The following is a 43123-nucleotide window of genomic DNA, read 5'->3' as shown; positions in this document are numbered from 1 at the left end:
GTTGACCACGCCGCTGATCAACACAATGCCCCAAATCGCGGAAGTCAGAGGGAAGGGTCTCAAAGCTGAATCCTTTAAGGAATGGTTGTCACGTAAGTCTCCGGAGGCTGGCGACCCAGCTCCCTATATTGCTCCCCGACCGGCAACCGACTGCATCCGCTCGCTGGTTCAGGATCAGTGCTCCCGCCGAATATGTTTGGTCCCGGCGTTTAATGGAGCGCGTCAACAACACCGTCCGGCTGAAGGTTTGGAAGGGATTCATCGTGGTCGGCCGCAAGGGCCCGAACAGGCTTCCGCCTCCACACCTTCAGGCGCGTTCATATTCGTCATCGGACAATTGCAGAAATCGATTGCTTGGATAGGCACACATTTACGAAATGGATTCACTCTCGTTCGCTTCGCCCTTCTGCTGAGCAGTTGCGGGGTCGCAGGCGGCGGGGGATCGCCATCCATGCCTCCTCTCATAGTCGAGGGGGGGGCAGTTTCTCAATTTGGGGACAACTGAGACGTCCGGTGCTCTTAGGCAGAGGAATCATACGAGATCCCTCCTGCAACATCATTTCCCGCATCCACAGGCTTGCCGGATCACTATTGTGGAGCGCAGGCCATTGAACGGCCTCCGTGAATGCGGGAGGAAGTGGCGGCGGAAGTTTGACAATTCGCAGGGGTGTTGTTTTTGCGAAATGCTGCGCCAGCCGTAAGGGCATGGTCCCGATCCGGCTGGTGCCTGATACAACGGGCGGGATCAGGCTAAAGCCGTGTACGACAACTTCGATGCGTCTCTCGAAACCGTGCTCGAGCAAATACCATTCCTCCATGGAGAGCTGCCGGGTGTCCCCGAATTTGAACACAACCTGCCCCATCGATAAGTATCGCTCCAATGTAAGTGGCTCTGATAGCTGCTTGTTCGTGCCGCAGCCTACGCACACGAGCATATCTTCGAACAGGGCTGCGCGAGGATGTTTCGACATGAATACTTCCGGCATGATCAGAAAATCAACGTCGCCGCGCCGGAGAAGCTCCTCGGGATCGTCGGAAATAGGGAGACATTCAAAGCGGACGGCGGGAGCTTCCCGCGCAGCACGTTCTACGATCTTCTTAAAAAATACGAGCGTGATGTAATCGGAAAGGATAATCCGGAAGCGACGATCCGATTGGGCTGGGTTGAAGGCGTCCCAGGAAATAATCGATAGCTGGATGTGCAGCAATGCCTCCCTGACTGCTGGGGCGAGCCCCTCAGCGCGAGGTGTCAAAATGAGCTCGCGGCCGCTCATCGTAAATAGCTCATCGCTGAAATAGGCGCGTAACCGAGCAACGGCGGCGCTCATTGCCGGCTGGCTCAGGTTAATACTGCGGGCCGCCGCGGTGACTTTACGTTCCCTGACCAGAGCGTCCAACACAACGAGGAGATTCAGATCGAGTCCCTTAAAACGCATGTCTTGATCTAGGCGGCGTGTGAATGGGTTGCGACCAAACATTCAATTCGAATGGTGAGTAGCGTCAACGCATCAGCCTTCGACGAAAAAGAGCAATCGAAAAGAAGAAGGGCAAAACTGTGTATATGCAAAGCGCGCCGATATGCAGGCCCATTTTGTCAATCGGACGGCCAAGCATCGCTGGACGAATGAGGTCGATTGCATGTGCGAGCGGTAATAAGGAGGCAGCATACTGAAAAGCGCCGGGCAATTGGTTGATCGGAAACATCGCGCCGCAAAGGAACAGCATGGGTGTAATAACAAGCGTATTATAAAATATGAAATATTCATAACTGGGCGCAAGCGCCGTGACGACCATCGCTAGACTCGCGAAGGCGAGGCCATTGAGAGCGATGACTGGCAGCAAGCAGAGGATGGATGGCCACGATGCGTAGCCGAGCGTGGTGGCAACAATAGTGATTGCTGTGCCCGCCATGAGGGCCTTCGTGGCTGCCCACGCCAATTCGCCGAGTAAGATATCGCCGAGCGTCAGCTGAGTGCATAGCATTCCTTCCCAGGTGCGCTGGTCGCCCATGCGGCCGAAACTCCCGTAGACCGTTTCAGCGGTCGCCGATGCCATCACGCTTGTGGCAACCATGCCAGCCGCGAGAAACGCAATGTACGAAGTGCCCTCAACAGGACCTATCATTGTTCCGATGCCAAAGCCGAGACCGAACAGATAGATCATCGGATCGGCGAGGTTGCCGAGAACCGATGCAAGCCCGATTTTCTTCCATCCAAGATAGTTGCGGCGCCAAACCGCGACCCAATTCCACGCATTGGCGGGCATGCCCGCCGCATAACGTTCGCCCATTGTTCAGTCCTCCATCTCGCGCCCGGTTAACCGCAAAAACACATCCTCGAGATTGGGGGGACGCTGCAGAAGGCGTAGACCCGTGCGCCCGCGTAGCTGCGCCAGCACCTGCTCCGGATCGGGTGCATAGCAAAAAAGCGTCTCACCGCTCACCTCGATGCGCTGTGCGTACGGCCGGATCAGCGCACCCAGTTCATGCGGATTGCCGCCGTAGACCTCGACCACGTCACAGCCGATCTGCTCGTCAATGAGTTCGGACGGGCGACCTTCGGCGATCTTGCGCCCCTCCTCCATAACGCACAGCCGATCGCACAGCCGCTCGGCCTCTTCCATGAAATGGGTAGTCAAAAGAATAGTCTTGCCCCGCGCCAGCAGCGATCGCAGCCGATCCCAGATCAGGTGGCGGGCCTGCGGATCGAGGCCGGTGGTCGGCTCGTCCATCACCAGCAAGTGCGGGTCATTGATGAGCGCACGCGCGAGCGTCAGGCGCCGCTTCATGCCGCCGGACAGTTCGGCGACGCGCGCATCCGCTTTGTTCTCGAGGCGGGCGAACTCAAGCAGCGATGGTATGACCGCATCGATCTGGCGTCTGCTCATCCGGAAGTAGCGCCCGAACACCAACAGGTTCTCGCGTACAGTGAACGCGGCATCAAGATTGTCGAACTGCGGGACCACGCCGATGCGCATACGTGCCAAACGCGCGCGCGCCGGCACTGGAGCGCCGAGCACAGTAATCTTCCCCGCATCAGGCGATGTCATGCCGAGGACCATACGCGCAATCGTGCTTTTGCCCGCGCCGTTCGGTCCCAAGAGCCCGAAGCATTCCCCCGCCGCAACGCGGAACGACAGCCTGTCGACAACGAGCTTGTCATAAGTTTTGCTTACGTCAGTAAGGTCGATCGCTATCATGGACATGGGTTCATTTTACCGAGAGGGACGACAAAACTGGCGGTTGCTTGGTTCCCTGCCGATCTGAAACTGTAACTCGTCTTCGCCATCCCCGCCGTCGATAACGAACTGATCGACATCACAAGGATCTAGCCGCTGCTCCGCTAAAGCGGCGACAATTGCGTCGAGATTATCGATGGATTGGTAACGCGGATCGTTGTGCCGCTTTTCCTGGTCATCGCAGAAGACGAGCCGTCCATCCTCGACCAGGGCGATCGCCCCATCATGGGTCAGCTTGGTACCACAGATGCGCATAGTGTCTCCACGTTAACGGCGATAGATTCGAGATTCATCAGGAAGCGGAAATCGGGTTCCGGAAACGGACGAGCAAGCAGTCTTCGTTGACCGACTCGCCCCGACACTCAAGCCGCTCTACCTCGATCAACGTTTCGTTCAGCATGGCGATGACCGGCTCAGCACCAGCGGCGTGACCCCAGCGACGGCAATTAGCATCCCTTGCCGATCCGAAGATCAGATGCCCGCCTGGCGCAAGCACCCGCACCAGGTTTTTGATGGCCGCGCGCATCTCGGCTATGTCTCCGAGGTAGTAGAGGACCTCCGCCACAACGATCACGTCAAACAACTCGTCGGTCGAAAACTGTTGAACATCGCAGACTATCCAGTTGATGCGCGACGGCTCCTTTATCCGTTGACGTGCTCGAGCAATCGCTTGCGCCACGACATCGATGACGGTGAGCCCTTGGCAGTAGGGGACTAGTTTTTCCGTGAATGCGCCGGCAGCGCACCCGACTTCGAGGGCATTTGTAATGGAGCCTTGGGCAAGCGCCAGCTGGAGCATTTGCGTGTGGCGCTTCCGCTCGAATGGATTGCCGTCGAGGCGCCACGGATCGTCAGCGGCCAATTCCCGATCAAGCAACTGATGATTCACGTTCTGGGTCAAACTCGTGCACCTCTCGTCCATTAGGTATTTGCGGTCAGTCGTCGCCGCAAATGTTGTCCGACAGGACTAATTCCGAAGAATCCCGCGCAAGATTGAGCCTGCGAAGCGGAGCCGAATGGGGCGAGAGTTCTGCCCTGCTGGAACCAGTGATCGGAGCTTGGGTGGGGGCCTGTTTTCCCCCAGTGTTCGATGTAGCGACAGCAGAGCTTCGCGACAGCCAATCGCTATTGCTCAAGGTACACAGCGCGTAGGCCTTCAACGGAAGCAAGAGAAAGACGTTGATGAACGTGTGCAGCGAAAAGCCAAGAAATCGAAATTGTCGAGCACGAAATGCTACCACGCTGCATCGGAGCATGGTCATGGACACAATCATCAGTCCTGTCCACCAAGGCACAGTGCCTGTCAGTGCGAAATGTGCGAGGCCCGTTAATACCGATAGGGCGAGGAGTAGCGCGCCGAGATTCTGTCCGACCACGTCCAACGTGAGATAGCTATTTAGGCTAGGCAGCAAGCGCAGCCCAAGCAGCGTGTCCCGGAATGTGCTTCGTGCCCAACGGAGTTGTTGGCGCAGATACGGTCCGAGTCTGTTCGGAACGACTGTGGCCGCGATGGCGCTCGGAACGTATTCGGTTCGAAAGCCTGCTTTCAGCATCAGGATAGTGAGATGGCGATCCTCACCGAAGTCGCTTGGCTTGCCCCGAAAAAATTGCGACTCGTACTGGTCCAGTAACAAAAGGAGCGCAGACCGGCGGTACATGGCACATGGGCCGCAACAGCACATAACGGCACCGAAGCGAGCCTGTGCCGCGCGCTCCTCGTTGCAAGCCAGCCAGTACTCCATGTCTATCAGCCTGGTCAGCCAGCTCTCGGTTCGGTTACTGGCCGTCAATTGACCCATGACTGCGCCGACCGCTGAATCTCGCATCTTCGGTACAAGCTTGGAAATGACGTCGGGCGCGAGTACCGTGTCTGAATCAACGTTAAGCACCAGATCCCCTGATGAGCGTCGTATCGCGGCGATCTGCGCCTTGCGCTTTCCAACATTCTCGGGAAGCAAAATGATGTCGAACCTGGGGTCGCGCGCGTAGTCTTCGTGGACAGTTCCTAAGGCTTCGCGATTTCCAGAACCGTCATCAACCAAATAGACCCGAAGTCTTCCGGCGTATTCTTGGTCTGCAATGGAAGCCAGGCACTCTGAAAGCGTGCGCGGATCCTCGTTGAAGCAGGGGACGATGACATCCACGCTGGGCAGTTTGTCGGAGCCGACGAGAACCTCCAACCCCGACGAATCCTTTGTCGGCATAGCATAAAGCCCTTGCATGCTCTTATAGGCAGTCGAGAGCAGTGCATAAAGCGAAATGGCCACAGTGCTGGTTGTACCAAGAAGAGTCATGGGATCTCGTTGTTCAGTGATGTTGAGGAAGTGAGCGGATTACAAATCCGCGCTCACGCAGTGCTGGAATCAGCCGGGACAGCGCCGTGACCGTCTGGTCGCGCATGCCGGCGTGAGCGCCCTGGCTCAACTCGCCGGGAGGGCATCCGTCGTGCAAGAGTACAATTGCGCCCGGCCGGACGGAGGCGAGCACTTTATCGATAATCGCCTCGACTCCAGGGCGAGACCAATCTCGAGGGTCGACGGACCAATGAAGGGCCGCCAGCCCGGCGATCTGTGATGCTGTGCAGACTTCTTCGCTCCAGGCGCCGTAGGGCGCGCGAACAAAGCGGACCGAGGCCTGCGGGCACGCTCTCATGATGGCGTCGTTCGCTTCAAAGACCTCACGTTGCACTTCGCCGAAACCGCATTGGTACAGATCCGGATGAGACATCGTGTGGTTGCCTACCTCGTGCCCTTCTGCGATCATCCGTTGGATTAGATATGGGTGCTCTAAGGCGTAGGCGCCGATGACGAAGAAAGTCGCCGGCACTCGCTGCTCTGCCAGCACGTCGAGAATCTCCGGTGTGAAAAGTGGATTGGGACCGTCGTCAAACGTCAGATAAACGCTTCGACGGCCGGTGCCGTCAGAGCACTCACGGCGCACTTCGTACAAGCAATCGGACCGGCTCATAGCTCTGGTCCGTTCCGATCTATCATCGTGCCCGTGGGCCATTCGCTGATCGGCCGTCCAACTGGCAGAACAATTGTGAGTGCGTCATCGATGCGTGTGGGCGGCAGGTCGAGGCGGGCCTCTGGTCGGGTGGAGCGCACGCGAATTCCCGACAAAACGGCCATAGGGCTGTATCGCCGTCCGAACCTCTCAACATGATTCCGCAGCGCGTCCCTGACCGTTCCGAAAGCGAATGGAACGCCAAGCTCCTGCAGTATTGGAAGCATGACATGGATTGAATGGGCGATTCCCAGACCCTCAAGGTCCGGACGTACCCCGTACAGGCCCAGTTCAGCCACCAACAGGTCGACCGCGTCGACCTTGATGAAACGGCGCAGTATGCCCATGTGAGCCGCTACACCGCTTGAATCATAGGCGATTACGCGGAGTTCAGGCCTGGCTCCGGCCCAGCTTCGACTACCTTCGAACGGTTCTGCGTTGGACGCCCCAGTCGGCCCGTACGTATCACGAAAGAACTCGGCGAGCTTAACGTGATCGGAGAGCTGCAACTCGTTTTCCCAGCACAACTTCCACTGCACCTGATGGCGCATTCAGGACCTCTCTTCATATTGGTTTTTGCGGCCGCATTACTCGACCAAAGCGGCGTTGTTGGCTGCACTCAGCCGTTGTCGTTGGCGAAGGTGAGCCAGACACTCTCTCGAAGTTCCGGCCCGTGTCGTCGATTTGAGCTTGACGTCGCTCATTTACGTTCCTCTAATGCATGGCTCGTAAATTCGTAAAATTGATTGTTTGAATGATACGCATCCACACGTTGGATAGAACATGACATGCGTTTTAAAGGGCTGGATCTAAATCTCCTCGTTGTGCTGGACGCTCTGATGAGGGAGCGTAAAGTCACTGCCGCGGCTCGCAGTATCAACCTGAGCCAGCCGGCCATGAGCGCCGCCGTTGCTCGGTTACGCGCCTATTTCAACGATGAGCTATTTACGATGAACGGCCGCGAGCTCATTTTGACACCGCGCGCCGACGGGCTCGCTCCAGCAGTCCGGGATGCATTGCTGCACATCCAGCTATCGATTATTTCCCCCGACGCCTTCAACCCGGCCCAATCGGATCGCCTCTTCCGAATCATGCTTTCCGATTACATCACGCTCGTATTTTTTAGGACGATAGTAGAGCGCGCTGCGCGGGAAGCTCCCGCCGTTCGCTTTGAATGTCTGCCTATTTGCGACGACCCCGAGGAGCTTCTCCGGCGCGGCGACGTTGATTTTCTAATCATGCCGGAAGTGTTCATGTCGAAACATCCTCGCGCAGCCCTGTTCGAAGATAAGCTCGTAGGCGTAGGCTGCGGCACGAACAAGCAGCTGTCGGAGCCACTTACATTCGAGCGATACTTGTGCATGGGACATGTTGTGCTCAAATTCAGGCACACCCGGCAGCCCACCATGGAGGAATGGTATTTGCTCGAGCACGGTTTCGAGAGACGTATCGAAGTTGTCGTACAGGGCTTTAGCCTGATCCCGCCCGTCCTGTCAGGCACCAACCGCATCGGGACCATGCCCTTACGGCTGGCGCAGCATTTCGCAAAAACAACACCCCTGCGGATTGTCCAACTTCCGCCGCCACTTCCTCCTCCTGCATTCACGGAAGCCGTCCAATGGCCTGAGCTTCACAATAGTGATCCGGCAAGCATGTGGATGCGGGAAATGATGTTGCAGGAGGCATCTCGCCTGGCGCCTTTGCCTGAAATCATTGAGCGTCTCGGGCACGCCGATCCGACCTTTCGTTTCTTGGTACCGACTGCCACCTCGAAATCGCGTGCGAAGTCCCGGAAGATGTTGAGCCCCACCTAATCACCGCCTGTAAGACAGGCTGATCAGCATGTTCGACAAGCGCCGGCGCGGCGCGTGTTACCTACGTTCTGGGGCTGATCTCAGGCGAGTTGCTCGTCGAGGATGTGTGGCAGAGTGATGCCAGCTGCCTTGATTGCCCGCTTTGGCCGTAGGTGGTGACGACGCGAGCATTCTTTTCGATGGCGGCTTCTGGAGGCGGACGCGATCGCGTAGGAGCGGTTGCCCTTCGGGCGTCGGGCCTTTGGCCCGGCAGAGCGGCGCAGTTCCTTGCTAAGTGCGAGGGGCCGGAACGAGCAGAACACAAGCCCGGGCTGCTACTGAATTGACTGCCGCCTCGATTTGCGTGCGAAGTCCCAGAAGATGGTTAGCCCGGTTAAATTCCTACCTTGCCGGCTGTGCCGCGGCTTTTCACGTGCAGCCAGGCGAGGAGATGGCGGTCGACGAGGTCGACCCCAAATGGACTGTGCTGGCCTCGCTCGGCTCTTGCCGTGCGGGATCATTGACCACACCCCCTGCACGAGAACGTGGGGCATGTTGGCAAGTGAAGCCGGTGGAGGTTGACGCTGCGGATCTAGGCAATCTACCTCGCGCTTCCGCCTTCATATATTTTCCGGCAGATGGATGTCGAACGGCAGAAATGTCTGTCCGGGTGTTTCAGCGGTGCCGGTCTCGATAGCCCGTGTCATCAGCGTTATCAGCTCCTGGCAAAGCCGGCGCATTGGCGTGGCGACCGCCATCGTGACGATGTTATCTGCAAGCGCTGCCCGAGACTCAGGTGTGATTTCATTCACGATCGCGACGAGATCCCGACTTTTGCCCTCTTCTCGGAGCGCGGAGATGGCGCCCTCCATGCCGCCGCCGGCGACATAGAAGCCGACGAGCTCGGGCTCCCGCTGCATGAGATCAAGCGTTGCCTCGTAGGTGATCTGCCGTTTCTCGAGGTTCATGACCGGATCCAGCACCTCGAACGTGGGCGCGTTCTCACGGCAATAGGAGCGAAAGCCGACGTCACGGAGCTCGTGCCCCTGGAAACGATGGCTGCCGACAAACACCGCCACTTTGCCGGGCCGTTTTGCGACCTTGGACACCATCCAAGCGGCCGTGCGCCCCACCTTGCGGTTGTTGAGGCCGATATACCCCTGTCGCACGCCGGCGGCGAAGTCGGAAAGCAGCGAGAAAACCGGAATGCCCTTGGCCTTGAGGTCCTCAACCGCTGCTGTGATTTTCGGGTGGTCCGGTGCCACCATCGCGATTGCATGGCAGCGTGCGCCCAACTCCTTGAGCGGCGCGATCAGGTCGCTCGGCATATGTGACGGGGCGAATTCGACGAGCGGAATGCCGTGGAAGGACTGGGCCAAATTGACCGATGCTTCGACCTCGCGCGCAAAATCTTGGTAGAAATGCTGGGCCGGTTTTCTCAAGATGAAGCCCAGACGGTAGTGCGGTAGGTCTCGCCGCAACCGCTGCTTGATTAGCCCGGCAGCATGATAGCCGATCGCCTGGGCGGCGTCGTGGACCCGCCGCGCGGTCTCCTCGCGCACCGGATGGCGGGCGTTCAGAACCCGATCGATCGTTGCTACGCTGACTCGGGCTTCGCGGGCGAGATCGGCAATTGTGGGGCGCTTGGTCATAGGTCCTATTCTGATTGGTTTTTGACGCGGGCCGGCTCTCTGTCCGCCTAACGCGTTTCGGTTTCGGGTGGCAAAGTGAGGACGTCCCCATACGAATGGGCACAACTTGTTGGACGAACATCATTGCAGACGTAAACCGGCCGGGTATACTGAAAGGCTCATTCGCTTAAAGGGCGGTGACGATTTGCACTCACACATTTAGCGCTTCTGATACATGGTCCGTGAGGAGCCGTTTAGAGGCTGCGGGTCGGTCGTTCAGTTATGTGACCAGCTGAGCGACTTGACAGGTCGTGGGCCGCCCACCTTACTTGCAGGAGGGTAGCCGGTTTGATGCCTCGGTAAGCTGATGACCGCTGAAGGCAGCTTTCATCTGTGCTCGGTCCAACTCTCCTTCCCAGCGTGCGACGACGAGGGATGCCACTGCGTTGCCGACGCAATTCGTCAGCGCCCGGCATTCGGACATGAATCGGTCGATGCCGAGTATCAGTGCCATCCCAGCAACGGGAACACTCGGAACTACCGCGAGCGTAGCCGCCAGGGTGATGAAGCCCGCACCTGTCACACCTGCAGCGCCCTTGGAGGAAAGCATTGCTACGAGCAGCAGCAGCACCTGATCGCCGATGGACAGATCCGTGTTCGTCGCCTGTGCGATGAAGAGAGCCGCTAGCGTCATGTAGATATTCGTGCCGTCCAGATTGAACGAATATCCGGCCGGGATGACGAGACCCACAACCGAACGCCTGGCGCCCGCCTTCTCCATTTTCTCCATCAGGGACGGGAGCGCCGCCTCCGAGGAGGACGTTGCGAGGACAAGCAGCAGCTCTTCCTTGATGTAACGAATGAGAGAGCAAATCGAAAAGCCGTTGTACCGGCAGACTGCGCCGAGAACCCCGAACACGAAGAGGAAGGCGGTGAAATAGAACGTCGCGACCAGCATCGCGAGGTTGACTACCGAACCGATGCCATATCTGCCGATGGTGAAGGCCATCGCGCCAAAAGCGCCGATCGGCGCGGCCTTCATCAGAATTCCGACGAGCTTGAAGACAGGCACAATGAGCGCCTGGAGGAAGGAAACGACAGGCTTGCCCGTCTCTCCGGCCATCGCAAGCGCCATGCCGAACAGAACCGAGAAGAACAGCACCTGCAGGATGTCGCCTTCCGCGAAGGCACCGACGATCGTTGGCGGGATGATGTTCATCAGGAAGCCGGTGACCGACTGCGCTTTGGCTTTTGCGGCATAGGTATTCACGGCCTGGACATCGAGCGAGGCCGGATCGATGTTCAGGCCGTCGCCAGGCTGGACGACATTGGCGACGATGAGGCCGACGATCAGCGCGAGCGTTGAGAAGGTGAGGAAATAAACCATTGCCTTGCCGGCGACCCGGCCGACCTTATGAAGATCGTTCATGCCGGCAATGCCGGTCGCAATTGTCAGGAAGATGACAGGCGCGATGATCATCTTGACCAGCTTGATGAAGGCATCACCCAGCGGCTTCAGGCTCTCGCCGGTCTCCGGATAAAAATAGCCAATTGCGACGCCGAGCGCGATGGCGGCAAGCACCTGGGCGTAGAGCTTGGTGTAGAAGGGTTTGCGGGGCGCGGGACTCGCGCCGCGGACTTGTGCAGCTGACACTGTTTCTCTCTCCCTGACCGGATCGAGGTGGCGTGACTTCTCCCGGGCTTCTCCCTATCGCGGCGCTCCGGTCGAACGCTGCACCAACGCCGCCGCAATACCCATGCCAGATGAATCCGCATCACCTGAACTGATGTGGGCTCGCCAATGATGGAGGAGCGGTGTCAGACCAGCGGGCAAGGCCGCGGTCCGAACGCCCTTGATGGTCTCTGGCAGAGTGCTGCCGGTCGATCCCTCTGGCTAGCGGTTTTGCTGCACAGAGCGTGGTGGGTTCCTCGTTAGCCGGCTTTGGACCGGGCCCCATCGTTGGCGCCAGCGCGTACCAATAGGTCGCCTGTTCAAGGCCGTCCAGATGACAGGCTAACTTACCCCTGTTCGGAAGCGCTCGTTTCTAGACAGCCTACGACCATGCAGCCACTGCAATCACAGAATAAATTCGGACGGCCTTTTGGACGACCCATTTTGCAAATCAACGCCCGCAGCAGGGGCAGCCGTTTCCAAGCGGTCGCATCGTAATCTGTTCAGACTTTTCGATACGCTCATTGAATGTGCCGATTTCGGCCCCCAGTGATGGTGCTGACCACGACGATGCGATTCATAAAGTTGCGAGCACCGCCTACGAAGTCGTACTCGACGCCAGCTTCGCGCCTTCACACGCGACATCGCCGCCGCCTGATCAACTCGAGAAAGATGGCGCTTGCGGCAACGGACCAGTGCCGTTGGCTGTTATTATCGCTCCCGCCCCTCCTTCGCGGGCGCTGGTGAATGGCACGGCCCCGCATTTACACTCCGCGCGGTCAGCCGCTCGGGCAAGGCATGGCCGGCCCAGGTATTTCTGCTTCAACGCAAAGATAGAACTGATGAATCCTATCATAGGCCGCGAGGTTTCCTTTCACAGATGAAAGAAAGCTCGATTGACTATGCCGCCTCGCTCCAGTCTTTTGAAAACAACGTGTGTTTGCCCGGGGCAAGCCAATAACATGGCCAAGCCTCGTGAGGGAGTAGCCAAGCGATGCGTCAGGGCTAGACCCGCTTTGCACTCGACCACACGGCGGCGGCACGAGTTCACGTCGGAGCATTTTCGCGCGTGCCCGCGACGTCGCGGGCGCACATGCCGCCAGCCTAGATTTGATGGCGCGAGATCGAGGATCACATGCACCACAACATTAGCAAGTCAGAACAGAATGCCCGCGACTGCGGCATATCGCTGCCGAATGCGATAAAGGGTTGTCCAAAGCCCGACACGAATCCTGCGAATGTGGCATTGCACGAGCGCGCGCTAACCGGCATCTTCGAAATATCGAAAGTACTCGCCGATGCCGCCCGGCTCGAACTCAAGTTGGCCAAGGTAGTCGATCTCCTGCACTCGTTTGTGCAGATGCGGCACGGCATCATCGCTCTCTGCGATGCCGAGGGCGGACTGGACATCACAGTGGCCAGCGGCTGCGGCACGAACGGCAATGAGCCCTCCCGGTCGCGCCTGCCGCGCAACGCCATCGATCAGATTGTCACGACCGACACGCCGCTCGTCGCCGACGACATAGCGATGCATCCGACCTTCACTGCCACTGATATCGAAGTGCTTGGGGCCTCCGACGCCGTGTCGTTCATCGGCGTTCCCATTCGTGTTGATGGGAACGCTATAGGCGCGCTGACTTTGGACCGGGTTTTGGAAAGCAGGTCAAGCTATCGGCTCGACGATGATGTCCGGCTGCTCACCATGATTGCCAACATGGTGGGACAGACAGTCAAGTTGCATCGCTTCTCCGCGGCCGACAGCGAGCGAGCGCCGGAGCTGGAACATCGGCTGCAAACGAAATTTTCTGATGTTAAGCACCCTGCACCCCGGCGCAAAAAGGTCCACGTCGAGGGGATGATTGGTGACAGTCCGGCGATAAGCGCCCTGCTGGAGAAGATCGCGGTCGTAGCGAAGGCAAAAACCACAGTTCTGTTGCGAGGTGAGTCCGGTACCGGGAAGGAGCTGGCTGCCAAGGCAATTCACGAGTTGTCGCCGCGCGCCAAGCGGCCCTTCGTTAAACTCAATTGTGCAGCGCTCCCAGAGACGGTCCTGGAATCCGAATTGTTCGGTCATGAGAAGGGTGCCTTCACAAGCGCATTCAATTCCCGCAAGGGGCGTTTTGAGCTCGCTGACAAGGGGACGTTGTTTCTGGATGAGATCGGCGAGATCTCGGCCTCGTTCCAGGCAAAGCTACTGCGCGTGCTGCAGGAGCAGGAGTTTGAGCGCGTCGGCAGCAATCAGACCATCAAGGTCGATGTTCGCGTGATTGCCGCCACGAACAGGAACCTGGAAGAGGCGGTTGCAAGGAATGAGTTCCGCGCCGACCTATACTACCGCATCAACGTGGTTCCCTTGCTGGTACCAGCATTGCGCCAAAGGCGCAGCGATATTCCGCTCCTCGCAGCTGAGTTTCTCAAGAAGTTCAACGACGAGAACGGCTGTACGCTCACCTTCGATCCGCGTGCGATTGAAGTGCTGATGAAATGTGAGTTTCCCGGCAACATTCGCGAGCTTGAAAATTGCGTGCACCGGACAGCGATCCTGGCCGAGGGACTGTCAATCGGGAGAAACGACTTTGCCTGCTCCCAAGGCCAATGCTTTGCCGAGGCGCTGTGGAAGTGCAGATCGGGCAAGGCCGCGCTGCAACCACCGCCGATCCTGCCGGAGTCAGCGAATTTGGCCACGCCCCCGGACGAGGCCGCCAGTTCGGCCGCGACTAACCCACTTGCCGGCGCAACCCACCCAATTGGCGCGAGGACGCCCGATATAGAGCGCGTCATTGCTGCCATGGAAAGATGTGGCTGGGTGCAGGCAAAGGCAGCGCGCTTGCTTGGGCTGACCCCGCGCCAGATTGGCTACGTGCTGAGGAAATACGGCGTCGAGATCAAGCGTCTTTGAAAGCATGACCCTGGGCATGAGCTGAGCAGCTTAGCGCCTTGGCGCCGCGCAGCGATGCAGATCCGCGTGCGCGTCAACTCGATTCGACCGAGGACAGGTGGCTGAATTCCCATGTCAGCCGGCGCTGCGACCATTGTGTGGAAGGCAACCCTGCCATCGTCCAATCCCGTCCGCCATGTTGCTCTCGTTGCGAGCTCATGCGGATGCCCCTGTGTGACTGAAACGGAGTTAAATATGTCCGACGTAAAACTGCAAACTGTGCTTTCGGCTCTTTCGCAAGTGACACGACAGTTGGATGCTCTGCCGTCCAACGGACCAGCGCCGGACGCAAATTTTATCAAGCTGAATACGAATGAGAACCCGTTTCCGTTGCCGCCAATCATAATGCAAAGTGCAGTGGCGGCCCTCAAGCGCCAGTATCTATATCCGGATGACGATAACTTCAGACTGAGGGAAGCAGCGTCCAGCGCCTATGGCGTTTCCAGGGATCAGGTCATCGCTGGCAACGGGTCGTCTGAACTGCTCGGACTGATCTACAGAGCTTTCCTCGCACCCGGCGACAAGGTTGCGATGATGTCGCCAGGGTTTTCGTTCAACCGCAAACTTGCCATGCTCCAGGGCGCTGAGTTCCTCGAAATCGGATGTCAAGCTCATTCCCTGCCAATGGAGCAATTGCTTTCTGGTCCGGCAAAAGACGCCAAGTTTATTATGTTGGCCAATCCAAACAATCCGACCGGAACATTCCTCCCGATAAGCGATATCGAACGCCTCGTAGCACAATCGGACCGCTTGATTGTCCTCGATGAGGCCTACGTCGACTTTGCACCCGATCACGGACTGCGCCTCATCAACCGGTATTCGAACCTTCTGGTCTTGAGGTCATTCTCGAAAAGCTATGCCGCCGCCGGCATTCGCGTCGGTTTCGGTTTCGGTCACCCTGAAATTATTGGAAGGCTGCGAAACATCCAGAACGTCTTCAACATGAACGTGATCGGGCATGCCGTTGGTATCAGCGTGCTTGCGCATCGCGGCGCCTACGCAGACAACCACAAGCACATCAAGGATGAACGAGAGCGAGTGACAGTTGCACTATCGCAACTCGGATTTTCCGTAACACCCTCCCGCGCAAATTTCTTGCTGGCCCGTGTGCCCGCGGGACAGGACGGCTCATGGTGGCAAGCAGCATTGGAGAGGCAAAAGATACTTGTCGCGTTTTTTCCGGACAAAGGCTTGGAACACTGTATCCGCGTCAGCATCGGCACAAAAGAGCAGATGGATGAATTTCTTGCTGCCGCTGGCGACATTGCTGGAAGCTTAACGGTGCCAAGCTCCAGAGGCAGGGAAGCGTCAGGCTCTGCTTCTTCGTTACGCTGACGCTAATCGGCGATCACACACATCTCTTCCGACTTGCTGGTGATCCCAGCAAGAAAACAGCCTGCTTTTAAAATCGGGGACTTAAAGAGTGACAAACGTCTTTCCTTCAAACCTGGCTTTCGGCATCTTCGATCATTTGGATGAGGATGGCCGCGATATAGGCCGGCAGTACGAAGATCGCCTGATATTAGCAGAGGCGTGCGATCAGCTAGGGTTCTATGCCTATCATCTCGCAGAACACCACTGTACTCCCCATGGGAGAGGTCCATCGCCGAATCTGTTCTTATCGAGCGTCGCCCAGCGCACCCGGCGCTTGCGTCTCGGACCCTTGGTGATGCTGCTTGCGCTTTATCATCCGCTGCGTGCGTTCGAAGAGATCTGTATGCTGGACCAGTTGAGCGGTGGCAGGCTCGAACTGGGCATAGGGCGCGGTGCTCTCCCGACCGAATTGGGCTACTTCGGGATTGGTGCGGACGCGGTGCCGGGCCGTTATGCCGAAGCCAGCGAAATTCTTATGCAAATACTTGTGAATTCGAGGGAGGTCGGCACGCTATGCTATCAAGGCCGCCATTTTGATCTCAATGACGTTCCTTTGACGCTAAGACCTCATCAGCGTCCACATCCGCCCACATGGGTCGCTGCCAATCGACCCGAGTCCACAGCTTGGGCCGCTGCGAATGGAACAAATATCGCGTGTGTAGGACCTTCCTCTTCTGTTCGCAAAACTACTGATTCGTTCCGCGCCTATCGAGAGGACAACGCAGGCGGGGGGGATCAAGGGAGATTTGTCGGATTGCTCCGCATGGTCGTGATTGGGCGTTGTGACACACATGCCTATTCGCTCGCGGCACCTGCTTACGCACGCTGGCTCAAGAGCTTCCAATTCCTTTACGAGCTTAACGCTATCCCCACTCCACCAAACTTGCCGCTAACCTTCGATGCGGCAGTCGAGAGTGAATTGTGCGTGGTAGGATCAGCAGAGTCTGTGCGAAAAGCTCTGCTAGATCAGTTGGAAGAGGCAGGTGCCAACTACCTGCTTTGTCAAATGGCATTTGGAAATCTGCCGCTAGATGCTTCCCTTTACACCGCGAGGACCATTCAGTCCGAAATCATGGCTCGACTTGGCTGACCATGTGCTCGAGCTTGCACGTGGTGGGGCGGGCAATCGGGACGAGGCCAAACTGACGACGAGCAGGCGGCACAGAATACCAGCTTGTGCGTTGGCTGGCGTCTGGGCCATCGTGTGAACATGCACGATCCTAAGGAGAGGGTAGCCGAGCGCGTCACGATGCCGGCACGCGTCTGCTCGTCGCGCTGGCGCTAGTCGTTGCCCATAGCCAGCCGCAGGAGGTTCTTCTCGCCCGGGGCGGCGTCGGTGCGGCGCCCACTAATCCAGCTTCATCAGCGGCCCGTCGGTGGCAAAGCCGTCACTCGCTACGGCGCTATTGAGGGCGCGCTCGCGAGCGGCTTTGCGACGCCCAGCCAACACCTCCAGCGAGCTCGCCCGATGATGGTGGTGCACCGCGGTCGGATACGATGCTGGAGGAAATCGTTCGCAGCCGGTCTTCACGAATTGCGAGGAGTGCTCGTTCTTGAGTGCTGGCTGCTGGCCGGATGCGGTGGCCTGAGTGGTCTGCCGACACGCCCGAAAGTCAACGCCACTACCACAAGGCCGCCAAGATGTCAGGTCTGAGAGCCAGCTTGGACGGTGGTATCGTGTTCGGGAAGGTCGTCGAAGGAGGCGTAGTTGAGATAGTAGAGTTTGGAATACAGGCCGCCCATGGCTATTAACTCATCGTGGTTGCCAGTCGCAATAACTTGGCCATTCTGAAGCACGATGATGCGGTCGGCCCCCCGGACCGTGGCGAGACGGTGGGCGATGACGAGGCCAGTCCGCCCTTCAAGCAGCTTGATCAGAGCCTTCTGAATCTGCAATTCCGTGTAGCTGTCGATATTGGCGGTAGCTTCGTCGAGCACGAGGATCTTGGCGTCAGCGACGAGGGCGCGGGCGAAACTGATAAGCTGGCGCTGGCCGAGAGATAAGTTGTCGCCGCGTTCGCCAAGTTGGGTCTCATACCCGTCGGCGAGGCTCATGACGAAGTCATGCGCGCCGACAGCCTTGGCCGCCTCGATCACCTTGTCGCGCGTGGCTTCCGTCTTCTGGTATCGAATGTTCTCGAAGACCGTCCCGGTGAACAGGAATGGCTCCTGCAGCACCATGGCGACCTGGCGGCCGAGCGATTCCTGGGTGAGGTCGCGTACATCATGTCCGCCGACCAGCACCTGACCCTGCTGAACATCATAGAAGCGGTGAACCAGGGCCATCGCACTCGATTTGCCAGAACCGCTCGGTCCGACTAGTGCGACCGTCTCGCCCGGATTGACCTTGAACGAGACATTTTTCAGAACCGAACGGTTCGGATCGTAGCCGAAGGTGACGTCCCTAAACTCGACCGAGCCGTCCATTTCGGGCGAAAGCACCTCGGCATTGGGTTTGTCCTTAACATCGATCTTCACGTCGAGCACATCCGTCAGGCGCTTGCCTGAGGCCATGGCGCGCTGCATGACCGAATATTGCAGGGTGAGTGAGCGGATCGGGTCAAAGAAGCGCTGGATGTAAAATAGGTAGGCTACCAACACGCCCACATCTATACGGCTATTCATGACCATCGAGCCGCCGACCACAATAACGGCGGCCAAGGCGAGGCCGGTGATGCCATCGACGATGGGCACCATGACCAGTGCATATCTGGCAGCGATCAGGTGGGTCCTGAGGTTGGCATGGGCCCGATCGTCAAAAAGACTGAAATTCACCTGCTGGCGGTCCATTGACTGTATGGTCCGCACGCCGTGAATGGCTTCGGCCAGCGCGCCATTGACGACGGAATTGGTTTCGTGTGCAGCCATGAAGGCGTCGCGGGCACGCGGCAACCAGACAATGCGGACGATCACCAGGATCGGCAGAACCGATAGCGTCAGGAGGCCGAGGCGAAAGTCGAGCCACAGCATTACGAAAACGATGCCGAAGAGAAGCGCAACATCGCCTAGGGAATATACCGAGGTTTCCAGGAACTCCTGTATAGAGTTAACGTCGCCTTGCAGGCGCGACATCAGGCGTCCGACCTCGGTCTTGTCCATGAAAGAGAGCGAAACCTTTTGCAGATGGCCAAACATGGCGCGGCGGATGTCGAACAGGACAGTTTCGGCCATTTTCCCATCCAAGGCTTCCTGCATGTAGCCGGCGGCGAAATTGACCAAAATCGCCGAAAGGAACGCGCCGACGGCCGCAAGCTGGGCTGAGCGATCGGGCCTTGCCGGGTTCATGCCGAGGTCGATCGCGTAGCGGATGATCAAGGGGATGAGAAGCTGCGTCCCGGTGAAGATCAGCATCGCGACAATCGTGACAACTACCTTTGCCCGGTAGGGATGGACGAAGCCCCAGATGCGACGGAGGATGCTCTTGTCGAAAGCCCGGCCGAACATCTCCTCCTCGATCCGGTGCGAGCCGACGACCGCGCGCGGAGGGCGTCTCCCGTCGTCAGGTTCGGCTTCGAGTTCGCCGCGGCCCTGGTCCATCAGCGGGCGCCCCCATCCTGGCTAATAATGCTATCACCCGGGCACGTCTGGAGATCGTAAAGGGCCCTGTAGCGTCCCCGCTTCGCCAGAAGCTCTTCATGCGTGCCGCGTTCTACGATTTCGCCTTTATCGACAAAAAGGATTTGATCGGCATGCTTAAGCGCACTCAGCCGGTGCGCGATGATGATCGTCACCCGATCCTTTGCGAAGCGCCGCATCGCCGCGCGAATGCGCAGCTCGGTGCCGGCATCGATCGCGGCCATCGAGTCGTCGAAAATGATGACGGAGGGGCGCAGCATCATGGTGCGAGCAATCGTGAGACGCTGGCGCTGGCCGCCAGAGAGAGAAACGCCGCGTTCGCCCACGACCGTCTCATACCCTGCCGGGAGCCGGAGGATGTAGTCGTGGAGCTGGGCGAATTCTCCAGCGCGTTCAATTCGCTGTCTCTTCGCCCAGGGATCGCCATAAGCGATGTTGTTCTCGATCGTTGTGGTGAATAGGAACGCATCCTGCTGTACAACCGCGACCGCCTTGCGAAGGCTCTCGAGGGTGACATTGCGTATGTCCTGGCCGTCCAACGTGATGGCGCCACCGGTCACGTCGTAAAAGCGGGGGACCAGATGAGCCATCGTCGATTTGCCGGAACCCGGCGGACCGACGATCGCGATCGTCTCGCCTCTCCGGGCCTCAAAGCTGAGGTTCTTCAGAATGGCGCGGTCTTCGGCGTTGGGGTAGGCAAATGAGACATTGTGGAAGCGCAGAGTGCCGTCACTTATCTCAAGCGGTCTGGCCTCGAGAGCATCCCTGATGGTGATCTCCTGATCGAGGAGACCGAAAAGCCGCGAACCGCAGCTAGAAGCGCGGGCAAACGCATTGACCATGAGACCGATCTGGCGGACTGGCATTTGCAGCATGGTCATGAAGGTCAGGAAGGTCGCCATGGTTCCGACGCTGATCTCGCCAGCGACGAGCTTGTTGCCACCGATCCCAAGCACCAATCCCATTGCGAAAAAGTAGGACAAGGTCATCGCCGACGTGTTGGGTACGTAGATGTCAACGAGATCGTTGGCGAGGTCGAGCGCGTTCTTGGAAGCGCCGTCGAACTTCAGCATCTCATAGGATTGAGCCGCAAAAGCGCGGACCACGCGGATACCTGCGAGATTTTCCTTCATCACGCGGCTTAGTACCGAAAGGCGCTCATAGAGGTCGAGCCAGGTGGCGCGCAGCCTAAGCTGTGTGGTCGATGAGCGCCAAGCGACAAAAGGCACGAAGCTGAGCGCGGCCAAGCCGAGCATTGGATCGGTCGAGATCATCATGTAAGCGCCAATCCCGATCAGCATCGTCAGCAGGAGCACCCGCATGAGCCCGGTGGAAAAATACATCCGCACGCCTTCGAGATCGAGCATTCCGGCGGTTATCAGATCGCCTGAATGGACCCGGTCGTGAAAGGAAAAGCTGAGACGCTGGATCTTGTCGTAGTAGGCGAGCCGCAATTCGTACGCGACATGATGCCCGACGGCTTCGGCAAAATAGTTCTGCGCCATCGTGAAAACGCCGCGTAGCGCGCTGACGGCGAGCAGCAGGAGAGCCGGGGCCCAGAGCGCTTGTCCTGCCGCAGCCCCCGCGACACCGCCCCCGATAGCTGTCTGGGTCTGGTCGACAGCCCGGCCGAGAAGCTGGGGAATGAGCAACTGGAGGATTGCCGCCATGATCGTCGAGCCCATAGCGAGGGCGACCTGCCACGGATGGCGCAGATTCATACGCGTGATGCGCAACAGCGTACTCAAATCCCGGCCCCAGCGCGCCGCTTCAACATGGGCCAACGAATTCAGTGCGTTCGTTGCGCCGCTGACAGCTTCACTGTTCACGGGTGTATTCCCGACTGCATTTTGCGCCTTCGAGGAAAGCCGAAGCAGACATCATCAAAGGCATCCGCCATTGTTAATCCCGTCCTCAACCTGCAGCCGTGCCCGTTCCCACAAGCCGAGCCGCCGCTTGACTTAGTGGCATGTCGATCACCGTGATTCCGCTTGCCGCAAGAAAACGCGCTTCGTTTCTGGTCAGGGTTTCCGCGTCCATTACGGTGCAATAGGGACCGCGGGAGCGCTTCATGATCTGTCTGGCGTAGGTGCGCAGCATCTGATCGTTGAAGCGGCAGCCAACGAAGAAAAATCCACGGGTGATGCGCCGTTCCTTCACAGCGTCTGGGATCGGTGTCTGGATATCAATTTCGGACAGGACTTCGACGTAGTCGGAATCTGCGACGAGAAAGTTTTGCGCGGGCGTAATACTCCCGTGAGGTGAATAGAGAACCGTCTTGGCCCCCAATCGGGGGTCGAGCTCCCTCCCGGACAAATCGTAGGTTTTCGTCCAAATGTTGCCGGTTTCATTCGCGCGCGTGACGCCTTGTATCTCAAGGACGTCCGTTCGACCGGTCTCTACCAGAGCCGTGCGCATCGCGCTGTCATACCAGCTGTCGATGATGAGGGAGAGTGGCAGCCTTGCGAGCCAGGCGTGGAAGGGGGTCGGCCCCACCGGCGCTGCGAATATGTCGGTCATCCAAGCTTGAAGCGTCCGGCGATGCCGGCGCTGTTCAATGAACTGTGCAACCGACCACATATTGGTGCGGATCCTGGAAGGGGCTGGAGCCCGTGCATTGAGTGCCGCGGCAACAACCTCCGGGGTATGCGGCACAGGCGGTTCCACACAGTTCAACTCAAGAAGACCCGGACCGAGATAGGGGATCACCTCATCGGCGGCGAGCGCTTCCTTCGCCAGGTCAAGCAGCTTTTCAGCAAAACTGTCCCGCACAATGACGAGGTGGCCCGATGTCAGGATCGTGTTCATCTCGTTTCCTCGCGACGCACCTAGGGGCAGCATCAGCCCTCTTCGGAAATCTTCCTTGCCTCGACGGTGATCGGCAGACGCGTATCATGTGGGAGATCGGGTAGGAGGAGCCGCCACCCGTTCCTGAGCGTGACCGTTCCGCCCCACAACTCTTCCTTCTCGAGTTTGATGATCGGCTCTTCGAGGTCCTTTTTGGGGACATACGCTGACAAACCAGCATCGGTCCTGCGGATCATGACTTTCATCTGGCCGTCCCTTCATTGGTATTGCTTTCAGCACTGCAGGGCGCCTCGGCCTCGTCGAGGCTCATCAGTTCACGCGCTCGCATACCGACTACGGTGCCACGGTCGATCCACTCGACCGCATAGATGAAGAACTGCTGGAGAAAGGTGCCAATGTCGCGCACATATCCCTCGTCCCCCTTCCGCACGAGATTTTCGCCGATCTCCCTGCCAGGATAGGTGCCGTCATTCTTTATGTGGCGAGTGGCACGTACCCGCTCTCCCGGCATGAATCGTGGAGGCCTGCGGATTTCGATCTCCTCTTCGCGTCCGAGCGACATGTCCGTTCCCTGATTTCTCTTGCGGCTGAGATTGCGAACAAGGCGCTCCAGGCGTCCTGCGTAGGCAGCCCCCAACCATGTCGGCAGTCCAATGTCCGTTACGCAGGAACGCAGGTCTTCGGCACCGGACATACCGAGGCACATTGCTGCGCATCGAAGACCCCCTCGCATTCGGTGCACTTCTGTGACTCGATCACGTAGCTCTCGCCTTTGAACTTGATCGCGCCGGAAGGACATTCGAATTCGCAGGCGCCGCATTGGGTGCATTGGGATGCGATGATCTTGAAAGCCATTTTAACTCCTGGTCCGAATGAATGAGACAGCTCAGGCCGTCGCCGCGAGTGTGGGGGTCCCAGATGCGGCGATGTAAATCGCGCTGATTGCTGTCTCGATATAGTCATGGGCACAGGCGTCGGTGGCTCTGATTCCAGCCTCCGCGAGCTGATCCTGCGGGCAATTTCCAATCTTGGCGCACAGCACGATATCTATGCCTTGAAGCGCTGCGATGACGCCATCGAGGGCGGCTTCTGCGCCCCAACCGCCAAGGCAATACTTGTCCACCTTCCGATGCCCGACGAAGCTGATCCCTTTCAGCGAGGCTTGATAAACCTGGAATTCCTTCGCATGGCCGAAATGCTCATTGACGCGGCCGCCGCCCTTGGTCGCCACCGCGAAGAGAAGGGACTTGCCGGGGCTCGCTGCCTTGACCAATCCGATCGCTTCTCTCCTAGCCTCGACGTGATCACGGCGCTCCTCCGCGACCAGCTCCCGATAGGCCTTGCGTTTGCTGGCATCGTAGGTGACCTCGCCGGGAATCCGGTCGACTGTGAATTCCTGGCCACGATCTTCTCCGAGCAGGCCCACGGCATCTGCCCGGCACTGCCGGCAGTGGCGCATCAACTGGGCGCCGTTTTCGACACGATCCTGAAGAGCCTTCATCTCCATTGCGTTTGGGCCGCGCTGCCCGCTCAGACCGTAGTGCGTGCCGTGGGCCGGGTCCGAAATCAGCGGCATAAGGTTGTGCAGGAACGCGCCTCGCTCCTTAATCCATCTATTCACCTCGATCAGATGCTCATCATTCACGCCCGGGATCACCACCGAGTTGATTTTGGTGAGGATGCCCCGCGCGGTCAGCATCTCCAGGCCCAACATCTGCCGCTGGTGCAGGATCCGGGTGGCTTCAATGCCGACGTAGCGGCGATGATCGTGAAAGATCCAAGGATAGATCTTTGCACCGACCTCAGGGTCGACCATGTTGATCGTGATCGTCACGTGATCGACATTCATGTCAGCAAGCTCATCGACATGGTCGGGCAGCGCCAGCCCATTCGTGGATATGCAAAACTTGATGTCTGGGATTTCCCTGGCGACCCTGGCGAAGGTCGCCTTCGTCTTCTTCCAGTCGTAGCAGGCGTCGCCCGGTCCGGCGATGCCGAGCACGGAAAGCTGCGGCACCTCATTGGCGACCGCGATCACCTTGCGTAGCGCCTGATCGGGCGTCAGCTTTTCAGAGGCCACCCCAGGCCGGCTTTCGTTGGCGCAGTCAAATTTGCGATTGCAGTAGTTGCACTGGATGTTGCAGCCCGGCGCGACCGCGACGTGCATACGCGCGAAATAGTGATGCGCCTCTTCTGAAAAGCAGGGGTGATCCTTGATCTTCTCCCAGACAGCCGGATCCGTGTCGTCGGGCTTTGTCGACGAGCCGCAGGACGAAGACGCGCAGCCCCCGAGTTTCATGGTGCCAAGCAACTGGTCACCGAATGTCGTGCTGAGGCTCTCAAGCGAAATTGCCGGTGCAGACATGAACGGCTCCGTTGCTGCGTGATGTCGCAGTTCAAAGCGCAAGAGCTATGCCAGCCCAAAGAGCTGTTTCGGTTCATTGAATAGGCTTCCCGTGTCACATTCCTTCGGATTGCTCCGACACACCTGTCGGGCTTACGACAGTGGACAGGCAAATAGGGTCGCGAGGCTTAGCAGCCTCGGGCGCGCAGAGTGTGAGCGAGACCACTCCGGGCTGCTTACGCTTGACGTCATCACGACGTCCCGAATTTCTTAACCTTGATACCATGCCGGCGCAGGGCGTAGCCGATTATCCAGGGCGTGAGGCCAGGATTACGAGCCGCCCTGGCAAAACCCAACCGGCCTTGTCAATCGCGTCGATCAGCCACTAGCGTTCCGTCAGATGCGGGCGACAAGCGGCATGGTTCGGACGCCGGCCGTAAGGGGAGATACCTTGCTGCGGAGGCGCCGATGCGACTGGCCGGCAGCCGCAATCCGCTCGATCTGGTACAGCCTGTGGTATGAGGCGGCGAGTGCCTGATTGAGGTGCGTGGGTGTTGCCGGCAGTGGCGGCAATCTCCGGCTCTCCTTCAGCGTCCAGACGACGACTTCTCCATCACCCGTCTGCAGAAACGTGGGCAGGACGTTCACGACAATTGCCCAGCGTATGGCGAGCGTAATCTCCAGCTCGCTTGGCGCGGTCAGCACCTTCACATATCGTAGAGTCCCTGAGCGCGGTATCTGCTTAGGGCATGCGTGCGCCGGTCATCCGAATTTAAAGAGGATTCCGAAACCGCCGCGTGGATAGTTCCACTCGATCTCACCAGTCGTCCCGCACAAAATCCGGCAGGTGCCGCACTCCATGCAGCCGTCGGCAGTGATCTCCACTTGACCCTTGTCGTTCAACTCATAACATTTCGCCGGGCAGACGTGGGTCAGCGCGAGCAAATTCGCGCTCGGCTTCTGGTGCGGTCGCACTTTGATGTGCGGGCGGCCGGAATCCACCAAGTAGCGGTTCTGGTAAAGCTTGTCCTCGACACGTGACTTCGTCGCTGCGCTGGTCATTTCGTCTCCCCTCAGCGCCACGCCAATGCAAGGCGGACCGCGTCGCTGACCAGCCCCCAGCGCGAGCGCGCCTTGATGAAGGCCGCCGTGGTCGCCTTTTCCTTCTCGATCTTCGGCGTGCCGTCGACACGCATGAAGTTCTGCGCAGCTTGCGACATCAACCGCGGATAAGTCGTGAAATAATTGCATGAATTGGTGTGGAGCAAGGCCGGCATGTCTTTGTATTTCCTCAGGTCCTTGACCACGAAGGACTTGTCCAGCATGGCTTTGTAAAGGGCGAGATTCCGTTTGTTCATCGGACCGTTGCGGCTCTTGACCTCGACGATTGCCTCAGCCGCAATGCGGCCGGAGGTCATGGCGAGGTTCGAACCCTCGCGGTGAATGGCGTTGTTCAGTTGCGCGGCATCGCCGACCACGACCCAACCATCGCCAAAGAGCTGCGGAATAGCCTTGTAGCCGCCTTCGGGAATGAGGTGTGCGGAATATTCTTTCACTTCCGAGCCGGCGATCAGCGGCCGGATCGAAGGATGGCTCTTCAAGGCATCAAGGAGAACGTAGGGGCTCTCGACCATCGCGGCAAAATCGGAGACGAGGCAGCCAATGCCCAGTGAGATGGACTCCTTGTTGGTATAGAGGAAGCCGAGCCCGGCCATGCTGCGGGAGGTCGTGCCCACCGCCTCGATCACGCAGCCCTCATCGCCCTTTACGCCGAACCGCTGCTCAATGACCTCTTCGGGCAAGAAATGCATTTCCTTGACGGCGAGGGCCACGGTTTGCGGCTTTGGCATCTCGCGCAGGCCGGCTCGAGTGCCAAGCAGTCCGCACACACCTTCTGCGAGAACGACCACGTCCGCGTAGATGGCTCCGCCTGCCCGGTCTGTGCGGACGCCGATCACCCTGTCATTGGCATCACGGATGAGTTCCGTCACGGTCGTCTCGCACAGAACGGTCGCGCCGGCCGCGCGCACCTTACGCGAAAACCATTTATCGAACTGGGCACGGATGATCGTGTACCGGTTGGGCTTCGCCTCATTGAAGTCGTCCGACCTATAGTGAATCCCTGTATGGGATGTGTCGTCCATCACCCAAAGCCGCTGTTCAACCAAATGCCGCTCGAGAGGCGCATCATCCCGGAAATCCGGGATGATCTTCTCCAGCATGTTGGCGTACATGATGGCACCCTGGACATTCTTGGAGCCCGGATATTCACCCCGCTCCAACTGCAGCACCTTCAGGCCATGGCTGGCCATGGTGTAAGCAGCTGCGTTTCCGGACATGCCTGCCCCAACAACAATGGCGTCGAAGTTTTCCTCGATCATGTCCATCCCCTTAGCTCGAAAGCTTATCGCGACTGTGGGGCGACAGCCGCCGGGTGAAGGCTTCCGTCAGTGCGGGCAGGAAGCGGATCGCGTCGGTGACGATTCCGAGGTGAGCGAAATCGAAAATCGGCGCGTTCGGGTCGGTGTTGATGGCCACGATGAGATCCGCCCCCTCCACGCCAACCCGATGCTGGACGGCGCCGGAAATCCCGGCCGCTATGTAAAGCTTCGGCCGGATCGTCTTGCCAGTTTGGCCGATCTGCCGATCAGCTGGCATCCAGCTCTTCTGGACCAACGGACGCGAACAGCCGTGCTCGGCGCCGATTGCTCGTGCGAGGTTCTTCACAAGCTGCAGGTTCTCCGCCGCGCCAAGACCAAGGCCTCCCGCAACCACGACGTCGGCATAGGCAAGGTTTGCCTTCGCCGACTGATTGTCCGGCAGGAAGCCGAGGACTTTGGTAGCGATCTCGTCCTCGGCAAGCGAAAGCTTGTGCCGGATGACCCGCCCGACCGGTTTATCCGTCCGCTGCGGCATGGGCATGACCCTCGGCCGCACGGTCGCCATCTGCGGGCGGAAATTGAGCGTATAGATCGTGCACAACAAGGAACCGCCGAAAGTCGGACGCGTGGCGGCGAGCGAACTGTCGGTATCCACATCGAGTTCGGTGCAGTCGGCCGTGAGCCCCGTCTGCAAGGTCGTCGCCACGGAGCCGGCAAGATCCCTGCCCAGTGTGGTGGCACCGAGAAGAAGGATTTCGGGTTTGTGGGTATCGACCAGATCCGTCAGCGCCTTGGTGAAAGGTTCATTCCGATAGTCGGCGAGCAGGGGCGCCTCGGCGATGTAGACAAGGTCAGCGCCATACGCGAATGCTTCGGCAACGGCGTTCCCGACGGCCTCTCCCGGCGGTCCAAGCACGACGCCTGCAAGCTGGACCTGAAGCTTGTCTGCTAAGTTGCGGCCTTCGCCGAGCAGTTCGAATGATACCGGATGGACCTCGCCACGTTCGAGCTCGATGAAAACCCAAACGTGCCGATAGTCCTTGAAATGGGCGGGCAATTCCTTCTTTATGCCGGCGCGGCCGGCGGCAGGGCGAGGGGTTTCTCCGTTCGCGGTCGACATCGTTTTGCTCCTTGCCGTCACGCGCCGCCGTTAAAGGCGAGCTCATGTTCCAGCGCCGGCTGGCGGGTGAAGATTGCGGTGATGAGTTCGTCAGCGACATCGCGCAAGGCCTTCTCGGCGGTGTCGATTTGTGCCGCCTTTTCAGCTCGAGCAGGAGGGGCGAAAACACGTTTGACGACCGTCGGTGAACCGCGCAGGCCGCATTTGGTGAGATCCTCAATGCCGGCGTCGGCCGCGCTCCATTTCAAGACCTGGCTGCGCGCGGCGCACAAGGCGTCCTGGATCGAGCCCCGGCGGATCTCGTTTGTGCCTTCCAGCATGGTGATGAGGCAAGGGAGCCTGCTCTTCAGCATCTGTGTGCCGCCTTCGGAACGGCGCTCGACCTTGATCTCGCGTGCAGCAAGGTCGACAGAAGGGATCTTCGCGACATAGGTCAGTTGCAGGAGTCCGAGGCGCTTGGCGATGCCGGGCCCGACCTGGGCGGTGTCGCCATCGATCGTCTGCTTGCCGGTGAAGACGAGGTCTGGCGTGCCGAACGTCTCGCCAATCTTCGCGATTGCCTGGGAAAGGGCGAACGAGGTTGCCAGCGTGTCGGAGCCGGCAAAATAGCGGTCGGTCAAGAGCACCGCTCGGTCGGCGCCGTAACCGAGCGCCTTGCGCAGCGCGTCCTCTGCCATGGGCGGACCCATGGTGAGCACAGTGACTTCGCCGCCATGTGCGTCGCGCAGTCTGAGCGCTTCTTCGAGGGCGAACAGGTCGTAAGGGTTGATGATGGTCGGAACACCCTGGCGCATGATCGTGTTCGTGACCGGATGGACCCTTATCTGTGCCGAGTCCGGCACCTGCTTGATGCAGATTACGATGTGCATTGGCGGTTTCTCTAGGCTCCTGTCCGGGTCCGGCATTGCGGTTATCTCCTTTGTCCGCATTATTCGTGCCAAGTCTCTTGCGCTCCCCTTTCCTACAACTTCGGCTGGTTGCTTCTGACGGCGCTGTGGTGATGACCGCATTTGGCGGCTGCTCGACATTGTCGCGTCGCACCCTTGTCGCCGATCATTCCCGTCCGAACCGCTTCAGTACCGAGTCGAACGGAACAAAGGTGTGACCCGGCGCGGCAGGTTTGTTCGGATCGTGGTCCTTGAGCACCTTGAAAATCCGATGCGTGAGCGGCGAGGAAATCGCAAAGTCCTCGTAAGCTCGTTCGAGCGTCGCGCGCACCCTCGCGGCAATCACCTGGTCGGGCAGACCGGAGAAATCTTCTTCGGCGAGGTATTGGCCCACACGCTTCATGATATGGAGCCGCGAGACATTCAGTACCTTCGGGTCATAGGCGACGCCTAGGACTGAGAAGAATTCCTCTGCAGCCGACAAGCGCTTCAGTCGTGCGAGGATGTCGGTGACATCCATGGGGCGGCTGTCAGCGGAACAATTCATCGCAAAACTGTGGCCTTTGTGCGCTCGCGCACGGCTGACTTGGACCCGCACAGCTCGATGAGGGATGGCTCGCTGCACATTCCATCGTAGAGCTCGACCAGTCGAGTTGCAGTGACGGTCGATTTGGTCTCGGCCGCCTCGCGTCGGACGCGGGCCACCATCGCGGCTGCCAGATCCGGGTCGAGATCGCGACCGCTTTCGCTCAGCACATGGGCAATCGCAGTGGCGCCGGAATGCTTGCCGATGACGATCCGCCGGCAGCGGCCCACGAGAGTCGGATCGAGCCCCTGATAAGTACGCGAGTCCTTCAGCAGCCCTGCGACGTGAATGCCGGATTCGTGGGTGAAAACATCGGCGCCGACGACCGGCTTAGTGGCTGCGGTCTGCCGGCGGGCGGCCCAAGCCACCTGGGCGGCGAGGCCGGGCAATGCGGTCAGCTCAATGCCGGTGTCTGCGCCGTCGAAGACTGCCATTGCGGCGGCCACCTCCTCCAGCGCGGCATTGCCCGCACGCTCGCCGAGCCCCAGGACGGTGACGGAGGCATGGCGCGCGCCTGCGCGGATCGCCGCCAGCGTGTTGGCGCCAGCAAGTCCGAGATCGTTGTGCGCATGAAATTCAAGGTCGATTGGAGACTGCACCACGAGCTGGGCGACAAGTTCGAAGGTCGAAAACGGGTCGAGAACACCGACTGTGTCGGCCAGCCTCACGCGGCTTGCGCCGGCGCGTGCGGCCGTCTCGATGACGCGGGCGAGATGATCCCGATTGGCCCGCGAGGCATCCTCGCAGCCCACCGCGACGAAGAAGCCGGCATCGGCGGCGCGCCTGACCATATGATCGATGACCTGGAGCGCTCCCGCCTTGTCGAGGCCGAGCTTGGCGGCAAGTTGGATGTCCGACGCAGGCAGCGACAAATTGACCGCTTGGACGCCGCTCTCGATCGCTGCATCGAGATCCAACGACGTCATCCGGCACCAGGCCATGAGCCGAACCGGAAGACGCCGCGCTACCACGGCGCGAATTGTTTCCATCTCATCGACGCCCATGACCGGCGTGCCGATCTCGATCTCTGTCACGCCAGCCGCCGCAAGAGACTCAGCGATCTCCAGCTTTTCCGTCGTGGTGAAGGCGACGCCCGGCGCCTGCTCGCCATCGCGCAAGGTCGTATCGTTGAGGGAGACATGACCGGTCATGACAGGCAGCCTGTTCTTCTGCGGCTCACGCATAGACCGGACTACCCGGCCCAGAACCGGAAAAGCTGCGCAGCTTCCCCACGATTCCCGGCATGACCTCGAGCACCCGGTCGATGTCCTCTTCGCTGTTGTCCCGCGCCAAGGAGAAGCGGACTGCCGCGTGTGGCGTTTTCATCGCGCTTAGGACATGGCTTGGTTCCAGAGAGCCGGAGGTGCAGGCCGAGCCAGAGGAACACGCGATGCCAATGCGGCTGAGGAGAAGTGGAATTCCATCACTTTCGACATGTTCGAAGGAGATGTTTGCGGTGTTGGGCAACCGTTGCAAGGGATCACCAGTGACACAGGTGCTTGGGATGCGCTGGAGGATCCCGCCCTCCAGGCGATCGCGGAGCGACTTTACCCGTGTGGTCTCGTCGTCCATGAATTTCAAGGCGAGTTCGGCCGCCGTGCCGAGCCCGGCTATGCCGGGCGTATTCTCGGTTCCAGCACGCCGGTTGTGCTCTTGGTGACCCCCCTTGATCAGCGAATGGAAATCGACGCCACGTTTTACGAAAAGCGCACCGATCCCTTTCGGCCCGTGCAGCTTGTGGCCGGAGAGCGACAGCATGTCGATTGCGGTCGACTTCAGGTCCATCGGAAGCTTGCCGACCGCCTGCACAGCATCGGTATGGAATAGGGCGCCCACTTCCTTGGCCAACTCGGAAAGCCTTGCCACGGGGAAGATCACACCAGTCTCGTTGTTCGCCCACATTATTGACACGATTGCAACCTGTGGGGTGAGGGCGGCCATATAGGCGTCGAGATCGAGCCGACCACGGCAATCCACCGGGATCCTGTGCACCTTGAGGCGGCGGGTCTTCTCAAGATGCTCGCAGAGCGTCAGCACGGCGGGATGCTCGACCGCGGACGTCACGATCTCGGTTCGGTTGGGCGCCGCCTCGAGCGCTGAAAGAAGCGCTGCATTGTCGCTTTCTGTCCCACCCGAGGTGAAAGTGATCTCATCCTCGAACTCCGCGCCGATCAGAGCTTGCAACTGCCTCCGCGCCTTTCTCACCGCCGCACTGACTGAGGCGCCAAGAGCGTGTGCCGACGAAGGGTTGCCGAATTGATCCCTAAAGAACGGCAACATCGCTTGCACGACCTCAGGATCGACCCGTGTGGTTGCGTTGTTGTCGAGGTAGACAGGCTTCATAGGTGCGATCCTCAGTTAAACAGAATGACGCGAGCGCTAGACCGACTCGTTGAGCCTCTGGCGCATGCCGTTGATGATCATTTGAACTGGCAGTGCGCGCAGGCGCCCGGAGTGTTTGACGTAAACCGGATCTCCGTCGATATGGACCATGTTCGCAGTGGCCGTAGGTCAGCCGGCAGGTAAGGACGCCCGAACGCGATAACGCTACCGATGAGCCGAATTTGGCGCAGCGGCGCGATTTGTCCGCAAGCAGCTCGGGTGCCACCAGGAACCGAGCTGCTTCGGGAGGCGACGTTCTTTGAATCCTACTGGGAGCGAATGGCGGTCCCGAGATCGGCTTTGACCTTGTCTTGTTTTTTAGGACGGGGACATCTGTTGTGCCGGCCATATAAGTCTCCTCTGCCGCAAAATCACTCTGTCGGCCACACAGGCGCTTCGGGCGCTTAACTGAAGGACTTGCCGCAGCCGCACTTTTCGCGCGCATTGGGGTTATCGAAGACAAAACCGGAAGATTGGAGCCCGGTGAGGAAGTCGACGGTCATGCCGGCTACATGGGGTTGGGAGCCCGCGTCCACGAACAGCTTGACCCCATCTGTGTCAGTGATCGCGTCGCCCTCGCGCGACACGCTCTCCAGGCCCATTAAGTATTTGAAGCCTGCGCAGCCGCCGGCCTCGACCATAATGCGAAAGCCTTCCGCCGGCTCGCTGGCACGGCAAAGAGCAGTCTTGAAGGCGGCAACAGCGTTGTCGGTGAGCGTAATCATGGCTCCATTCTCCTCAGTCCGCGACCTGCTTGCCCATCACGTTGCATGCACCGTGCCAAAGCCAAAAAACGTTTCAACACAGCGCGGCATCTCTCGCACTGGTGCCTCTTGATTGCTGATAAGGTGTCGGCCAATCGACACGTGCTGTCGGGTTTGTCGGGTCCGGCACGAGGGATGTTGGCCTGAGTTCTTGGGTGAACTCACATCACCAAGGACAGAACTTCTTCTGAGCTTGCCTCGGCGCAATTGGCACGGTTTTTGAAGCTCCGTTTGGCGAGACGGCAAGAGCATGCCGATCCACAACCATGCCGTGGGTGCCATCGCGATGGATGGGGCGAAGCAAGGGAGTAACATGTCAGGACCGTGGTCAGATACGCGTTGTTGGCAAAGCAGCGCCGCTCGTGGCATCCGAATGCCCGCTTGGCCGATTGCGACAACATCCATACTGGCTCACCACCGCCCAGTAGCCGCCGACCGGCTCGATGGGATGCCATCGGCATGTGGCTGCTCGCCGGTTTTCGCATCGGTGCGACGCCGTGCGCACGCTGTCCAGCGACACCTTGTTCATGGGCCAGCAGCAGATCAGGATCGAGCATTTCGGCGCGCCTTATCGGCTGAAGATTCCCGGGCAGGGCAGATGATCCTCACACGTCGTAGAAACAGGGGTAAGCATGGACCAACGCGAGAAACCGTCGCCCGACGAAATCCGGCGGGCGTGCAAAGACAATCCGAAGATCCGGGAGCATGATCTCGCCGCTCGATTGGGCATTTCGGAAGCCGAGTTGGTCGCGGCGCATTGTGGTCACGGCGCGGTGCGCATCGAGCCGCGCGTCGATGATCTGCTGACCGGCCTCGAAGCGGTCGGCGAGGTGATGGCGGTCACCAGCAACGAAAGTGCCGTGCACCAAAAGATTGGCGTCTACGGCAAAGTGGTCACCGGCAACCAGCATGCCATACTGCTCGGCGACGAGATCGACCTGCGCATCTTCCCGAAAGCGTGGGCGTATGGCTTCGCCGTCGAGAAGCGCGAGGGGGCCGAGATCCGCCGCAGCCTGCAATTCTTTGATGCCACCGGCGAGGCGATGCACAAAGCTCATCTCACGCCCGCCTCGAACCTGCAGGCCTATCAGGATCTGACGGCAGAGCTTGTATCCCCCGACCAGGAGCCGATCATATCGCTCGAGGCGAGCGGGGCGCGCGATAACGCAGTGAGTCCAGACCACGCCACCACGGTCGACGACCTACGCGAGCACTGGGGCCGGCTAAGCGACGTGCATCAGTTCTACCATATGTTGAAGACACTGAAGCTCAGCCGCTGCCAGGCGATGCGTATGGCCGACGAGGATGACGCCTGGATACTCGACAATGATGCCATTGGCGCCCTGTTCCAACAGGCGGCCGAAGACGAGATGCCGATCATGTGCTTTGTCGGCAATCGTGGTTGCATTCAGATCCATTCCGGCCCGATCAGGTCGGTCAAGCAGATCGGGCCGCGGATCAATGTGCTCGAAGAGACCTTCCATCTGCATCTTAGGACCCATCGCATCCGCGAGGTCTGGGCCGTGCGCAAGCCGACGAGGGATGGTCACGTTACGTCCATTGAAGCCTATGGCGCGGACGGCAAGATGATCATCCAGTTCTTCGGCACGCGCAAGGAAGGCGAACGCGAGGGCAGCGACTGGCGGTTTCTGGCCGAGAGTCTGCCACGCGTTCCCGGTCCGACCTCCAGGGGTGTGTTGACTGCCGACAGGTCCTCGGATTGAATTGGCCGCGATAGGACTCAGCACCACGTTCCGACAGCGGCTCGCGAGCAAATCTAGGTCCATGAGCGGAAAGGATGCCGTCGTAGCGCATGCGCATGGTCAGGTGATGCACGCCGGAATGGACCGCATCTATACAGTCAAGCTGGTCGCCGGTCGGCACCGGTGCGCACGAGTGCATCGCCGTCTGCCGGAAAAGCCTTGCAGCGCCTGCGAGCGATAAAACGCATACGCCATCAGCGCCGAACCGAAGCGCGGCTTGGCCTTTTTGATATTTCCGATCGTCTCGCGCAAGCGCCGTCGGGTCTTCTCGGACCGCACCCGATCCTTGCGCTGGATCGCGTCATTGCTCAATCCGGGCCGTGCGAGCGATCTACTCGCTCGTCGACCGGCAGGCTGTGCAGCAACAGCCAAGCCGAACAGCCCGATGTCGCGGGCTCGACAAAACCGACCACGGATGTCGGTTGTCGGACGTTGTCATAAGAATGATGGACAGGTGATCATCAGCGGCAGACCCAGCGCAGGCTGGCATTGCTTGGTGCACCGCCATGGCTACCCTATCCGGCACGCGACTTGCTTCGACAATTTGATCAGCAGGGCAGAGGTGATTGACCAGTCTCTCAACCCTAACGGGGAAGCGGCCGCTTTGCTTCATGACCGGAGCGCGGCGGAGATGCCCCTCTGATCGACTTCGCAACCCATCTCATCCGCGCTGGTGCAGGTGGGCTGTATCAGGCGACAGAATCTAGAAGGCGCCCGACAAGAGACGTGCCCATGCTGGAAATCGACTTTATGAACAGCGGTGCAATCTCAATTGAGCCATGAACGCCAATGTAGAGAAAAAAAAATGGCGACCAACCCCGTTCCAGATCATGTCCCGCCCGAAATGGTGAGGGACTTCAGCCTGTTTACATCGCCAGGGATGCCACCAACACCCAACGGGGATCCACACGCAGCTGTCGCTTGCGTACATGACGGGCCTCCGATCTTTTACTCCCGCTACAACACGCAAGATGGCCGGGGTACCTGGGTCATCACCCGTGCCGCGGACCAGCGGAAGGTGCTGCAGGACGCAGAGACTTTTTCCAGCCATCGCAGCATCTTCTCCTCCATACTGGGTGAGAACTGGCCGACGATCCCGCTTGAGCTCGATCCACCGGCCCATGGCGTCTTTCGCTCACTGCTTAATCCGCTGCTTTCGCCAAAGCGGGTGTTGGCTTTGGAACCGGCTGTCCGCGAACGGGCGGTCGAGCTGATCGAAAGGATCGCCGCGTCGCGCACAAGCTGCGACGTGATGAAGGATTTTGCCTTTCCTTTCGCGGTGAGCACCTTTCTTCGCTTTCTGGGGTTGCCTGATGACCGACTCGATACATTCGTCGGCTGGGGGAAAGATCTGCTCCACGGCGACGATAAGGAACGACCTGTGGCTGCCCGGACGATCGTGGCATTCATCGACGAACTTGCAGCCATGCGCCGCGATGAGGCGGTTGACGATTTCATGACCTTTATAGTGCAGGCACAGGTCGAGGGCCGCCGGCTGACTGACACCCAAGTCCGCGGCATCGGCGTGCTTGTCTTCGTCGCTGGGCTCGACACGGTCGCAGCAGCTATAGGCTTTGACTTGGCGTACCTCGCACGCAACCTCAAAGATCAGCAATTGCTGCGGAGCGAACCGGACCGCATCCCGCTCGCAACCGAAGAATTGCTGCGGGCCTATCCGCCCATTCAGTTGATCCGCGTGGCCACGAAAGATATCGACTTCGAAGGCGCGCCGATCCGGAAGGGGGACTATGTTTCCTGCGCCACGATGATTGCCAATCGTGACCCGGCGGAATTCGAATGCCCCAACACGATTGATTTGGAGCGGGAGGACAACCGCCACGCAGCGTTTGGCTATGGTCCCCACCGTTGCCTTGGCTCACACCTTGCCCGGCGCGAGATTGTCATTGGCCTGGAGGAGTGGCTGGCGCGCATCCCGGCTTTCAGGATCAAGCAGGGTACGGCGCCGATAACTTCTGGCGGCCATGTGTTCGGGATCGAAAATTTGATCCTGGACTGGTCTTAGGCCCGCCCCGAGCCCGGGCACAGACAATGGAGGCAGCGCCATGCGCATCATCGTCCAAAAGGCCAAATGCCAGGGCCACGCGCGATGCGCGGCGCAAGCGCCGGACATCTTTAAACTCGATAATGACGGTTACATCCTGCCTGGTGACATTGAAGTTGCGGAAGGGGAGGAACTGCCTGCATCACGAGGCGCGCGATCCTGTCCTGAACGTGCGCTGGAACTGACTCGCTGACGCTCTGGATGAGACAGCATTCAACCGTGAGTCTGGCGGCTTGAACCATGTGGCCGCACTCAGCACGCGACCTCTGTCCCGCACGGTTCACGTCCAACTCTGCGGGGCAAATTCCGGGCGCCAGTGTTCCCCGTGAGGCGCAAACGGCAGGGCCGGGGTTCGCGAACCTCTTCGAATCACAGAATTTGCGCCAGAGCCGATGGACCAGACGAGAATTGCCGAACTACTCGACGCGAGGCGACCCGGAGTGCCGTACCGAAGAACTGCCCGACCCATGTTGCGGCAGGCCGGGTCTCTGCATGATTTGATAGGGCGAAACCAGGAGAACGCACCATATTTGCCCAACATTATGCCCGGCTCAGCACCGGCCAATGGCCGCAGCTGGAGAGAAGGTTCGACCAGCATGTGCTTGCCTGTGTGCTTTCACGTGCGCTCGAGGAGATCGAGGCCGGCGAGGCGACGGCGACGGAGGCAACCGGACTTTCGCGCGCCGAGTTGCGCGATGTCCTGTCCCGCTGTTTCCCTGCTTTTCCTATCAACGCGTTTGCCTTGGAAGAGGGGAGCGAGCCTGAGCCGGATCTGGAAGAAGAACTTCTGCGCGGACTGCTGCTGGCGCATGCCCGGCCCGACGACAAGGCAAGCGCCCGCTTCGCCAAGATCATCGCCCGGCGTGCCATGCGCAATGACCACCTCTGGCAAGACCTTGGCCTTTTTAGTCGAAGCGACCTCGGCCGCCTGCTCGCCTCGCATTTTCCGACGCTGGCGGCCGGCAACACCCAAAACATGAAATGGAAAAAATACTTTTACCGAAAGCTCTGCGAGGCCGAAGGCTTTTCGCTGTGCAGCTCCCCCAGTTGCCGGGACTGCAATGATTTCGAAAGCTGCTTCGGCCCGGAGGAAGGCGAAAGCCGCCTCACACGGACCAAGGACAACGCCCAGGATTGAGAGCCGCTTGCGTCAGTCGTACAGCGTCAGAGCTCGCGCCGCGCCATCTGTCTGTTGTCAAATCTCGACGGACGCCTTGGGGGATTTGAATACTGTGCGCTCGCGATGCTCGCTTCGGCAGGTCGTCGTCATGGCAGGCGCGAGTCGAATGTTTGTTAGATGCCGCCACAACCTAAGCCGGCATCATCAATCGCTACAAGCGCAAGGAGTTGAAGGACACGTTGCGCGATCTTGAGCAGGCCGGACTTGGTGACCAGCTCGTTAGGTTTTCCAATTCATGAGTGGCTAGAGCGATGGCTGTACTGGCGTTCGATCTCGTCTATTTTTCCGGCCTGACGGCAGACCAACTGCTAGGCAGCGTCATCTCACTTCTGGCGTGTTTGCTCCTCTATAACTGATACGATTTTAGGAAACGGGGTCTGCAGTGTTTTCTTCCGCTTCGGCGCCACATAGCTTTCAACCAGGCGAAATGCTCGACGTCGACAGTTACCAGCGGCCGTAGGTTGATGGTCACCGTGTTTGGCGCTCAGAACTTCCTCCGTGCTAGTCAATGGTGAGCATCGGAAGCGATTTTGCAGGTTTTGCGCTGACGGGATTCTGGCTCGGCCCGCCGGTCGGGTTCGTCAAAAGGTGCTAATATAGCGTTGTATGTCCGATCGGCGGTAGTAGCCGCTTACTGATCGCCGGACGGTCATCCCTGAACATTGTTGCACCGCACCTGGAGTGCTTAGGGAATGATATTATCTGACAAATGGAAAAATCACGTAGGAGCCAAAGTAAAATTTTATTATATCTGACTCCTGAGAATTAGCAAGTAATGATCCTAGAACGAATCTTTCGCGGGCCGTTAAGTTGTTTTTCAACTCTAGTGCGTCACTATGGGGTCCGTAGGTCCCAAAAAATGTCCCATCCTTTGCAGGGCAACAAGGAGGCGTACTATGGCAAGAATTTTTGAAATTCTTACGGGCAGTCTGACTGCCGGATGTGTTCTCGTAATTCTTTGCATGCCAGCGACTGCAGCTGGAATTAATGTCGGAGGCGTCGGCGGGGTATCCGTCGGCAGCGGAGGCGCCAGCGCTAATGTGGGCGGCAACAGCGGCGCTACGGCTAGCGTATCCCTAGGCGGTTCTGGGGCAAATGCCGCAGCCTCCGTCGGCGGCACTGGCGGAGCGACTGCTTCCATCGGCACCGGCCGCGCCAATGTCGGTGTCGTCACCGGGGTCGGTACCGACGTAAATGTCGGCGTTGGAACCAATCCAGCCGCCAACCCCAGCAACCCGACCGCTTCGAGCACCCCGAATCTGGCTAGCGTTGTCGGCGATATGTCGAACGCCCAGGTCACTCGGATGAAGAAGCGCTGCGTCGAAGTGCTTAGCAACGAAGATACCTATGATCGTGAGCTGCGCCGGCTCTGCTTGCTGATCTCGCGCCGCTAACCAGCGACCCCTTTCCGACCTGTCGGGGCTGTCGACATGACACTCTCCAGTTCCGGCAGTGGAAGCCCGCCCGCCGAAAGGTTGGCGGGCTTTTACAGTCAGCGTTTTTCCATCCGCAGCAGGCAGGATGTTTAGGCACTTTCGCGTATGTAAACGTTGACACTTAAGGCGCTTTCGCCTCGTAGGAAAGTTGTGTAACGCCTTGTTCTTGAACAAAAAATGTGAGAACGCCTAGTTGCTTAAGCGAAAAGCGCCTTACCGAGCGGATATCAAAAATAAACATTGTAGCGATCTTGCAACCGCCCGAGGCCGCTTTTACGCGTTCGGAGCAAGTCTAGGCCGATAAGTCATCGTTTTGCTTATGTTTCTTCACGTCACGGTGGCGGTAGGTGTAGCCGGGAATGTCCTGCAAATGGAACGTATTGCCGGGAGGCGAGTAGCGGTAGATAAATCCGAATTGGTCGGTGATCCCGTTGACGCTCGTATAAGTGATCTCGCCATACAGATACATATGGAAGGGAACCCGCCCCTATGTGAGTATCGGACAGGAAAAGCTCATTCAGCACATTGTTTGTGATAGGGCCGCCGCGATCAAAAGCTGCAGGGCTAAGAGCATCGTCTGCCCCGAGCACCCGTTCAACGTCATTGATTTCTCCGGGATGGTAATGCGGAGTTGGCGGCAAGTTGCAAAGCCGGAGGCTCGCCCGAATCTCGTTTATGATGGCAGGAGTGCGTCCGAAATTCTTGATCGAGTATGCCGCTTCCGGAATTGGTCTTTTGTTGTCGGGCTTGTCAGCCCAATCGTGCGTCACCCCCACCAACGGTTTGGTGGCGGTGACGAACAAATACGGGCGCTCGATATCGAGCAAAGCCTTTTCGGCAATGTCGGCGCTGCGCTGGGTGTGCCTAGCAGCCTCTTTGGCGTAGTAAGCAGCGGCCATAGCAGCGGCGAGCGTGAAAGCACCCACGATAGCGCCAATGGTGGTCCAGTTCGCCGACTGTTGGGCAGCGTCGGCAGCGTTCCACTGGGCACACAGATCGGAACTGCGATCATCGTGACCTGCTTGGCATGGGTTAGTGTAACTTGGGGGTTCATTTGCCTGTTGGACTGGCGGAGGCTTGCCGCAACAGGGTTGCCTATGGTCTCTTGATGCTGTTCGGAATGTTGGGGCTGAGTGCTCTTGCGCTCGTCTGGCGGTAAGGCCGCCCCGAGTAAAACTACTCCGAAAGCCGCAATGAGGATGCCCCGATAGCGTCTAAGCATTGCAGTAAGAACGCAGCGCTAAAGCCCCCCGGCTTATTTTGTTGTTCAAATTACGCTCGGTTTCGTGAATGTCCATAGTCGCCAATTTTTCGGCGAGTTGGGCATAGGTAACGCCCTTCCGCTTCAACTCTGACTTCAAAAGGTTCTTGGCTTTCGTCTCGTATTCGACGGTCTGCGGGTCGTCCTTGCCTGCCATAGCCTCGCCTCAAAAAATATCATCACAGTCGGTGGTACAGGCCCCTGTATTTGGCGATACAAGCCCCGCATATAACCGGATATGATGACAATAGCCCCACACTTCCTCCTTTCCGCCGAAAGCCGCTCCCTTTCTCTGAAAGAGATTTACAAGGTGGCGAGGAAAAGGCTTACGACGCGTTCAAGCGCCTTCGCTGGGCTTCGACTCAAGGCGAGCCTGTTTGCGGGAAATGCGGGTGCCTGGATCATTACGACATTCCGACCCGTCGCAAGTTCAAGTGCGCCGCTTGCGGGGGCGCAGTTCTCGGTTACGAGGGCACGATCTTCGCCTTGGCGCAAGCTGTCGTTTGTCGATCTGCTCGCCGCGATCTGCCTGTTTGTTAACGGCGCGAAGGGCATGTCGGCGGTCCAGTTCTCTCGCGATCTGGACGTGCAGTACAAGACCGCCTTTGTGCTGGCTCACAAGCTGCGCGAAGCCTGTCGGCTGAAACCAAGAACGAAACCCTTGAAGGCGAGGTCGAGATTGACGGCGCTTACTTTGGTGGCGTGGTGCGCGCCGAGGGCGCGCGCTTCTGCTACTGCGCGAACGCCTCTGGAGTCGATTTTTAGCAGCTCATTGGCGTGATCTTCAGTTCCTTCGCCACAAAGCCCGGCGGAGAAGAGTATGCTGCCTGGCCTATTCATTGGCCCGAGTCCGCTTGCCACGGCAGCTATCGTTGTCATTTTTACATCAGACGATCGTCTCGTGAGCAGTGGACCGCAAAGTTGCGAAGACGCAGTTGCCCTTTGCTTCTACTGTGCATAGAAGCCATTTGTGCGGGCAGAGGTACAAAAATGGGTGCGGTGCTGTGGGAATAAAATTCGAAAAGCTAAATAAACTGCGGGAGTCTCTACTAGAGGCAAATCACGATTTCCGCGCCAGCACCCAATTGTTCAATAGCTTGGATGTCGCGAAAATTGATCGCGAAATGGATCTTGAAGGTCGGGGAACGCAGCGAGGCGAGGCTAACCAGCCCCCGAAAACGGCCAAGAATTTCGACGATATAGAGCACACAGTTATCGAGAGGGTCGAGGACGAAAAGAAGGCCGCACATCACACACTCGAAGACAGCCTACAGCTACTCTCCGGCCGATTGGCTGGCCTCGACTTTGAAGAGCAGTTTGGTCTGATCCGTCAGGCGAACGCCGCCAGTGTTTCCGATTTCAAGGCCTCGATCGCGGTGGGCCTGGACGAACTTCACGGATTGCGCAAATCGCTCAACGATGCGGAGAAAGAACACGACTGGTTCAAACAGAAGCACGGGCTTGTCCGGGCTGTGAGGGTTCAACACGGAGCGGCCCATGGTTTCCGAGTGTCCCTGCTAATCTTCCTGTTCCTCATTGAAACGGCGATGAACGGAAATTTCCTCGCAAAGGGAAATGAACAGGGATTCTTTGGCGGGCTCCTCGAAGCCGCCGCTTTCTCGTTTTTGAACATCGGCGCCGCTCTGCTGCTCGCAATATTCTGTGCACGCCTGGTGACTCACAGATCGCTTTTTGTGAAGTTGATCGGCGCGCTGTCGATAGTGGCCTATATCGGCTTGGCATTGACCATAAACCTAGCGCTTGCGCATTACCGCGAGGTTAGCGGGTCCTTTGTGGACGGAGCCGGCGTCGAGGTCGTGCGCAGCATGCTCGCCAATCCGGCTGGCCTTATGGACGTGAAATCCTGGCTTCTGTTCGGCATTGGTCTCATGTTTTCGATCTTTGCGTTTATCGACGGCTGGTTCGTTCTCGACCCATACCCGGGCTATGCGGGTGTCGAAAACAGATTGGTGGCTCGCCGGGAAGACTACATCGAGCGCAAGAGCGAGCTCATCGAGGCTCTGCAAGAGGTGCGCGATGAGCACAACGAGAAGGTGGAGGACATCGTCAAGCGGCTGGGGAGCAGACGCAGGGAGCATCGAGCGATCATCGACCATCGGTCGAGGCTGCTGACGCTCTTTGCGCAGCATCAAGACCAGCTGGAGCGAGCCTGCAACCAGCTTCTCTCAAAGTACAGGGAGGCCAATTTCCAGGCCCGCACAGAGCCAGCGCCAAAACATTTTGCCACACCCTACAAACTTGAGCGCATAAAACCCCTGATATCGTCCGACGATGAATGGAGCGAGAAGGACCTGGGCGCCTCAATTCGTGACGCGCAGGAAGAACTCAACGCTCAGGTGCGGCTCATCGGGCTGGAATGCGAGCGCGGGATCGAACAGTACCGAGATCTCGACAAGCTTCATCCGGATAGCGTGAATGGCTAGGCGGGGTCGCAGAAGAAAGAAAGGCAGTGGCGGCACAATTGTCGCAGCAGCCGGATTGGCCGTGCTGTCGGCTGTGATGCTGGCCGGTTTTGTTTGGATGTGGTCGAGATCCGGGAAGGACCAAATCGACATCAGCACGAATTGCCCACTGAACGGACCTGTGAGCCTGACAGCGGTCTTGATCGACGCCACCGACCCGATTTCGCCGATAACCATGGCGGATCTGAAGAATGAATTCCGCAAGACCATTGGGCGCGTCGAGCCTGGCGGCTATCTCAAGATATTGACGCTGGGCGCGAGGCCCGGCGACCTGACTGTGATGTTTGATGGATGCAATCCGGGCGACGGCTCGACGGTCGACAGCTGGACGAACAATCCGTCTCGGCGGCAGAAGAAATGGGAAGATGCGTTCGAGGACCCTTTGACGAACCTTCCCGACCAGATTCCCAATGGAGAATCCGCGAGCCAATCTCCGATC

General features: G+C 58.8%; 39 protein-coding genes and 3 pseudogenes (1 of these 42 only partly in view). 13 read left to right on the top strand and 29 right to left on the bottom strand.

The annotated features are described in order from the left end of the window. Nucleotides 1–461: 461 nt before the first annotated feature. From NKI64_RS27640 to NKI64_RS27605, 8 genes and pseudogenes are all read right to left on the bottom strand, one after another. The gene (locus NKI64_RS27640; protein WP_023685036.1) at nt 462–1436 is read right to left on the bottom strand and encodes a LysR family transcriptional regulator; all 975 of its coding nucleotides are present in this window, start codon (nt 1434–1436) and stop codon (nt 462–464) included. Between the two features lie 64 nt (nt 1437–1500). Continuing rightward, nucleotides 1501–2289, bottom strand: coding sequence for an ABC transporter permease (locus NKI64_RS27635; RefSeq protein WP_023698293.1), 789 nt, complete (start codon nt 2287–2289; stop codon nt 1501–1503). 3 nt (nt 2290–2292) lie between these two features. After that, nucleotides 2293–3204 carry a nodulation factor ABC transporter ATP-binding protein NodI gene (nodI, locus tag NKI64_RS27630; protein WP_023685034.1) on the bottom strand — a complete coding sequence of 304 codons (912 nt, stop codon included), beginning with the start codon at nt 3202–3204 and terminating at the stop codon, nt 2293–2295. A 54-nt stretch (nt 3205–3258) separates the two neighbouring features. Further along, nucleotides 3259–3492: pseudogene (locus NKI64_RS27625) on the bottom strand (carbamoyltransferase N-terminal domain-containing protein); the annotation flags it as partial. A 37-nt stretch (nt 3493–3529) separates the two neighbouring features. Next, the gene (nodS, locus tag NKI64_RS27620; RefSeq protein ID WP_023755874.1) at nt 3530–4159 is read right to left on the bottom strand and encodes a nodulation methyltransferase NodS; all 630 of its coding nucleotides are present in this window, start codon (nt 4157–4159) and stop codon (nt 3530–3532) included. Nucleotides 4160–4172: 13 nt separating this feature from the next. Beyond that, nucleotides 4173–5531, bottom strand: a complete 1359-nt coding sequence (nodC, locus tag NKI64_RS27615; protein ID WP_023829773.1) for a chitooligosaccharide synthase NodC — start codon at nt 5529–5531, stop codon at nt 4173–4175. A gap of 13 nt (nt 5532–5544) precedes the next feature. After that, nucleotides 5545–6204 carry a chitooligosaccharide deacetylase NodB gene (nodB, locus tag NKI64_RS27610; RefSeq protein WP_023672235.1) on the bottom strand — a complete coding sequence of 220 codons (660 nt, stop codon included), beginning with the start codon at nt 6202–6204 and terminating at the stop codon, nt 5545–5547. Beyond that, the gene (locus NKI64_RS27605) at nt 6201–6794 is read right to left on the bottom strand and encodes a NodA family N-acyltransferase (protein ID WP_023694280.1); all 594 of its coding nucleotides are present in this window, start codon (nt 6792–6794) and stop codon (nt 6201–6203) included. The genes nodB and NKI64_RS27605 overlap by 4 nt, the downstream gene beginning before the upstream one ends. A gap of 237 nt (nt 6795–7031) precedes the next feature. On the opposite strand from NKI64_RS27605, the gene NKI64_RS27600 reads away from it, so the two are divergent. Continuing rightward, the gene (locus NKI64_RS27600; RefSeq protein WP_023685028.1) at nt 7032–8057 is read left to right on the top strand and encodes a LysR family transcriptional regulator; all 1026 of its coding nucleotides are present in this window, start codon (nt 7032–7034) and stop codon (nt 8055–8057) included. A gap of 80 nt (nt 8058–8137) precedes the next feature. On the opposite strand, the pseudogene NKI64_RS32220 reads toward NKI64_RS27600, so the two are convergent. The 3 genes and pseudogenes from NKI64_RS32220 to NKI64_RS27590 form a co-directional block, all read right to left on the bottom strand. Continuing rightward, nucleotides 8138–8365 (bottom strand): annotated as a pseudogene (locus NKI64_RS32220) (IS1634 family transposase); the annotation flags it as partial. 291 nt (nt 8366–8656) lie between these two features. Then, a complete protein-coding gene (locus tag NKI64_RS27595) occupies nt 8657–9688 on the bottom strand; it encodes a LacI family DNA-binding transcriptional regulator (RefSeq protein WP_023672231.1) in 1032 nt (343 codons plus the stop codon). A gap of 304 nt (nt 9689–9992) precedes the next feature. Beyond that, nucleotides 9993–11321, bottom strand: coding sequence for a dicarboxylate/amino acid:cation symporter (locus NKI64_RS27590; RefSeq protein WP_023706359.1), 1329 nt, complete (start codon nt 11319–11321; stop codon nt 9993–9995). A gap of 1153 nt (nt 11322–12474) precedes the next feature. Between NKI64_RS27590 and nifA the strand changes: the two genes are divergently transcribed. The 3 genes from nifA (at nt 12475) to NKI64_RS27575 (ending at nt 16741) form a co-directional block, all read left to right on the top strand. Continuing rightward, nucleotides 12475–14238: a nif-specific transcriptional activator NifA gene (nifA, locus tag NKI64_RS27585; protein WP_084013551.1), complete on the top strand. Its 1764-nt coding sequence runs from the start codon at nt 12475–12477 to the stop codon at nt 14236–14238. Between the two features lie 234 nt (nt 14239–14472). Next, a complete protein-coding gene (gene hisC, locus NKI64_RS27580) occupies nt 14473–15612 on the top strand; it encodes a histidinol-phosphate transaminase (RefSeq protein ID WP_352671287.1) in 1140 nt (379 codons plus the stop codon). A gap of 88 nt (nt 15613–15700) precedes the next feature. Continuing rightward, nucleotides 15701–16741, top strand: a complete 1041-nt coding sequence (locus NKI64_RS27575) for an LLM class flavin-dependent oxidoreductase (protein ID WP_352671284.1) — start codon at nt 15701–15703, stop codon at nt 16739–16741. A 554-nt stretch (nt 16742–17295) separates the two neighbouring features. On the opposite strand, the gene NKI64_RS27570 is transcribed toward NKI64_RS27575, so the two are convergent. The 16 genes from NKI64_RS27570 to NKI64_RS27495 all read right to left on the bottom strand — a co-directional run bounded on the left by NKI64_RS27570 (nt 17296) and on the right by NKI64_RS27495 (nt 32460). Next, nucleotides 17296–19188, bottom strand: a complete 1893-nt coding sequence (locus NKI64_RS27570; RefSeq protein WP_023727113.1) for an ABC transporter ATP-binding protein — start codon at nt 19186–19188, stop codon at nt 17296–17298. After that, entirely contained in the window at nt 19188–21056 is a 1869-nt protein-coding gene (locus tag NKI64_RS27565) for an ABC transporter ATP-binding protein (protein ID WP_352671281.1), read from the bottom strand. Before NKI64_RS27565 ends, NKI64_RS27570 begins: the two co-directional genes overlap by 1 nt. Before the next feature lie 85 nt (nt 21057–21141). Continuing rightward, a complete protein-coding gene (locus tag NKI64_RS27560) occupies nt 21142–22035 on the bottom strand; it encodes an SIR2 family NAD-dependent protein deacylase (RefSeq protein WP_352671278.1) in 894 nt (297 codons plus the stop codon). Nucleotides 22036–22067: 32 nt separating this feature from the next. Then, the gene (gene nifT / locus NKI64_RS27555) at nt 22068–22280 is read right to left on the bottom strand and encodes a putative nitrogen fixation protein NifT (RefSeq protein ID WP_023672220.1); all 213 of its coding nucleotides are present in this window, start codon (nt 22278–22280) and stop codon (nt 22068–22070) included. Further along, nucleotides 22277–22597 (bottom strand): nitrogen fixation protein NifZ, encoded by a 321-nt coding sequence (locus NKI64_RS27550; RefSeq protein ID WP_023672219.1) that lies wholly within the window; start codon nt 22595–22597, stop codon nt 22277–22279. Before NKI64_RS27550 ends, nifT begins: the two co-directional genes overlap by 4 nt. Nucleotides 22598–22695: 98 nt before the next feature. Continuing rightward, a complete protein-coding gene (locus NKI64_RS27545) occupies nt 22696–22890 on the bottom strand; it encodes a 4Fe-4S dicluster domain-containing protein (protein ID WP_023672218.1) in 195 nt (64 codons plus the stop codon). A gap of 31 nt (nt 22891–22921) precedes the next feature. Next, nucleotides 22922–24400 carry a nitrogenase cofactor biosynthesis protein NifB gene (gene nifB, locus NKI64_RS27540; RefSeq protein WP_352671275.1) on the bottom strand — a complete coding sequence of 493 codons (1479 nt, stop codon included), beginning with the start codon at nt 24398–24400 and terminating at the stop codon, nt 22922–22924. A gap of 375 nt (nt 24401–24775) precedes the next feature. Further along, entirely contained in the window at nt 24776–25090 is a 315-nt protein-coding gene (locus NKI64_RS27535; RefSeq protein ID WP_023672216.1) for a hypothetical protein, read from the bottom strand. Nucleotides 25091–25141: 51 nt separating this feature from the next. Then, on the bottom strand, nt 25142–25441 hold the full coding sequence (locus NKI64_RS27530; protein ID WP_023806340.1) for a ferredoxin family protein: 300 nt from the start codon (nt 25439–25441) through the stop codon (nt 25142–25144). Nucleotides 25442–25452: 11 nt separating this feature from the next. Further along, nucleotides 25453–26760, bottom strand: a complete 1308-nt coding sequence (locus NKI64_RS27525; RefSeq protein WP_023712672.1) for an FAD-binding protein — start codon at nt 26758–26760, stop codon at nt 25453–25455. Between the two features lie 10 nt (nt 26761–26770). Continuing rightward, nucleotides 26771–27880, bottom strand: a complete 1110-nt coding sequence (locus tag NKI64_RS27520) for an electron transfer flavoprotein subunit alpha/FixB family protein (protein ID WP_023685019.1) — start codon at nt 27878–27880, stop codon at nt 26771–26773. Nucleotides 27881–27897: 17 nt separating this feature from the next. Continuing rightward, nucleotides 27898–28749, bottom strand: coding sequence for an electron transfer flavoprotein subunit beta/FixA family protein (locus NKI64_RS27515; RefSeq protein ID WP_023672212.1), 852 nt, complete (start codon nt 28747–28749; stop codon nt 27898–27900). A gap of 184 nt (nt 28750–28933) precedes the next feature. Beyond that, nucleotides 28934–29314 carry a nitrogenase stabilizing/protective protein NifW gene (nifW, locus tag NKI64_RS27510; RefSeq protein WP_023687348.1) on the bottom strand — a complete coding sequence of 127 codons (381 nt, stop codon included), beginning with the start codon at nt 29312–29314 and terminating at the stop codon, nt 28934–28936. After that, a complete protein-coding gene (gene nifV / locus NKI64_RS27505) occupies nt 29311–30504 on the bottom strand; it encodes a homocitrate synthase (RefSeq protein ID WP_352671272.1) in 1194 nt (397 codons plus the stop codon). The genes nifW and nifV overlap by 4 nt, the downstream gene beginning before the upstream one ends. 25 nt (nt 30505–30529) lie before the next feature. Then, entirely contained in the window at nt 30530–31696 is a 1167-nt protein-coding gene (gene nifS, locus NKI64_RS27500) for a cysteine desulfurase NifS (protein WP_023672209.1), read from the bottom strand. Nucleotides 31697–32139: 443 nt separating this feature from the next. Then, complete coding sequence (locus NKI64_RS27495) at nt 32140–32460, bottom strand: HesB/IscA family protein (protein WP_023672207.1); 321 nt, start codon at nt 32458–32460, stop codon at nt 32140–32142. A 536-nt stretch (nt 32461–32996) separates the two neighbouring features. On the opposite strand from NKI64_RS27495, the gene hemP reads away from it, so the two are divergent. The 6 genes from hemP to NKI64_RS27465 all read left to right on the top strand — a co-directional run bounded on the left by hemP (nt 32997) and on the right by NKI64_RS27465 (nt 38898). Beyond that, entirely contained in the window at nt 32997–33101 is a 105-nt protein-coding gene (gene hemP / locus NKI64_RS27490) for a hemin uptake protein HemP (RefSeq protein ID WP_023685012.1), read from the top strand. Nucleotides 33102–33131: 30 nt separating this feature from the next. Further along, nucleotides 33132–34223, top strand: coding sequence for a hemin-degrading factor (locus tag NKI64_RS27485; protein WP_352671269.1), 1092 nt, complete (start codon nt 33132–33134; stop codon nt 34221–34223). Nucleotides 34224–35067: 844 nt separating this feature from the next. Continuing rightward, entirely contained in the window at nt 35068–36285 is a 1218-nt protein-coding gene (locus tag NKI64_RS27480) for a cytochrome P450 (protein ID WP_023727121.1), read from the top strand. Between the two features lie 40 nt (nt 36286–36325). Continuing rightward, nucleotides 36326–36517, top strand: coding sequence for a ferredoxin (locus NKI64_RS27475; RefSeq protein WP_081725572.1), 192 nt, complete (start codon nt 36326–36328; stop codon nt 36515–36517). Nucleotides 36518–36850: 333 nt separating this feature from the next. Further along, a complete protein-coding gene (locus NKI64_RS27470; protein WP_023687343.1) occupies nt 36851–37462 on the top strand; it encodes a nitrogen fixation protein NifQ in 612 nt (203 codons plus the stop codon). A gap of 938 nt (nt 37463–38400) precedes the next feature. Continuing rightward, nucleotides 38401–38898 (top strand): hypothetical protein, encoded by a 498-nt coding sequence (locus NKI64_RS27465; protein ID WP_023687341.1) that lies wholly within the window; start codon nt 38401–38403, stop codon nt 38896–38898. A 374-nt stretch (nt 38899–39272) separates the two neighbouring features. Here NKI64_RS27465 and NKI64_RS27460 read toward each other — a convergent pair whose 3' ends face one another. Then, nucleotides 39273–39866, bottom strand: coding sequence for a hypothetical protein (locus tag NKI64_RS27460; RefSeq protein WP_155923866.1), 594 nt, complete (start codon nt 39864–39866; stop codon nt 39273–39275). 288 nt (nt 39867–40154) lie between these two features. After that, a complete protein-coding gene (locus tag NKI64_RS27455; RefSeq protein WP_023731283.1) occupies nt 40155–40358 on the bottom strand; it encodes a DUF6471 domain-containing protein in 204 nt (67 codons plus the stop codon). 90 nt (nt 40359–40448) lie between these two features. Between NKI64_RS27455 and NKI64_RS27450 the strand changes: the two are divergent. The 3 genes and pseudogenes from NKI64_RS27450 to NKI64_RS27440 form a co-directional block, all read left to right on the top strand. Next, nucleotides 40449–40927: pseudogene (locus NKI64_RS27450) on the top strand (transposase); the annotation flags it as partial. A 284-nt stretch (nt 40928–41211) separates the two neighbouring features. Next, nucleotides 41212–42645 carry a hypothetical protein gene (locus tag NKI64_RS27445; RefSeq protein ID WP_023687339.1) on the top strand — a complete coding sequence of 478 codons (1434 nt, stop codon included), beginning with the start codon at nt 41212–41214 and terminating at the stop codon, nt 42643–42645. After that, nucleotides 42638–43123 carry the 5' portion of a hypothetical protein gene (locus NKI64_RS27440; RefSeq protein ID WP_023687338.1) on the top strand. Its footprint extends 333 nt past the window's final position, so the window shows 486 of its 819 coding nt (coding positions 1–486); it begins with the start codon at nt 42638–42640; the stop codon falls past the right edge of the window. Before NKI64_RS27445 ends, NKI64_RS27440 begins: the two co-directional genes overlap by 8 nt.

Source organism: Mesorhizobium sp. M0478, assembly GCF_040321305.1.
Classification (GTDB): Bacteria; Pseudomonadota; Alphaproteobacteria; order Rhizobiales; family Rhizobiaceae; genus Mesorhizobium.
Note: the sequence above shows the minus strand (reverse complement) of the source record. Positions and strands in the feature narration are given on the sequence as shown.

What these genes read in the sequence shown, in the direction of transcription:
- NKI64_RS27640 (WP_023685036.1), bottom strand. Translation starts at nt 1,436, where the DNA reads ATGCGTTTTAAGGGACTCGATCTGAATCTCCTCGTTGTGTTGGACGCT.
- NKI64_RS27635 (WP_023698293.1), bottom strand. Translation starts at nt 2,289, where the DNA reads ATGGGCGAACGTTATGCGGCGGGCATGCCCGCCAATGCGTGGAATTGG.
- nodI (WP_023685034.1), bottom strand. Translation starts at nt 3,204, where the DNA reads ATGTCCATGATAGCGATCGACCTTACTGACGTAAGCAAAACTTATGAC.
- nodS (WP_023755874.1), bottom strand. Translation starts at nt 4,159, where the DNA reads ATGGACGAGAGGTGCACGAGTTTGACCCAGAACGTGAATCATCAGTTG.
- nodC (WP_023829773.1), bottom strand. Translation starts at nt 5,531, where the DNA reads ATGACTCTTCTTGGTACAACCAGCACTGTGGCCATTTCGCTTTATGCA.
- nodB (WP_023672235.1), bottom strand. Translation starts at nt 6,204, where the DNA reads ATGAGCCGGTCCGATTGCTTGTACGAAGTGCGCCGTGAGTGCTCTGAC.
- NKI64_RS27605 (WP_023694280.1), bottom strand. Translation starts at nt 6,794, where the DNA reads ATGCGCCATCAGGTGCAGTGGAAGTTGTGCTGGGAAAACGAGTTGCAG.
- NKI64_RS27600 (WP_023685028.1), top strand. Translation starts at nt 7,032, where the DNA reads ATGCGTTTTAAAGGGCTGGATCTAAATCTCCTCGTTGTGCTGGACGCT.
- NKI64_RS27595 (WP_023672231.1), bottom strand. Translation starts at nt 9,688, where the DNA reads ATGACCAAGCGCCCCACAATTGCCGATCTCGCCCGCGAAGCCCGAGTC.
- nifA (WP_084013551.1), top strand. Translation starts at nt 12,475, where the DNA reads ATGCACCACAACATTAGCAAGTCAGAACAGAATGCCCGCGACTGCGGC.
- hisC (WP_352671287.1), top strand. Translation starts at nt 14,473, where the DNA reads ATGTCCGACGTAAAACTGCAAACTGTGCTTTCGGCTCTTTCGCAAGTG.
- NKI64_RS27570 (WP_023727113.1), bottom strand. Translation starts at nt 19,188, where the DNA reads ATGGACCAGGGCCGCGGCGAACTCGAAGCCGAACCTGACGACGGGAGA.
- NKI64_RS27560 (WP_352671278.1), bottom strand. Translation starts at nt 22,035, where the DNA reads ATGAACACGATCCTGACATCGGGCCACCTCGTCATTGTGCGGGACAGT.
- nifT (WP_023672220.1), bottom strand. Translation starts at nt 22,280, where the DNA reads ATGAAAGTCATGATCCGCAGGACCGATGCTGGTTTGTCAGCGTATGTC.
- NKI64_RS27550 (WP_023672219.1), bottom strand. Translation starts at nt 22,597, where the DNA reads ATGTCGCTCGGACGCGAAGAGGAGATCGAAATCCGCAGGCCTCCACGA.
- NKI64_RS27545 (WP_023672218.1), bottom strand. Translation starts at nt 22,890, where the DNA reads ATGGCTTTCAAGATCATCGCATCCCAATGCACCCAATGCGGCGCCTGC.
- nifB (WP_352671275.1), bottom strand. Translation starts at nt 24,400, where the DNA reads ATGTCTGCACCGGCAATTTCGCTTGAGAGCCTCAGCACGACATTCGGT.
- NKI64_RS27530 (WP_023806340.1), bottom strand. Translation starts at nt 25,441, where the DNA reads ATGACCAGCGCAGCGACGAAGTCACGTGTCGAGGACAAGCTTTACCAG.
- NKI64_RS27525 (WP_023712672.1), bottom strand. Translation starts at nt 26,760, where the DNA reads ATGATCGAGGAAAACTTCGACGCCATTGTTGTTGGGGCAGGCATGTCC.
- NKI64_RS27520 (WP_023685019.1), bottom strand. Translation starts at nt 27,880, where the DNA reads ATGTCGACCGCGAACGGAGAAACCCCTCGCCCTGCCGCCGGCCGCGCC.
- NKI64_RS27515 (WP_023672212.1), bottom strand. Translation starts at nt 28,749, where the DNA reads ATGCACATCGTAATCTGCATCAAGCAGGTGCCGGACTCGGCACAGATA.
- nifW (WP_023687348.1), bottom strand. Translation starts at nt 29,314, where the DNA reads ATGAATTGTTCCGCTGACAGCCGCCCCATGGATGTCACCGACATCCTC.
- nifV (WP_352671272.1), bottom strand. Translation starts at nt 30,504, where the DNA reads ATGACCGGTCATGTCTCCCTCAACGATACGACCTTGCGCGATGGCGAG.
- nifS (WP_023672209.1), bottom strand. Translation starts at nt 31,696, where the DNA reads ATGAAGCCTGTCTACCTCGACAACAACGCAACCACACGGGTCGATCCT.
- NKI64_RS27495 (WP_023672207.1), bottom strand. Translation starts at nt 32,460, where the DNA reads ATGATTACGCTCACCGACAACGCTGTTGCCGCCTTCAAGACTGCTCTT.
- NKI64_RS27485 (WP_352671269.1), top strand. Translation starts at nt 33,132, where the DNA reads ATGGACCAACGCGAGAAACCGTCGCCCGACGAAATCCGGCGGGCGTGC.
- NKI64_RS27480 (WP_023727121.1), top strand. Translation starts at nt 35,068, where the DNA reads ATGGCGACCAACCCCGTTCCAGATCATGTCCCGCCCGAAATGGTGAGG.
- NKI64_RS27475 (WP_081725572.1), top strand. Translation starts at nt 36,326, where the DNA reads ATGCGCATCATCGTCCAAAAGGCCAAATGCCAGGGCCACGCGCGATGC.
- NKI64_RS27465 (WP_023687341.1), top strand. Translation starts at nt 38,401, where the DNA reads ATGGCAAGAATTTTTGAAATTCTTACGGGCAGTCTGACTGCCGGATGT.
- NKI64_RS27455 (WP_023731283.1), bottom strand. Translation starts at nt 40,358, where the DNA reads ATGGCAGGCAAGGACGACCCGCAGACCGTCGAATACGAGACGAAAGCC.